The organism is Succinispira mobilis DSM 6222 (assembly GCF_000384135.1).
Lineage (GTDB): Bacteria > Bacillota > Negativicutes > Acidaminococcales > Succinispiraceae > Succinispira > Succinispira mobilis.
On record NZ_KB913028.1, the window covers coordinates 57,672 to 115,342 of the forward strand.

General features: G+C 38.2%; 57 protein-coding genes (2 of these 57 cut by a window edge). 8 read left to right on the top strand and 49 right to left on the bottom strand.

What is annotated here, in order from left to right; translation table 11 throughout:
- From dnaX to SUCMO_RS0100295, 7 genes are all read left to right on the top strand, one after another.
- Positions 1-467 carry the final stretch of a DNA polymerase III subunit gamma/tau gene (dnaX, locus tag SUCMO_RS0100265; protein WP_019878343.1) on the top strand. Its footprint begins 1,165 nt before the window's first position, so the window shows 467 of its 1,632 coding nt (coding positions 1,166-1,632); its start codon lies off the left edge, out of view; the stop codon is at positions 465-467.
- An 82-nt stretch (positions 468-549) separates the two neighbouring features.
- Entirely contained in the window at positions 550-876 is a 327-nt protein-coding gene (locus SUCMO_RS0100270; RefSeq protein ID WP_019878344.1) for a YbaB/EbfC family nucleoid-associated protein, read from the top strand.
- Between the two features lie 15 nt (positions 877-891).
- Complete coding sequence (gene recR, locus SUCMO_RS0100275) at positions 892-1,488, top strand: recombination mediator RecR (RefSeq protein ID WP_019878345.1); 597 nt, start codon at positions 892-894, stop codon at positions 1,486-1,488.
- Positions 1,489-1,500: 12 nt separating this feature from the next.
- Positions 1,501-1,752: a pro-sigmaK processing inhibitor BofA family protein gene (locus tag SUCMO_RS0100280; protein ID WP_156819212.1), complete on the top strand. Its 252-nt coding sequence runs from the start codon at positions 1,501-1,503 to the stop codon at positions 1,750-1,752.
- Between the two features lie 708 nt (positions 1,753-2,460).
- Entirely contained in the window at positions 2,461-3,684 is a 1,224-nt protein-coding gene (locus SUCMO_RS0100285; RefSeq protein ID WP_019878347.1) for a dicarboxylate/amino acid:cation symporter, read from the top strand.
- Between the two features lie 166 nt (positions 3,685-3,850).
- Positions 3,851-4,057: a helix-turn-helix domain-containing protein gene (locus tag SUCMO_RS11495; protein ID WP_071592797.1), complete on the top strand. Its 207-nt coding sequence runs from the start codon at positions 3,851-3,853 to the stop codon at positions 4,055-4,057.
- Positions 4,058-4,310: 253 nt separating this feature from the next.
- The gene (locus SUCMO_RS0100295) at positions 4,311-6,035 is read left to right on the top strand and encodes an adenine deaminase C-terminal domain-containing protein (protein ID WP_019878350.1); all 1,725 of its coding nucleotides are present in this window, start codon (positions 4,311-4,313) and stop codon (positions 6,033-6,035) included.
- A gap of 272 nt (positions 6,036-6,307) precedes the next feature.
- Here the strand turns inward: SUCMO_RS0100295 and SUCMO_RS0100300 are convergent, their stop codons facing one another.
- The 49 genes from SUCMO_RS0100300 to SUCMO_RS0100540 form a co-directional block, all read right to left on the bottom strand.
- Positions 6,308-7,636 (bottom strand): S-layer homology domain-containing protein, encoded by a 1,329-nt coding sequence (locus SUCMO_RS0100300; RefSeq protein ID WP_245539335.1) that lies wholly within the window; start codon positions 7,634-7,636, stop codon positions 6,308-6,310.
- 149 nt (positions 7,637-7,785) lie between these two features.
- Entirely contained in the window at positions 7,786-8,205 is a 420-nt protein-coding gene (locus tag SUCMO_RS0100305) for a RuvC family protein (RefSeq protein ID WP_156819213.1), read from the bottom strand.
- A 37-nt stretch (positions 8,206-8,242) separates the two neighbouring features.
- Positions 8,243-9,424, bottom strand: coding sequence for a DUF3084 domain-containing protein (locus SUCMO_RS0100310; RefSeq protein ID WP_019878353.1), 1,182 nt, complete (start codon positions 9,422-9,424; stop codon positions 8,243-8,245).
- 46 nt (positions 9,425-9,470) lie between these two features.
- Positions 9,471-10,559, bottom strand: coding sequence for an LptF/LptG family permease (locus SUCMO_RS0100315; protein WP_019878356.1), 1,089 nt, complete (start codon positions 10,557-10,559; stop codon positions 9,471-9,473).
- 14 nt (positions 10,560-10,573) lie between these two features.
- Positions 10,574-11,293, bottom strand: coding sequence for an LPS export ABC transporter ATP-binding protein (gene lptB / locus SUCMO_RS0100320; RefSeq protein ID WP_019878357.1), 720 nt, complete (start codon positions 11,291-11,293; stop codon positions 10,574-10,576).
- Between the two features lie 30 nt (positions 11,294-11,323).
- Complete coding sequence (locus tag SUCMO_RS0100325; RefSeq protein WP_019878358.1) at positions 11,324-12,073, bottom strand: LptA/OstA family protein; 750 nt, start codon at positions 12,071-12,073, stop codon at positions 11,324-11,326.
- Position 12,074: 1 nt separating this feature from the next.
- Positions 12,075-12,620: an LPS export ABC transporter periplasmic protein LptC gene (gene lptC / locus SUCMO_RS0100330; RefSeq protein WP_019878359.1), complete on the bottom strand. Its 546-nt coding sequence runs from the start codon at positions 12,618-12,620 to the stop codon at positions 12,075-12,077.
- Positions 12,604-13,503, bottom strand: a complete 900-nt coding sequence (locus SUCMO_RS0100335) for a lysophospholipid acyltransferase family protein (RefSeq protein ID WP_019878360.1) — start codon at positions 13,501-13,503, stop codon at positions 12,604-12,606. Before SUCMO_RS0100335 ends, lptC begins: the two co-directional genes overlap by 17 nt.
- Complete coding sequence (locus SUCMO_RS0100340) at positions 13,503-14,036, bottom strand: KdsC family phosphatase (protein ID WP_019878361.1); 534 nt, start codon at positions 14,034-14,036, stop codon at positions 13,503-13,505. Before SUCMO_RS0100340 ends, SUCMO_RS0100335 begins: the two co-directional genes overlap by 1 nt.
- Positions 14,036-15,001 carry a KpsF/GutQ family sugar-phosphate isomerase gene (locus SUCMO_RS0100345; RefSeq protein ID WP_019878362.1) on the bottom strand — a complete coding sequence of 322 codons (966 nt, stop codon included), beginning with the start codon at positions 14,999-15,001 and terminating at the stop codon, positions 14,036-14,038. The genes SUCMO_RS0100340 and SUCMO_RS0100345 overlap by 1 nt, the downstream gene beginning before the upstream one ends.
- Positions 15,002-15,034: 33 nt before the next feature.
- Positions 15,035-15,853 (bottom strand): 3-deoxy-8-phosphooctulonate synthase, encoded by an 819-nt coding sequence (gene kdsA, locus SUCMO_RS0100350; RefSeq protein ID WP_019878363.1) that lies wholly within the window; start codon positions 15,851-15,853, stop codon positions 15,035-15,037.
- 13 nt (positions 15,854-15,866) lie between these two features.
- Positions 15,867-16,595: a 3-deoxy-manno-octulosonate cytidylyltransferase gene (gene kdsB / locus SUCMO_RS0100355; protein WP_019878364.1), complete on the bottom strand. Its 729-nt coding sequence runs from the start codon at positions 16,593-16,595 to the stop codon at positions 15,867-15,869.
- The gene (lpxK, locus tag SUCMO_RS0100360) at positions 16,595-19,132 is read right to left on the bottom strand and encodes a tetraacyldisaccharide 4'-kinase (RefSeq protein WP_019878366.1); all 2,538 of its coding nucleotides are present in this window, start codon (positions 19,130-19,132) and stop codon (positions 16,595-16,597) included. Before lpxK ends, kdsB begins: the two co-directional genes overlap by 1 nt.
- 20 nt (positions 19,133-19,152) lie before the next feature.
- Entirely contained in the window at positions 19,153-20,883 is a 1,731-nt protein-coding gene (locus SUCMO_RS0100365; protein ID WP_019878368.1) for an ABC transporter ATP-binding protein, read from the bottom strand.
- A complete protein-coding gene (gene lpxB / locus SUCMO_RS0100370; protein ID WP_019878369.1) occupies positions 20,883-22,028 on the bottom strand; it encodes a lipid-A-disaccharide synthase in 1,146 nt (381 codons plus the stop codon). Before lpxB ends, SUCMO_RS0100365 begins: the two co-directional genes overlap by 1 nt.
- A gap of 13 nt (positions 22,029-22,041) precedes the next feature.
- Positions 22,042-22,845, bottom strand: coding sequence for an LpxI family protein (locus SUCMO_RS0100375; protein ID WP_019878371.1), 804 nt, complete (start codon positions 22,843-22,845; stop codon positions 22,042-22,044).
- Between the two features lie 26 nt (positions 22,846-22,871).
- Positions 22,872-23,687, bottom strand: a complete 816-nt coding sequence (lpxA, locus tag SUCMO_RS0100380) for an acyl-ACP--UDP-N-acetylglucosamine O-acyltransferase (protein WP_019878372.1) — start codon at positions 23,685-23,687, stop codon at positions 22,872-22,874.
- Between the two features lie 161 nt (positions 23,688-23,848).
- Positions 23,849-24,286 (bottom strand): 3-hydroxyacyl-ACP dehydratase FabZ, encoded by a 438-nt coding sequence (gene fabZ, locus SUCMO_RS0100385; RefSeq protein ID WP_019878373.1) that lies wholly within the window; start codon positions 24,284-24,286, stop codon positions 23,849-23,851.
- Position 24,287: 1 nt separating this feature from the next.
- A complete protein-coding gene (lpxC, locus tag SUCMO_RS0100390; RefSeq protein ID WP_051084560.1) occupies positions 24,288-25,166 on the bottom strand; it encodes a UDP-3-O-acyl-N-acetylglucosamine deacetylase in 879 nt (292 codons plus the stop codon).
- Between the two features lie 2 nt (positions 25,167-25,168).
- Positions 25,169-26,029 carry a lysophospholipid acyltransferase family protein gene (locus SUCMO_RS0100395; RefSeq protein ID WP_019878376.1) on the bottom strand — a complete coding sequence of 287 codons (861 nt, stop codon included), beginning with the start codon at positions 26,027-26,029 and terminating at the stop codon, positions 25,169-25,171.
- Positions 26,030-26,141: 112 nt separating this feature from the next.
- Entirely contained in the window at positions 26,142-27,191 is a 1,050-nt protein-coding gene (gene lpxD, locus SUCMO_RS0100400; protein WP_019878377.1) for a UDP-3-O-(3-hydroxymyristoyl)glucosamine N-acyltransferase, read from the bottom strand.
- Between the two features lie 13 nt (positions 27,192-27,204).
- The gene (locus SUCMO_RS0100405) at positions 27,205-27,621 is read right to left on the bottom strand and encodes an OmpH family outer membrane protein (RefSeq protein WP_019878378.1); all 417 of its coding nucleotides are present in this window, start codon (positions 27,619-27,621) and stop codon (positions 27,205-27,207) included.
- The gene (locus tag SUCMO_RS0100410) at positions 27,621-28,601 is read right to left on the bottom strand and encodes a GumC domain-containing protein (protein ID WP_019878379.1); all 981 of its coding nucleotides are present in this window, start codon (positions 28,599-28,601) and stop codon (positions 27,621-27,623) included. The genes SUCMO_RS0100405 and SUCMO_RS0100410 overlap by 1 nt, the downstream gene beginning before the upstream one ends.
- Positions 28,602-28,674: 73 nt before the next feature.
- Positions 28,675-29,148 carry an OmpH/Skp family outer membrane protein gene (locus tag SUCMO_RS0100415; RefSeq protein ID WP_019878380.1) on the bottom strand — a complete coding sequence of 158 codons (474 nt, stop codon included), beginning with the start codon at positions 29,146-29,148 and terminating at the stop codon, positions 28,675-28,677.
- Between the two features lie 194 nt (positions 29,149-29,342).
- Complete coding sequence (locus SUCMO_RS0100420) at positions 29,343-30,584, bottom strand: hypothetical protein (RefSeq protein WP_156819214.1); 1,242 nt, start codon at positions 30,582-30,584, stop codon at positions 29,343-29,345.
- Between the two features lie 33 nt (positions 30,585-30,617).
- Entirely contained in the window at positions 30,618-32,420 is a 1,803-nt protein-coding gene (locus tag SUCMO_RS0100425) for a BamA/OMP85 family outer membrane protein (protein WP_019878382.1), read from the bottom strand.
- Positions 32,420-32,956 carry a hypothetical protein gene (locus SUCMO_RS0100430; RefSeq protein ID WP_019878383.1) on the bottom strand — a complete coding sequence of 179 codons (537 nt, stop codon included), beginning with the start codon at positions 32,954-32,956 and terminating at the stop codon, positions 32,420-32,422. The genes SUCMO_RS0100425 and SUCMO_RS0100430 overlap by 1 nt, the downstream gene beginning before the upstream one ends.
- A 134-nt stretch (positions 32,957-33,090) precedes the next feature.
- On the bottom strand, positions 33,091-33,699 hold the full coding sequence (locus SUCMO_RS0100435) for a sigma-70 family RNA polymerase sigma factor (RefSeq protein WP_019878384.1): 609 nt from the start codon (positions 33,697-33,699) through the stop codon (positions 33,091-33,093).
- A gap of 12 nt (positions 33,700-33,711) precedes the next feature.
- On the bottom strand, positions 33,712-38,037 hold the full coding sequence (locus SUCMO_RS0100440) for a translocation/assembly module TamB domain-containing protein (protein ID WP_019878385.1): 4,326 nt from the start codon (positions 38,035-38,037) through the stop codon (positions 33,712-33,714).
- A 168-nt stretch (positions 38,038-38,205) separates the two neighbouring features.
- The gene (locus SUCMO_RS0100445; protein ID WP_019878386.1) at positions 38,206-39,549 is read right to left on the bottom strand and encodes a TolC family protein; all 1,344 of its coding nucleotides are present in this window, start codon (positions 39,547-39,549) and stop codon (positions 38,206-38,208) included.
- A gap of 238 nt (positions 39,550-39,787) precedes the next feature.
- Positions 39,788-41,068 carry an MlaD family protein gene (locus SUCMO_RS0100450; RefSeq protein WP_019878387.1) on the bottom strand — a complete coding sequence of 427 codons (1,281 nt, stop codon included), beginning with the start codon at positions 41,066-41,068 and terminating at the stop codon, positions 39,788-39,790.
- Positions 41,052-41,837, bottom strand: a complete 786-nt coding sequence (locus SUCMO_RS0100455; protein WP_019878390.1) for an ABC transporter ATP-binding protein — start codon at positions 41,835-41,837, stop codon at positions 41,052-41,054. The genes SUCMO_RS0100450 and SUCMO_RS0100455 overlap by 17 nt, the downstream gene beginning before the upstream one ends.
- Before the next feature lie 12 nt (positions 41,838-41,849).
- Positions 41,850-42,614 (bottom strand): MlaE family ABC transporter permease, encoded by a 765-nt coding sequence (locus SUCMO_RS0100460; protein ID WP_019878391.1) that lies wholly within the window; start codon positions 42,612-42,614, stop codon positions 41,850-41,852.
- A 149-nt stretch (positions 42,615-42,763) separates the two neighbouring features.
- Positions 42,764-44,686 (bottom strand): SpoIVB peptidase S55 domain-containing protein, encoded by a 1,923-nt coding sequence (locus SUCMO_RS10035; protein WP_019878392.1) that lies wholly within the window; start codon positions 44,684-44,686, stop codon positions 42,764-42,766.
- Positions 44,687-44,714: 28 nt separating this feature from the next.
- A complete protein-coding gene (locus SUCMO_RS0100470; protein WP_019878393.1) occupies positions 44,715-45,029 on the bottom strand; it encodes an acetyl-CoA carboxylase biotin carboxylase subunit family protein in 315 nt (104 codons plus the stop codon).
- Positions 45,030-45,070: 41 nt separating this feature from the next.
- On the bottom strand, positions 45,071-46,432 hold the full coding sequence (locus SUCMO_RS10040) for a phosphodiester glycosidase family protein (protein WP_156819216.1): 1,362 nt from the start codon (positions 46,430-46,432) through the stop codon (positions 45,071-45,073).
- 126 nt (positions 46,433-46,558) lie between these two features.
- The gene (locus SUCMO_RS10045) at positions 46,559-46,963 is read right to left on the bottom strand and encodes a rod-binding protein (protein ID WP_019878395.1); all 405 of its coding nucleotides are present in this window, start codon (positions 46,961-46,963) and stop codon (positions 46,559-46,561) included.
- 14 nt (positions 46,964-46,977) lie between these two features.
- On the bottom strand, positions 46,978-48,072 hold the full coding sequence (locus SUCMO_RS0100485) for a flagellar basal body P-ring protein FlgI (protein ID WP_019878396.1): 1,095 nt from the start codon (positions 48,070-48,072) through the stop codon (positions 46,978-46,980).
- Positions 48,073-48,087: 15 nt separating this feature from the next.
- Entirely contained in the window at positions 48,088-48,657 is a 570-nt protein-coding gene (locus SUCMO_RS0100490) for a flagellar basal body L-ring protein FlgH (protein ID WP_019878398.1), read from the bottom strand.
- Positions 48,658-48,673: 16 nt separating this feature from the next.
- Positions 48,674-49,384, bottom strand: coding sequence for a flagellar basal body P-ring formation chaperone FlgA (gene flgA / locus SUCMO_RS0100495; RefSeq protein ID WP_083938613.1), 711 nt, complete (start codon positions 49,382-49,384; stop codon positions 48,674-48,676).
- A 3-nt stretch (positions 49,385-49,387) separates the two neighbouring features.
- Positions 49,388-50,179: a flagellar basal-body rod protein FlgG gene (gene flgG / locus SUCMO_RS0100500; RefSeq protein ID WP_019878401.1), complete on the bottom strand. Its 792-nt coding sequence runs from the start codon at positions 50,177-50,179 to the stop codon at positions 49,388-49,390.
- A 17-nt stretch (positions 50,180-50,196) separates the two neighbouring features.
- Positions 50,197-50,958 carry a flagellar hook-basal body protein gene (locus tag SUCMO_RS0100505; protein WP_019878402.1) on the bottom strand — a complete coding sequence of 254 codons (762 nt, stop codon included), beginning with the start codon at positions 50,956-50,958 and terminating at the stop codon, positions 50,197-50,199.
- 10 nt (positions 50,959-50,968) lie between these two features.
- Positions 50,969-51,997 (bottom strand): rod shape-determining protein, encoded by a 1,029-nt coding sequence (gene mreB / locus SUCMO_RS0100510; RefSeq protein ID WP_019878403.1) that lies wholly within the window; start codon positions 51,995-51,997, stop codon positions 50,969-50,971.
- A 166-nt stretch (positions 51,998-52,163) separates the two neighbouring features.
- Positions 52,164-53,423, bottom strand: a complete 1,260-nt coding sequence (murA, locus tag SUCMO_RS0100515) for a UDP-N-acetylglucosamine 1-carboxyvinyltransferase (protein ID WP_019878404.1) — start codon at positions 53,421-53,423, stop codon at positions 52,164-52,166.
- A 220-nt stretch (positions 53,424-53,643) separates the two neighbouring features.
- Entirely contained in the window at positions 53,644-54,609 is a 966-nt protein-coding gene (locus SUCMO_RS0100520) for an AEC family transporter (RefSeq protein ID WP_019878406.1), read from the bottom strand.
- Positions 54,610-54,627: 18 nt separating this feature from the next.
- Positions 54,628-54,954: a hypothetical protein gene (locus SUCMO_RS0100525; RefSeq protein ID WP_019878407.1), complete on the bottom strand. Its 327-nt coding sequence runs from the start codon at positions 54,952-54,954 to the stop codon at positions 54,628-54,630.
- A 29-nt stretch (positions 54,955-54,983) separates the two neighbouring features.
- Positions 54,984-55,541, bottom strand: coding sequence for a hypothetical protein (locus SUCMO_RS0100530; RefSeq protein WP_019878408.1), 558 nt, complete (start codon positions 55,539-55,541; stop codon positions 54,984-54,986).
- A complete protein-coding gene (tadA, locus tag SUCMO_RS0100535; protein ID WP_019878409.1) occupies positions 55,541-56,059 on the bottom strand; it encodes a tRNA adenosine(34) deaminase TadA in 519 nt (172 codons plus the stop codon). The genes SUCMO_RS0100530 and tadA overlap by 1 nt, the downstream gene beginning before the upstream one ends.
- Entirely contained in the window at positions 56,046-57,251 is a 1,206-nt protein-coding gene (locus SUCMO_RS0100540; RefSeq protein WP_028953810.1) for an L-lactate MFS transporter, read from the bottom strand. Before SUCMO_RS0100540 ends, tadA begins: the two co-directional genes overlap by 14 nt.
- 218 nt (positions 57,252-57,469) lie before the next feature.
- Between SUCMO_RS0100540 and SUCMO_RS10850 the strand changes: the two genes are divergently transcribed.
- On the top strand, positions 57,470-57,671 hold the 5' end (the start) of the coding sequence (locus SUCMO_RS10850) for a M48 family metallopeptidase (protein WP_169336610.1). 470 nt of this gene lie beyond the right edge of the window; 202 of the gene's 672 nt are visible here — the first part of the coding sequence; it begins with the start codon at positions 57,470-57,472; the stop codon falls past the right edge of the window.

Below are 57,671 nucleotides of genomic sequence, written 5' to 3' on the forward strand. Positions count from 1 at the left end.
TTTCAGTTAATTTGCCGACTAATAATTCCCCACAAATACCTACAACTCCCAATATTGCAACAACTACCCCCACTTCGCCGAATTTAAATCTCGATAAAAATAATCTCTATCAAAGTTTACTAACTAAATTGCACAAAGACAATAAAAGAGCTGTTTTAGCCTGTCTAAATTTTGCTAAAGTGCATGACTTAGTTAACAATCGCTTAATAGTTAGCATTTCTAAAGATTTTGCTTGTGAACGCCTAATGCAAAATGATTTCTTGCAAATCATTCGCAATACTCTGCAAGAACTTACTAACCAAGCAATTGATTTTCAAGCTTTGAGTGAAAATCAATTACAAAGTTCAGCTACTAGCCAAGAAGAAACACTAACACCCATTGAACCTACGGAACTAGAAACCCTCGAACCCGCTGTTCAAAAAGCTATCGACATGTTTGGTGGTCAACTTAACACCATTAATAAATAAGCTAAACCGCCAATCCTTGTCACAGGATTGAGAAACATAGTATAATAAGTAAGTAAAATTAAATTTTTTGGAGGAACAACTAATGTTTGGAAATATGAACAATATGCAAGGTATGATGAAAAAAATGCAAAAACTGCAAGCTGAACTTGCTAAAACTCAAGAAGAGTTAAAAAGTAAAACTGTAGAAGCTGTTGCTGGTGGTGGAGCAATTAAAGTTGTTGCATCTGGCAAAAAGGAGCTTGTTTCTATTACTATTGACCCTGCGGCTTTCGATCCAGAAGATATGGAAATGCTCCAAGATCTTATCTTGGTAGCTGTAAATGACAGCTTTAAGAAAATTGATGAGTTGACTGAGGCGGAAATGGGCAAAGTTACTAAAGGCATGAAATTACCTCCGGGCATGTTTTAGTTTAGTACCCTTATAATGAAAACACTAACTGCTTTAAACAAGTTATATGAACAGCTACGGCATTTACCAGGGATTGGCTCCAAAACAGCAATGAAGCTTGCCTATCACATAATCGACCTGCCCTTAGCTGAAGTTCAAACTTTAGCTGCTAGCTTAATAACAGCTAAGACCACTATTAAACTTTGTTCGCGTTGTTTCAATTTAACGGAACAAGAACTATGCGAGATTTGCAGTGATACGAAACGTGATGCTAAATTACTTTGTGTGCTCGAGCAACCGCAAGATATTCTCCCTTTAGAACGTAGCCACAGTTTTTTAGGTAATTATCATATTCTTCACGGAGTACTTTCGCCACTTGATGGTGTGGGTCCAGAAGATTTAAAAATCAAAGAGTTAGTTCGTCGTCTCAGCGATAGTAAGATTGAGGAAGTAATAATCGCCACTAGTTCTAGTGTAGAAGGTGAAGCTACTGCAACTTATATTGCGCGGCTCCTAAAACCACTGGGAATTGTAGTTAGTCGTATTGCTCATGGGCTACCAATCGGCAGTAATCTAGAGTACGTCGATGAATTAACCCTACATAAAGCTTTAGAAAATCGTAGAATTCTGTAACAACCAAAGGAAGTGACTCTCTTGCCAGAAATATTTACCTACCTGATCGCCGTTGTGATTTTAATATTAGTCGTTAAATTATTATCCCTACCTATTAAATTAATATATAATGCCATTTTAGGTGGCATTGGTCTATGGCTTTTTAATTTTGTAGCGGCCTTCGTTCATTTTCAAGTTAGTATAACAATCATTAATAGTTTAATCGTAGGCTTTTTCGGAGTTCCGGGACTAGTGGCTGTTATTTTCTTGAAATTAGTCGCCTAATAATTTTATTCACATGTATATAATTGTTGGTATTGAGCATGATTTGAAAATCCTCTTTGATTAGGTTCGCAACTTTATCATAAAGGATTTTTCAAGATCATGCTCATTTTTTTGTAAAAAAATATGCTGTGATATGCAGAATTTTTCCACACACCATAACTTATCTTATAGAGCCGGAACGGAGTCCAGCTTTATTAAATCGCGTGTTTCCAACCAAGAATCCAGGCCATCTGCAAGTACTGATAGTTCAATCCTTACTTATTGTAATACTCTAGTATTATCTATTGATGCTTTAAGTTCCTCACAATTTGTAGTACTTTACCACAAAATATTCTGTAACCTTCCTAAATAGTGTGAGCGGCAAAAATTATTGCTAAGCACACTATTTTTCGTCTTTGTAAAATATTAGACGTTAAACTAAAGTTTCTTTGGTTTTTGCGTTTCTTTACCAAATATTTAGGTATTAATAATAGCACAATATATATAATTTGAATGTTTTATTGTAATCCAGCGAAAACTTTCGTGTTTATTTTATTTTGTACAAAGTAGTTCTGTATACAAAATCCTCTAATCATCCCATTGTTTGCGAATTATATTGTATACTTGTCCTTTTGGGGCAGTTAGCTATTTTTTTTTCTTATAATTTATTCTATAATTAAAAGGCGCAAAATGCGTTATTATAAAAAAATTATGAGAGAGGTGTCTTGAATGAACTTATCAACCAAAATTCTTGTTGGTTTGGTTTTAGGTGTTATCACGGGTCTAGCTCTTGGACCAAGCGGATTACCTTTCGCCACTACCTGGATTGCTCCTTTTGGAAGTATTTTTTTAAGCTTGATCAAAATGATTATTGTGCCACTAGTATTAGCCTCGTTAATTGTCGGTGCAGCTAGTGTTGGCGATATTAAAAAAGTTGGTCGAATTGGCGGTAAAACCCTAGCTTTATACTTAGGAACTACTGCTATCGCTATCGCTCTTGGTCTAGTTTTAGCAACAGTATTACAACCTGGTAGCGGCTTGGCTCTTAGTACCAAAGCTGCCGCTAAAGCAGTAGCTTCCCCTTCAATATCTTCAGTTATCGTGGGGATTATTCCAGCTAATCCGATGGAAGCACTGTTAAAAGGTAACATGTTGCAAATAATTATTTTCGCGCTGTTTATCGGTATTAGCATCAATGCGGTTGGCACTAAAGCTAAAGTTGTGCATGACTTCTTTGAAGGCCTAGCCGAAATTATGTACCAAATTGTTGGCTTTATTATGAAATTAGCTCCAATTGGAGTGTTTGCTCTGATTGTACCCGTAGTTGCCAAAAACGGTCCTCAAGTTCTCCTACCTTTGATTAAAGTTGTCTTTGCTGTTTATCTTGGCTGTTTGTTACATATTATTATCACTTACTTACCTTTGGTTAAAGCCACTGGTGTTAGTCCGATGAAATTTATCAAAGAAATTTTCCCAGCACAGTTAATTGCTTTTTCAACTTGTAGTAGTGGGGGAACGCTCCCTGTAAGTTTAAAATGTGTCCAAGAGGGTCTTGGCGTATCTCGTCAAGTTTCTAGTTTTGTAATGCCGCTTGGCGCTACAATTAACATGGACGGAACTGCTTTATATCAAGGGGTTTGTGCTTTGTTTATCGCTCAAGTTTATGGGATTGATTTGACGATGAGTCAATATATGATGATTATCTTGACGGGAACGCTTGCTTCTATCGGAACTGCAGGTGTGCCTGGCGCGGGCTTAATTATGCTAACACTGGTATTACAAACAGTAGGCTTACCCCTAGAAGGCTTAGCCTTAATCGCTGGAATTGACCGGGTTCTCGATATGCCTAGAACTATGGTTAATATCACTGGCGATGCGGCTGTTTGTGTAGCCGTTGGTAAAAGCGAAGAAAAATATGAAACTATTGCCGAATTAGCTACAGAAGAAGCCTAAGTAGCTTATTTAGCCATTTAAATAGTTTTTTAGGAATATCCAATTGCAAAGTTGGATATTCCTTTTTTATATTCTGTGGGTTCTCTGTCAAATTTTGTAGTTTGAATAATAAAAGTTCACAGTCTAATGTCGTGGTAAATTTCACTCGCACAACTGATTTCTCCCATTGACTGGATACGTTTATGCGCCTCTATGCTTAAAGAAGCTGAAAGTCACTCACTTACAAATTTTATCTGTACCCAACAAAAAAGCAAAAACAATAATCGTCAGGTCGATTGGTTGTAATCGTTTCGTGTATAATTATTTCTTAACTAAAAGAAAAAACCTATACGCAAATCATATAGCTTCTACAGAACTTCTATTTTTGGCTTAATGCCAATAAACTATAGGAATTACGGGGATAGCTTGGTTAAATACTGGCATTGGTTATCGTGTTTCTAAGAATCCACTCCTTCTATAAGTGGTAGTAGTTCAAATCGCAGCTTTGTTCACTAGTAAATCATCTGTGCCAAATATCTTAATACTCCTTAACTGACTAATAAATCCACTTACACAATTTTCCTAACTTGCTTACTCTTAGCCCCTTTTGTTATAATTAGCCCATAATGTGAGAAAGGACTGAGCTTATGCCACAAACTACTGTTGATTTAATAATTATCAATGCCCAAATTTATAATAGCTTTAGCAAAAAATTTATTAAAAACAATCTCGTCGTAAAACAAGGAAAAATTCTATATATCGGCCAAAATATTCAAGAGTTTACGAGCTCCCAGATTGTTGATGCCCAAAATAACTATTTAATTCCCGGCTTAATCGATATCCATATGCATATAGAGAGCACAATGGCCACGCCCCAAGCTTTTGCGCATGAATTAGCGCGTCACGGCGTTACAACCATCATTTCCGAGCCACACGAAATTGCGAATGTCTTTGGTCGCGTCGGCGTAGAAAGCATGCTTACCGCCTCGGAAAATGCGCCTATTGATATTTTCTTCGGCGTTCCTAGTTCTGTCCCTTCAACTAATAGTGATTTAGAAAGTACTGGCGGGAAAATCACGCTAGAAGATTTACAAATCTTACTTAAACAACCGCAAGTAGTTTGCCTCGGTGAAATTATGAATTATATCGATGTGATTTACCGTGAGCAATCTAAAACTTTAGATTTAATTAACTACACTAAATCAAACTATCCTTATCTGGCGATTGAAGGGCATTGTCCGCGAATTGGCGATGTTGAATTAGCAAAAATGCTGTTTGCGGGTGTTCATTCTGATCATACCCAACAAACTGTCGCGGGCTTAATTGACCGCTTTTTACAAGGCATGTTTGTTGAAATTCAAAGCAAATCCTTAAAAGCTGATATTATTGCCTGTATTCAAGAATATCAAATGTATGAGCGCCTAGCCTTAGTTACTGATGATATTATGGCCGATGAATTTGTTAGCAAGGGGCAACTAGATAAAAATCTACGTAAATTAATCCAGTTAGGTATTAAGCCCGAGCTAGCAATTTATCTGGCTACCTATACCCCAGCGCTACACATCGGTTGGCGGGATCGCGGTTGTCTAGCGGCGGGTAAAATTGCTGACTTTTTTATCACGGATAACCTAACCGAACTACCGATTTTAGCTACATATAAAAGTGGTAAAAAAATCTATGACCATACGCAAGAACATATTTTCTCAGCCAAAAGTTTAAACTTTCCCGCACACTTTTATCAAAGTGTACATTGTCACCCCTTAACCGTACAACAACTGCAAATACCTGTTAAAACTACGGCCGCCAGTGTCCGCTGCAATGTCTTTGAACTAGTCGCCGATGCTACTTTTACGCAAGCTAAACAAGCTGATATTCCCGTTAAGGATGGTCTGTTAGATTGGCAAGCCAGTGATTTTGCTCTAGCTTTAGTCCTAGAACGCCATGGACGAGGTCAGTTACAACCAGCTTTAGCCTTAGTCGGCGGGGTATGTCTCCAAAGCGGCGCGATTGCCACCACCTATGCGCATGATCATCATAATTTACTGGCTATTGGTCGTAATATTCCCGATTTGTTGTTTGCCGTTAACCGTGTAATTGAGCAACAAGGAGCTTATCTAGCCGTTTTAAATGAAACTGTTTTAGCCGAAGTACCTTTACCAATTGCGGGAATTCTCTCGCCTCTATCAATGCCCGAACTAGCTCTAGAAGTTCAAGCCCTAAAGCAAGCGTTTGCGCAATTAGGTTACGCCCATAAAAATCCACTGATGTCCCTAAGTACTATTAGTTTACCGGTTAGCCCGGAGCTAAAACTAACTGATAAAGGGCTAATTGAAGTAAAGTCGCAAACTATTTTACCGCTCATAGTTGAATAGCTTTAAAACTGATTTTATTAATGCTTATACTGAAGGTTGTAACAAGCGTTAAAAAACTAAAACGTGTTTCTTTTGGTCTTAGAAATTTCAATCGTTTCCGTAATAGATTATTATTCATTGCTTCTTCAAAAAGTTAAAACTGGATTAAGAACTTTTTCATTCTTAATCCAGTCTAAATATACTTCTTTATTATTCACACCACAACATTTGACATAGAACCCAAAAAAGGGACTTCCAATTGGAAGTCCCTTTAATTACTTGCTTAGTTTTTTCTAGAAGAAGAATTGTACGAATGCAGTTGTAGTTTGTTGATCTTCTTTAGACATACCTGCAGCAGCTTCTTTTTGTTCTAAATCACTGTAAGATACTTGTAATTTAATATTTTTTTGGACAGCATAGTTGAAACCGATTTCATAACCAGTAACACCACGATTATCGTTAAGATCCCAATCCAAACCTGCTGGAGCATAAAGTACGCCTGCTGGAGCATCGAAGCCCATGATCCATGCGCCCCAAGATCCTTTATCAGCTACGTTCATACCTTTGTAGTCTAAACGTGCAGTGTAACCTGTTTTATCAGTGCCATTTACTTCATCGCCAGCCATTAATAATTGAGCTGCTAATTTGAAGTTTTTATCAAATTTGTAAGCCGCATAGAATTGACCGAAAGAAGTATCATCCACTCCTGTAATCGCATTATCATTTTTGCCTTTTACATCATAATAAGCAGCATTGAATTGCCATTTATCTTGCTTGTAGTCAAGAGCCAAACCTGCAGTATCAACATCTTTTTGAGCCCCAGACTTGAATGCACCATATTTATTTGGAGTCATACGACCATAAAGTACTGTCGCTTTTAATTTATTACCGAAGTCTAAACGCACCCCATCAGTTTCAGCAGAGTCGAATAAGAACGCATTAACATCAGCATAAGCAAAACGACCAGCTTGTACTTTTACATCATCAATGCTACCAGCTACCCAAGCACGACGCATTAATGTGCTATCTTCATCAGCACGGCCATTTGTTTCTAAGTTTTGTTCATTTTCTAACATCATGTTAGCTGTCCATTTGTCGTTGATTTCGCCTTTAAGGTTTAAACGAGTACGAAGTTTAGTTTCGTTTTGTTTGTCGTTACCATATTGGTCGCCATCAAAACCTCTGTAACGGAAACGCATTTCACCAGTGATTTTCACGTTATCAGCATTTTTTTCTAATTTTGTTACACGTACGCCAAGATTGTCTAATTCTGCAGAGAATTCAGCAGCTAATTTTTCAATCATAGCTTTTTGACTAGCGTCAGCTTTGTCAGATTTAGCCATAGCTTTTGCTACCATTTGAGCCATTTCGTAACGAGTAATGCTTTTGCCACCTTTGAAAGTGTCATCGCCGTAACCTTCTACGATACCAGCTTGAGCTAATTTGCTTACAGAAGCATATGCCCAGTGGTTAGATGGAACATCAGAGAATGGGTTAGCAGCAAATGCTGTACCAGCGATACCTAGAGAAAGAGCCATTGCTAATACTAGAGATTTTTTCATAATAATTTCCCTCCAAATTTGTTTTTTGCTTGGTTTATTTTCGCCAATCAATAAAAACAAATTTTCAGCAAGCCCGCAACATAAGTGTCCTTGTTTCCTTAGCTTTGTTTTTGCCTAATTTTTCATCTTTAAAAATTGTCTTTCATAACCAGCTAATATATATATTCTACATCCTTGCGGAAATTCCTGCTAAACTTTTTAAAAATATTTTATTTTTTTGTTTTTATTTTGTATTTTGTATTTTGTAAAAATCGCAAAGCAATCGCCCAAGCAGCATACGCGTCTACAGGCTCTGGCAAACTACGCCAGCGGATTGGTAGCAGGCTCTGCCAAAAGCTTGGTTTATTTTTGTGCCAATATAGTTCACTGGCTTGCAATGTAGTATTGCGTTCATCCACTAAGATTACGGTTTGATTCAAACTGGCTAAGCTGTGTTGCACTCCCGCACTTTGTGTACCATCGCCCAATAAAATTTGGCTTTGGGGATATTTAGCTAAACAAATTTGTACTTGTTCTAGTAACTCCGTCGCTCTTACTAAAAACAGTTCTAGGACTTCGCCATCAGGCTGTACTATTGCTAAACCACATTTATCTCGTCCGGGATCAATGGCAATTAGCATTTTTTTCACCTCACAACAAAAAAGGCGAGCTCTAGCTCGCCTTTGCTTATATTTTTTCAAATTCAATATCAATACTTAATAAGTCGGAAGTATAAATATCTCGCTTAGCGCGCACAATTACATTTACCAGGCCATTTTGATATTTTTGGAGATTTTTAGTTAGCTCTAACATTTCACCAATACTCAAATTGCCAACTGTGCCATTAAGTGGATCGGCAATTACACCATTATTAATCGCCTTAGCATTTATTTCTTGCAAAAGTTCAATCAGCGCCACTTGCACATCTTTATCTTGTAAATCCAATTGTTTGGTCAAGATAACTTCTTGACGTTTATAAATTAATTCATTCGGTAAAATTTGCGGCCGCACAATAATCGGATCCCCATAAACTAAGTTACTACTAGCTAACAGCCGCACAAAAACTTTCCCTGATAATTGGCTCATTTTATACAAGGTATTTTTGACTTCGTTTTGTTCGATAAACACTACTTGCAACTGTTTATTTTCAATTCCTAACTTATCTATTAATAGAGCATTGGTCGTTTTCATTAAGGTGTCTAATTCTTTGGCACTTTCTTCCATATTTTTACCCGCGGTTAAGCGTCCTGAAGCTACTAACTCTCCCGCCCGAAAAATTATCTGGCCTTCTCTAACACTAATTAAACCCTGTTGTAGGCGCTCCGCAATACTCGATAAATGCACAATATCAGTTTCCAACTGTTTCTTGGTTGTCAAGGTTTCTTGCAAACTAGTTTGAGCTTGTTGATACTGCTGTTGTACTTCAGCGGTAATAGCCTTAGCCGCTTGCATATCCTGTTGCGCCTGCTCTTTTTCTTGCTGTAAAGCCTGCATTTGCGCTTGATTAGTTTTAATTGTAGCATCTAACTGGGCCAAATTTTTGTTTTTTTCTAGAATTTGAGTTAAGGCTTGTTGAATTTCTTGGTTTTTACTAGCAACTTCATTATTTAAATTACCCAACTGAGCTCGCAATTTTTCCATACCAAATAAGGCCACCCGCACATCTTTGGAAATAGCCGCCATGCTTGCCAAAGTTACCAAGGCAATTAAAGTTCCCGTAATTATGGTCATCAAAATCGAGGTGTGTTTCGGCCGTAAACCAAAAACACTAATTCGTTTTTTACCAATTTTAGTGCCTAATTTATCACCAATATAAGCGATAGCACCACCCATAACAATTAACACTAGTATTAACACTATACCATACATATTCCACCTCACCCTCTCCCTAGCTACTTCGGCTTTTAATTTGAGCTTATTTAGAAACGCGTCGCATCAAATAGGCGCCCACTAACAAACCTACAATATTGGGAACCCAAGCCGCCAAAAACGGCGATATTACTCCGCCTTGGCCAATTGCCGTGGTTAAAGTCATTATTGTGTAGTAAATAAAGATAATAATAATACTTAAGCCCAAGCCAATAGAAGAGCTTGAACGTTGTGGCTGTAAACCTAAAGGCGTACCAATAACTGCAAATACTAAAGAAGCCATCGGAATGGTTACCCGTTGATACATTTCCATCTCATATTTAGAAACTGATAAAAATTGTCGTTTTAAAATGCCAATTTGCTGTTTCAGTTCCTTAATAGTCATTTGATCAGGTTTTTTTTGCTCTAAGGCAACATCGTTCGGGCGAGTGTTAACTGGCATCACTTGTTCTTCAAATTTTGCTGTACGCGCAATTCCTTCTTCTTTAGATAATTCGTAAACCATGCCTTGTTTCATAATCCATTTATCAGTATCCCAAGTAGCTTCTTCAGCTTTTTGGACACTCACTAACTCACCTTTTTCAAAAATCTCCACGGTTACACCGTGCATTTTCCCCTCATGCTCATCAAATTTGCGGGCATAAGTCAAGCGCTCAATATCGCCACCCGTAATTGATTTTAAAATTATATGCTCTTGCGAACGGGGCTTGGTGTTTTTTTCAATTTCATAATACAGTACGCGACTATAAGCTAATTTAGAGGCCGGCACAACTTTTTCAGCAAATACGACTGAAAAAATGCTCACGCAAAAAGCCACTACAAAAACGGGCAGACTTAACCGCCAAAAACTAATTCCGCCTGATTTCATCGCTGTTATTTCACTACTAGCCGACAAACGTCCAAACGCCAACAATGACGCCAAAAGCATCGACATGGGAAAAGTGAAATTGATAATTTCTGGCAAACTATACACAAAAAGTTTAGTTAAAGAAGTTACGGACGCTCCGTACTTGGTCAAATATTGCGCAATGCGAAACAACACACTACTAGCAATAAAAATGCTTGAGAAAGAGGCTATGCCAAAGATAAACGGTCCAGCCAATTCTTTTAAAATATATTTATCTAATATCCGCATTACATGCTCCCCTTCTACAAAGTAAATTTATCACCTAAATAAAACTTACGCGCAATCTCACTACTAGCAATTTTTTCGCGATCGCCCGCAACCAAAATTTCACCATTATTTAAAATATATGCAGTATCAACAATATTCAAAGTTTCACGCACATTGTGATCAGTAATTAAAACTCCAATGCCCCGCCTAGCTAGATGCGCAATCATTTCCTGAATATCGGCTACGGCAATTGGATCTATGCCAGCAAAAGGTTCATCCAACAAGATAAACGAAGGATCTTTCGCTAAAGCCCGGGCAATTTCAACCCGCCGACGCTCACCCCCTGATAATTCTGAGCCTTTGCGCTTACGCACATGCCCTACATTAAACTCACTTATCAGGTCCTCTAATTTTTCTTGCCGCTCTGGCACAGACAAAGGTGTAGTCTCTAAAATCGCCATAATATTTTCTTCTACCGTTAGTTTGCGAAAAATCGAGGCTTCTTGTGGTAAATAGCCTAAGCCATTTTCTGCTCTTTCATACATCGCCATTTGCGATACATCACGGCCATCAATTAAAACATGTCCACTATCGGGACGTTCTAAGCCGACAATCATGTAAAAGGTAGTTGTTTTGCCCGCACCATTCGGGCCTAATAAACCGACTATTTTACCTTGTTCTACTTTAATACTGACATTGTTTACAACTACTCGTTCTTTAAATTTTTTAACTAAATTTTTTGTTTCTATATACATATTCTTGCCACTTTTCCCCAAATGAATTTTTTAGCTTGCTACACTGGGTTTAGTTTTTTGTTGCGGAGGCAATTGTAGCACAACTTTGCCTTTGGCTTCACCTTCACTGCTCTCTGTTTTAAAAATTAAAGTATTACCCGTAATTTTATTGCCATCTTGGATAGCCCAAGCATTGCCTGTTAAAGTTATCACCGGTTCACGTCCCGCTTTATTATCTAAGTACACAGCATGATCACCCGCCGCTATTAGTTTTCTTGCCGGCGCATCAATTTTCACTTGTCGTTCCGCAATCGCTTGCCCAGCTTGCATATCATAGCTAATATATTCCGCAGTCAACACACTTGCATCTGCTGTAGTTAATTTCGCCCAATCGCCAATCGTTTGTGCAAATTTACGTTGATCAAAGTATTCAACTTTAGCCGCATTTAAGGTATCTCCAGCTTTTGTCAGGTAAACATCGCCCCCACTAGCAATTAAATGTTTACCCGCCAACAAATCTAACGTCTCGCATTTAATTGTCACATCATTATATTGCATGCGCACATTGCCAGTAAGTTGTCCAATCTCCTGTTTAAGATTATATTCAGCGCGTGCCGCCTGCGCATTTCCATCTACCCGTTTAATATTTACATTGCCAACCGCCGTAGTAATTTGCGTTTTAGAATTGTACTCAATCGTATCACCACTTATCTCAACAGGCTGATTTTCCGTTGTCTGCGCTGAAACCAAGGTCGCACAGAGCATACCTACCGTAAGTACTGCTGCTAATTTTTTCTTCATCTTATTCTCCCCCTTTTCGTACTAGGGCATTACCAATAAGTTTAATTTGTTCTAAGCCACGGTCAGCAACAGCTTTATCAGCCTTGGCATATACTCCAGGCTTAGTGATTACTACCTCACCACTGGCCGTAATTAAACTATCAACATTGGTAAATCTTAAATCTTGCGCAACTAGTTTTTCTGCTTGTGTGGTCACTACAACCACATTCCCAGTTAATTGCACATCTTTACTCTTTAGATGTAGGGCCCCTTTATCAGAACTAATATTGACAATATTGCCGTTTTCTAAAAATAGTTTTCCCTTGACACCTGTTAAATTATTAATCTGCTGTACAGCGTCTACTTGCATTGTATCTGCAGTTAGCTCCCAGTTCTTCTTACCTTGTTTTTCTTCTACTAAGTAAGCATTTTTTATAGTTACCAGGTTTGTTTCTGGAGTTTGCTGCACCGCTTCTTTTTCTACACCATTGTCATAGAAAAACCACGCACCACATAACAGCAAAAAAATCACAACCCCGAATAACGGGGATTTAAGGTTTATCTTCACAACCTTCTGCCTCCTTTAATTTATAAGGAGTATTCCATCTTTTTTGAAACCATAGCCAATTGTCTGGATACTGCTTAATAACATCTTCCGTAACTTTAACCATCTTGGCTGTAATTGCTAGCATATCTGCGGCCTCATTACCTGTATCTTCGTAATAAAAAGCTGGTTGCATAATAATTTTATGCCCACCTTCTGGACAACGCACTATAAACATCGGCACAATCGGCGCTTTAAATTTTTTAGCAAAAAATGCCGGTCCTGCTGGCGTAGAAGCCATTTTACCTAAAAAAGGCACAAAAATACCTTCTGGTCCAGCATCTTGGTCAGCAATAAAACCTAAGACCTTACCCTTTTTAAGCGCACGCGCGGCGGCAATAATATCATTAGTGCCACTCAGGAAAGTTTCTATTCCTGTCATCTCCCGATATTCAGTCAAAATTCGCGTGTGTTGCTCATTTGGTTGCCGTTTAACCATACTAGTTAAAGGAAAGTTGTTTAAGGCCAAGGCTGCCCCTAGCCACTCCCAGTTGCTAATATGTGCCGCTAAAGCCACTACCCCGCGCCCCTTGGCCAAAGCTTGGTGTAAATATTCAGGATGCTCAATTTTTACAAATTGTTGAATGTTCTCTTTGTTAAGGTTAGGAATATATAACACTTCTAAAAATGTCTTGCCTAATTTTTGGCACATGCTATAAATTATTTTGCGCGCTTGCACTTCATCTAACCCTAAGCACTCTTTAATTGTTTCTAAGGCTCTATTAACTTGTTTTTTTGCAAGCAAGTAATATAAACCGCCTGCCCACTTGCCCAATAAAAGAATTACCGAGTATGGTAACAGACAAACCAGTTTACTTACTAGCTTAATAAAATGATATTGCCACATTACTGCACATCACCTTGTCCCTGTTGTAAATATTCTTTAATCACTTTTTTCCATAAATCTTGTGCTTTTAGGAGTTGCTCTAATAATTCCCGCACTGCTCCTTGCCCGCCGGAACGCTGACAAATATATTGCACGCGTTCTTTTACTTCCACTACGGCATTGGCTGGTGCAGCTGACAAGCCTACCACCTGTAGCACACTTAAATCATTCAAATCATCGCCCATATAAGCTACTTCTGCTAAAGTTAACTTTTCTTGTTGCAGAATTTGCTCTAGGGCTTGCTTTTTATTACTAATACCCATATATAAAATTGTAATACCCAACTCTTGAGCTCTACGAGTGATAATTTCACCTTTACGCCCCGTTATAATTCCTATTTTTATCCCTAAGCGTTGCGCAATACTAATTCCTAGGCCATCAGCTACATTAAATTGCTTACAGAGTTCCCCTGTTGGTCCAATAATTATCTGTCCATCCGTCAATACGCCATCAACATCTAGTAAAACTAACTTTATTTTTGTTAAATCGGCCATTACACAACCCCTTGACGTAATAAATCCGTCATATGTAGCATCCCTAAAACATAGTTATCGGCATCTACTACTGGTAAAACTGTAATCGGGCGGGGTTGATTTTTTTCCATAATATGTAAGGCTTCCGCGGCCAGACGGTCTGCTTTTATTGTCCGCGGCGCTCTAGTCATAAAATGAACTATCGGCTGTTTCAAAAACTCTAACCCTTTTTCTAGACCGCGACGGATATCCCCATCCGTTAATACGCCTACCATCTTCCCTTGATTATCAACCACTACAGTTGCGCCTAAACCTTTAGAAGTTATGACAAATAGAGCTTCTTGGACTATTTTATCTTGAGCAATAATCGGTACTTCTTCACCACCATGCATGATATCAGCAACCGTTAACAGTAATTTTCGGCCTAACGAACCCCCAGGATGGAAAATAGCAAAATCATCTGCGGTAAATTTGCGTTTTGATAACAGCGCTACAGCTAAAGCATCACCATAAGCTAAACTAGCGGTAGTACTTGCCGTAGGTGCTAAGCCTAGCGGACAAGCTTCTTGGGCAATACTAACATCTAAGGCGATATCAGCATTTTTAGCTAAAGTTGAATTTTGATTACCACACATACTAATAACCTGGGCGCCAATTCTCCGAATGGAGGGTAAGATCTGCAAAACTTCTGCGGTTTCACCACTATTTGATAATGCCAAAACGACATCATTGACTGTTACCATACCCAAATCCCCGTGAATACCTTCCGCTGGATGTAGAAAAAAAGACGGAGTACCTGTGCTAGCGAGGGTCGCTGATATTTTGCGGCCAACAATTCCTGACTTCCCCATACCCGTTACAACTACGCGGCCACGACAAGCTAAAATTAACTCTACAGCGCGCACAAAATCTTCGTCAAGTTTCGGTATCAAACTGAGAATTGCTTCTGCCTCTATTTTTAGAACTTCTTTTGCTTTATCCAACATAACTATCAATCCTTCTTATTCTTAAGAATAACCTTATTTATGTGCAATTTTATAAATTGCTAGTACATCTGTCAATAGTTCTTCTAATTTATCTAAGCTAACCATATTGGGACCATCTGACAAAGCTTCTGCTGGATTATCATGCACTTCTAGAAATAACGCATCTATGCCAACAGCAGCAGCGGCACGCGCCATATGCGGTACATATTGACTTTGTCCACCCGAAGCTGTGCCTAAGCCCCCAGGTATTTGTACACTATGAGTGGCATCCATTACTACTGGGTAGCCTATTTCTCGCATTATTGCTAAACCACGCATATCGGTTACCAAAGTATTATAACCAAAACTTGAACCCCGTTCCGTTAATAAAATATTTTTATTCCCGGCTTCTAAAATTTTATTTACCACATTTTTCATATCCCAAGGAGCTAAAAATTGACCTTTTTTTACATTTACAACTTTTTGCGTCTGAGCTGCTGCATAGACTAAGTCAGTTTGCCGACATAAAAATGCGGGAATTTGTAAAATATCTAAAACCTGAGCTGCTTGTTCAACTTGAGAAACTTCGTGAATATCGCTAACCACTGGTACTTGCAATTCCTGTTTAATACTGGCTAACATGGCTAACCCTTCTGTTAGTCCAGGACCACGAAAGGAATTGAAAGCAGAACGATTGGCTTTGTCATATGAAGCCTTAAAAACATAATTAATTCCCAATTTGTCCGTTATTTGCTTCACCCGCTTGCCAATTGCTAAGCTGCGTTCATAGCCTTCTAATACACAAGGCCCCGCCATTAACATTAACTTTTTTCCATCCCCTACTTGATAATTTCCTATTTTTACAATTTGCATTTTTACACCTTCTTTATCTTATCGCAAGAACTTTGCGAACTTTTTCCAAATCTTCTGGGGTATCTACGCCTACCGCATTATAAGCAACTTCTAAAACTTTTATCTTATAACCATTTTCTAAAACACGGAGTTGCTCCAAACTTTCAATTTGCTCTAAATAACCCACTGGTAAACTAGCAAACTTAAGCAAAAAATCGCGTTTATAGGCGTAAACACCAATATGTTTATATATTTGTGTTGTCGCTAATTTATTCCGAACATAAGGTATTTGCGAACGCGAAAAATACAATGCATTATTATCACAATCAGTTACCACTTTTACACAGGCTGGATCAGCATATTCAGATGCTGGCATTACCGTTTTTAGCGTCGCCATTTGCAAATCTGGTTCTTGTAAAAAGGCTGTAACCAAACGATCAATAATTTCACTAGGAATTAAGGGTTCATCGCCTTGAACATTAACAATTAAATCCACTTCAGGATAATGTTGTGCTACCTCTGCTAGTCGATCTGTACCACTAGTATGCGCAGCACTAGTCATACATACCTTACCCGCAAAATTTTGCACAGCTTCATAAACCAAACTATTATCAGTAGCCACAATCACATCTTCCAACAATTTCGCTTGTTTAGCCTGCTCATATACCCAGCGAATCATCGGTTTCCCACAAATATCCGCTAAAGGTTTCCCGGGTAATCTGCTTGATGCGTATCTAGCTGGAATTACACATATAACCTTCATTATTTTCTTTTCCCCTTTTTAATCTTTTCTTCCACAATATCTAGGAATTCTCGCTCACCATTGAGCATTTTCACCTCGATACCTAAAATGTATAGGGGCAATTCCCGTTGTGAATAAATAAATTCCGAAGGAATTTTTACAGCATCTTTTTCTGTAGTAATCAACGCTCGTACTTTTTGACTTAAAGCGCGTTCCGTAACATACTGCATTTCTACCATCCCATAATCATGATGGTCAGGGTAGCGAATAGTCTCCACTAATTCTACGCCAATATCCGCTAAGGATTGTTCAAAAGAAGATGGGTTGCCAATCGCAGAAAAAGCCATTACGGCGCAACCTTTCAAGTCTTGTAAATCTTTTTTATTATCTTTTATCCCTTTATACCAGTCTGCAATCTCCACAAAGTAGCAGGGGCTATGAACACTTTCAAAAACTATAGCGTGTTGATTATTTTTCGCTAATACTTCTTTAACTTTTTCTTTGGCTGCTTCTGTTGATTGATTAGTCTTGGTCAACAAAAACATATTTGCCCGATCTAAGTTCTCTAATGGTTCCCGCAAAGTACCGCGCGGTAATAGGCAATTATTGCCAAACATATTTAAGGTATCTACTAGTACAATATCTAAATCCCGAGCTAGTTGCCAATGCTGATAACCATCATCCATGATAATTACATCGGGGCGCATACTATCTACTACATATTTACCTGTAATCGCCCGATCTTTACCAATAACAACTGGCACTCCAGGAAGATTTTTAGCTAATAAATACGCTTCATCGCCAGCTTCGAAAGCCGTCATGTAAATTCTTTTACCATCTGAAACTACCCCAATCGGATCATCCCAATGAGCTCGATAACCACGATTTAAAATAACTACACGGTAACCTAAATCTCTAATTAAGGCCGCCATTTTTTGAGCAGTAGGTGTTTTACCTGTGCCCCCTACTGTAATATTACCAAGACTAATGACCATACAATCCAATTTGTTTTGTTGTAAAATCCCAGTACGATACAGAGCGAGTTTAGTCCACACGCCCAGCTCATAAATAACTGAAGCCACTCGTAAAAAAATTAAAATAAAATAATCCCAATAGTGGTTGATTTTACCATGTACCAAGCGATATAAATATAACTTCACGGCTTCACGTTGCCGCATTCGCTCGCCACCTTCTATTGTTATATGTCTGCTAGTTGCATTATTAATCGAATAATTTAAGTTTTTACCATGAATGGCATCGCCCGCCAATAAAGCTTGTAAATATTCAATACTCCGTTTAGCCGCACCACGATTATCAATAATAACCTGCAAAGAACCCTGCCCCATACTATTTCTTAAATTATCATCGCTCACAATTTTTAACAGACTTTCTGTTAACTCTTGTTGATTGTTAACAGTGTGACAGGCCTTATTTTGTTTTAGCAAGGCATGAGAATCTTTAAAATTAAACATATGTGGTCCAACAACAATCGGTTTGGCATGGGCTGCTGGTTCTAAGACATTATGACCACCATGAGTTATCAAACTCCCACCAACATAGACAACATCGCCGACTGCATAAATTCTACCTAACTCACCAATAGTATCAATTAAAATTACTTGACTAGCCAACCGTTCTGCCGCAGGTTGAGTTAATAACTCTTTGCGGAAACCCACACTATAACCAGCTTTTTGGGCTAAATGTGTTATTTCTTGCACTCTACCTGGTTTACGCGGTGCAATTACTAGTTTGGCTTCAGGAAATTTAGCCAATATCTGCGCAAAAGATACCAGAAGCATACTTTCTTCATTGGGATGTGTACTGCCAGCCACAATTATCGGATAGCTGCCAGTTAACGCCATCTCCGCCAAAAATTTTTCCTTATCTTCGGGCGTAACTTCTGCATACGTTTGGTCGAATTTTGTATTGCCTGTTACCACAACACGTTCTTTAGCTGCACCTAATTTTATAATATATTCTGCATCCAACTTAGATTGCATGCAAAATTTATCTACACTTTCGAGCATATCTGTTAAAATTCCAAACAGATATTTATAGCTTTTCACGCTTTTGTCACTAATTCGTCCATTAACCATCATTACCGGGATATCATTTTGATTAATCGTGCGCAAAAAATTAGGCCATAATTCCGTCTCTACTGGCATAAATACCCGCGGTTTTATTCTCTCTACTACCCAATTGGTTATAAAACAAATATCTAAAGGGAAATAGATAATCGCAGTCGCTTCAGGAATTATTTGTTTAGCCATCGAATACCCACCTGTAGTTACAGCCGAAACCAAAATCGGAGTATTGGGAAATGCCTGCCTTATTTCCTTAACCAGCGGGCTAGTTGCCACAATCTCCCCTACAGAGGCACCATGTATCCATATACAGTTTTTTTCTGCTACCAAAGCAATATCTTCTGGGCGCAGAAATCCCAAACTCTGTTTGAAACGTCTTTTAAAGCCATCCTCTTTCAATGCCCGTAAGCCGAACATTGGTAAGACTAAGAAGATAAATACTATTATTAGTAAAAGATTGTAAATTATATACATTACTTAATATCATCCTTTATTTAAGCATGCTTTTCTGCAAACTGCACCTGATGCAAGCGTGCGTATAAACCGCCTTTGTCTAGTAACTGCTCATGTGTACCCGTTTCTACTAATTTGCCTTTATCTAAGACCAAAATCATATCGGCTCTTTGAATGGTGGTTAAACGATGCGCAATCACAAAAGAAGTCCGTCCCACCATTAAGCGATCCAAAGCTTCTTGAACTACATGTTCACTTTCAGTATCCAAAGCGCTAGTCGCTTCATCTAAAATTAAAATACGTGGATTTTTCAAAATAGCCCTAGCAATAGCAATCCGTTGCCTTTGCCCACCCGACAAGTTTACGCCCCGATCACCTAACATCGTTTCATAACCAGCTGGTAGCTGTAAAATAAATTTTTCAGCATTAGCATCGCGCGCCGCTTGCTCAATTTCTTCTCTTGTGGCCTGTAAATTACCATAACGAATATTATCGTACACCGAACCATTGAAGAGCATCGTTTCTTGAGGTACTATTCCAATTTGTTCTCGCAAAGAGTCTAAGGTAACCAACTTAATATCTAAATCATCAATAAAAATTTTGCCGGCTGTTATATCATAAAAACGTGGCAATAAATTGGCAATTGTTGACTTACCAGCACCACTCGGCCCCACTATTGCTACCATTTGTCCTGCTTTATTGGCAAAAGACAACTCCGTAAGTACTGGCTCATTGGGATTGTAACTAAAAGAAACATTTTCAAAACGCACATCCCCTTTAATATAAGGTAGGGGCTTAGCATCTGCAATTTCTTGAATTTCCGGCTGTAAATCTAAAATGTCAAAAACCCGTTGCGCCGCAGCTAAAGCACGTTGAATATTGCCATAAACTCGACTCAAACGCTTTATCGGATTAGAAATATTAACTGCATAAACTAAAAAAGCAATCAAAGATCCTGGTGTCAATACTCCACTTATAACTTCTCGGCCCCCATACCAAATAATTGCTGTAACACCTAACGCCGCTACAAATTCAATGGTAGGTGTTAAAGCTGCCATTTGTTGAGAATTTTTTATACTCGCTTTGAAATTGAGTACGTTCTCACGATCAAAGCGTTTAATTTCATAGTCTTCACGAACAAAAGATTTTATAATCCGCGCCGAAGAAATGCTCTCTTGCAAAATCGAGGTTATATCGGCTGTCCGTTCTTGAATAAGGCTACCCGAACTACGTATTTTTTTACCAAAATAATCTATAACTATCAGTACTAAGGGGAAGGTCGAAAATGTAAACAAGGTCAACTTCCAATCTAAGTAAATCATCGCTATAATTGAGCCCAATAAAACAAAACCCTCGGTCAATAACTCAATTACATTGTCAATTAGAGCGCCTTGCAAAGCGCCTACATCATTAGTTACATAACTCATAATTGTGCCAGTTTTGCGTTTTTCATAAAAAGATAAACTTAGCCTTTGTAGTTGCCTGTATACCGCTAAGCGGATATCTATTATTACTCGTTGTCCAGCATAAGCCATTAAGTAAGTCTGTCCATAAAAAAATATTCCCCGCAAAAAAAACACCACGATAATTCCTAAAGAAATAGTATTTAGCATCATCGCATCTTTTTCAGCTAATACGCGATCGATAACATCTTTAATAATCCAAGGCACATACAGATTTCCTGCTGCTGCTAATATCGTACAAAGACCAGCAATTATCAAGCGCGGTAAATATGGTTTTACATAATACAATAATCTTAAATATAGATTCATTATGTACTCCGTTTCTCATTTTTACTTATTCTTAAAACTAATTGTGCAACTTTATTTATTGCACCTCCACTACCTAATTTGTCTCGCATACGCTCTAAATTATATTTTGCTTGCTGCAAATTTTCGCCTTGTAGCAAGTGCAGTGTTTCTTGAGCAATCCGTGTCGGCGTGGCCTGTTCTTGTAATAACTCTGGCAAAATACGTTCGCCCATGACAATGTTCGGCAAACCCACATCGGGAATATTTAGCAACCGTCTAGCAATAAAGGCCGTAAGGGGCGCAGTTTTATAGACAATAACACAGGGTAATTTACATAACCCCGCCTCTAAAGTTACCGTGCCACTAGTTGCAATTGCAACATCTGCAACACTCATTATATCATAATTATTTCCGCTTATGATATTTATCTGCCCAGAAAATCCCATTAAATATTGCTCTAACAATTCTCGGGAAATAGTATTGGCTTGAGGCAAACAAAAAGTCACCTGCGGTAACTGCTGCCTTATTATTTCACAAGCCTGCAACATCACGGGCAACATTTTTTCAATTTCTTGTTTGCGACTACCCGGCAAAATAAGTACTAGCGGCTGACCATCAACTTTTCCTGCCTTAAGTTTCGCGGGCGTCAAATCAGCACTAGGTTTCACTATATCTACTAACGGATGACCGACATATTCAACCTTAGCACCTGCTTGCAAATAAACATCGCGCTCAAAAGGAAAAATAGCGGCTATAACCGTAACTATCTTTGCCATGGTTTTCGCCCGCCCTTTCCTCCATGCCCAAGCCGAAGGGCTGATGAAAGAAATAACCGGTATTCCCTTGGCACGTGCTACTTGTGCAAGCCGCTTATTAAATCCTGGGTAATCAATTATTACTAAGCAATCTGGCTTTCTTTCGTCCATCAGCTTTGACATATCCGCTTTAAGACGAAAAAGAGCTGGCAATTTACAAATTATTTCTACCAGCCCCATAACTCCATGCTCTTTTATGTCATAAATTACTTCCCCGCCAGCTGCCCGCAAATTGTCCCCTCCCATACCATAAATCTGTAACTGGGAATTTAGACGTAGCAATTCCGCGGTTAGGGCCCCAGCATGCAAATCTCCTGACGCTTCGCCTGCGGAAATCATAATTCCTGGCATAAAATCACCTCATTTACTTTACTACTATACAAATATTGTGTTCGTTCGCCAATTTTAAAACACTCGTTTGATCAACAAACAAAGTTTTTTCTGCCTGCATTACCAACACACTGGCTTCAGCCTCGATCATCGCTTCAATTGTTTGCACTCCTACACAAGGGATATCAAAGCGATTATCCTGTGCTGGTTTAGCGGTTTTAGCCACTACAGCATTGCCACGTGCTAATTTGCCACCCCGCAAAATGCAAGCATCAGTGCCTTCAATCGCTTCTACTGCCATTATTGCTTTATTTTTAACCACAACTGTTTGGCCAATATCCAGTTGCCCAATTCTCAATGCCATTTCATAGCCATAGTCAATATCTGCTTGCTCTTGCTCTGTAGGTTTGCGTTCGGTTAACACTCCTGCCTTAGGCATTAGTCCTGTAAGCAATTTACTTTGGTCCATTACCCGAATGCCTTCGCTAGCTAACTCTTGTACCAAAGCTAACATAATCGTATCATCATTTTGATTAGGTAAACTTTGCAGTAACTTCAGTGCCCGCATATCTGGTCGCACACTACCGTTAAATAAATGTTCTTTGGTTACTTTGCCAATCATAGTCACAGCAAAAACTTGCTCTTGCTTCAATAAATTAATAATACTATCTAGTTCACCAATATGTGCTTGATATAAAACACTTACATGTTCTTGTAAAGATTTTTCATAGTCTTCCACCACTGCAATCGCCACTACTTGAAATCCATAATTTTTAGCAACTTTAGCAAATTCACAAGGTAAATTGCCAACTCCTGCAATTAAACCAATTTTAAACATTTCACACCATCCATTATTTATCAGTTTTATTGATTTTCAGAATTACAACGTTTATTGCCCCGACAAATACCGCGTTCAACATTCCGCAGAAATCTCAATAAATGCTCAATTTCTTCACTCATCTCTAATTCTTGTTCCATTGTTTCAATCGCTTTTTCTAAAGTTAGGCCCGAACGATATAAAATTCGATAGGCTTTCTTTAAATTACTTCTTACCGCTGCAACAATCCCCGCCCGTGCTATGCCTACATTATTAAGCCCAGCTACAGTCGCTGGATTACCATCGGCTATCACAAAGGGAGGAATATCTTGAACTATTTTGCTCGCGCCACCAATCATCGCATTACGACCGATTTTCACAAATTGATGCACACCACTTAAACCACCAATAATTGCCCGATCTTCTACTACAACATGTCCAGCTAAAGTCGCACAGTTTGCCAAGATAACATTATTGCCAACAATACAATTGTGTGCTACATGAGCATAGGCCATTAATAATACATTCGAACCAATTCTAGTTTCTGAATCTTCTCCAGTACCCCGGTTAATTGTTACACATTCTCTAATTTTAGTATTATCACCAATTACAACATAGCTACGTTCATCAGCAAATTTCAAATCTTGTGGTTCGCCGCCAATGGACACGCCTGCATATATTGTACAATTTTTGCCTATAGTAGTCCATCCATCAATAACTACGTTTGGATATATTTTAGTATCATCGCCAATAACTACATTTTCACCAATAACTACATAGGGCCCAACTTTTACGTTTTTTCCCAATTTAGCACCTTTTGCGATTACTGCCGTTGGATGGATTTGTTCATCTATGCCTAACATTACTTCACTCTCCCAAATTTCGCCTTTAGCATTCTTTATAAACACACAGTCCTAAATAACTTTTTTTTTTAACTAGCCATTTTTGACCTTTAAAGAACTTTATCAGCGAATAACGGCTACTTTTTTGTTTTTTTTAATCTATTGCACTCTTTTTCAATTTTTTATTTTTTTTCAGAAATAGCAAACATAAATTCCCCTTCAGCAACTAGTTCCCCAGCTACATGAGCTACAGCAGCTATTCTCCCCATATTGCCTCGAGTCTTAACAATTTCCGCAGTCATAATAACTTGATCTCCAGGTACTACAGGTTTGCGGAATTTAACTTTATCAATTCCCGTAAAATAAGCAATTTTACCACGATTTTCTGCTGGATACAACATCGCAATACCACCGACTTGTGCCATAGCTTCAATAAGCAATACCCCAGGCATAATTGGTTCGTTAGGGAAATGACCCATAAAATGTGCCTCATTCATAGTTACGTTTTTTATGCCTACACCTTTTTTCATTGGTTCCAATTCTAGAACTCTATCCACTAATAAAAATGGATATCTGTGTGGTATAATTTCCTGAATCTCTTGTACATTTAAAGTTATCATCTTATTTTCCCTCCAAATTTTTTAATTCGTTAATTTTTTTCGCTAATTGTATGTTTAACGCATGACTAGACTTAACAGCAATTATATGCGCTTTTATTTTTCCTACTAAAGATAGATCTCCAATCACATCAAGAATTTTATGCCTTACCAATTCATCTTCAAATCTTAGCGGTGTCAATACACTTTTTTCATCATAAACCACTACGTTTTCTAGACTGCCACCTAACCCTAAACCCATTTTCTTTAGCATTTCTACTTCATGCATAAAACCAATTGTCCTGGCTGGGGCTATTTCTGTTTTGCAAGCCGCCTCACTTACTACTAAATCATAGTGTTGCGTACCTAATAAGGGATGATTGTTAATTGATGTAAAAGAAATTCGAAACCCATCATAAGGCAAAGCACAAATATATTTATCTGCATCGTATACTGCCACAACCTCTGGCAAGCAGAACTCCTGAACTGAGGCAACTTGTTCCTCAATCCCAGCTTGTTCAAGCAAATCTAAAAAAACTTTAGCGCTACCATCGGCTACCGGTGGTTCGGGGGAAGATATTTCCACTAAACAATTATCAATATTTAGCATCGCCAGTGCTGCTAAAAGATGTTCCACTGTAAAGACATGCGTCCCTACGGCATTAGCAATTGTAGTCGCTCGTAAAGTATCAGTTACATTCGTCACCTTAGCACTTATCGGTTGTGCTTGGGCAATATCAGTGCGCAAAAATTTTATACCATAATCTATCGCTGCTGGTAATAGCCTGATCTCCACAGCTTTACCAGAGTGCAAACCAATCCCCGCATAAGCAATAGCTTTACTTATGGTTCGCTGTTGCCGCAAAGATTTATCTTCTTTATTCAATCTTATACCTACTTTCATTCTTATTTTTTTGTTTTCCACCGATTATGTAACCAAAACCATTCCGCTGGTCTGGCTTGAACTGCACCTTGTAATACTTCCACTAATTCTTCAGTCATCTTACGAATATCTGCTTCACGATCTGAAGTTTTAGTTACATGCATACTGGGATAACAATAAATCTCATGTTTTCCAGGTCGCTCTTGGTAGATTAAAATTGGTACAATAGGTGCACCTTTCAACCTAGCTAGCGCTGCCGGTCCCTTGGGCGTAGATGAATTTTTCCGCAAAAAGTCGACCATAATTCCATCTGGTCCAGCATCTTGATCCATCAATAAGCCAATACAAAAACCTTCACTTAAGTACCGTACCATTTCTAATACGCCACTTTTATAAGTTACCAGCCCCCCAGCCAAACTACGATATTCATTAATAAATCGATCCATAGCCACATTATTTTGTTTGCGTGCTACTGATAGGAGCGGATAACCGTTTAAGGCTAAGGCATGGGCCATTAATTCCCAATTGCCATAATGCGCTGTTGCCAAAATAACTCCTTTACCTTCAGCTAAGGCTTGATCGAGAATGTCTTTATTTTTAAATGTAACAAATTCAGACAAATTTTCTTGCTTGATTTTAGGAAAATACAGTACTTCGAGCAACATACTACCAAAACGATATACACTTTGTTTAGCAATTTGTTGTGCTTGAATTTTATCGACCTGCAAACAATGACTAATATTATCAATAGCCATTTTCTTGCGCCACTGCGGTACTAAAAGCCAACCTAAGTGACCTAAGGCAACGCCAATAAAACTTCTCATTCCTTGCGGTAGGCAACAGACAAATTTACTAACCAACTTTGCCATATAGTAACTAATCATTTTATCTCATCATCACTTTCTTGTTGATAAACCAAATACACCTTCTTATTATACAATAAAATGCCAATTGTTGACTAGACAACAATTGGCATTTTATCTACAAATATATTTATTAGCTCTTTTTTTCTAACTCTGCTAATCTTTTTTCCAATTTCTTAACTTTGGCATTTAAATCTGGCAACTTTGATTTATAAGCTTCCAATTTTAACCACTCTTTATGGGGACGAGCTGGAAAACCCGCACAAAACGAATTGGCAGCAATGTCGTTCGTAATGCCACTACGAGCTGCAAAAACACAATTATCACCAATTTGCAGGTGTCCTGCACTGCCTACTTGTCCGGCAAAAGTACAATTATCACCAATGGTCACGCTGCCAGAAATTCCGACTTGAGCCACAAACAAGCAGTTTTCTCCCACAATATCATTGTGCGCTAAGTGGACCAGATTATCGATTTTAGTCCCCGCACCAATTATTGTACTAGTTTTATAGTTAGTTGCACGGTCAATACAAGAATTGCAACCTACTTCAACATCATCGCCTAACACAACATTGCCAACTTGTGGTACTTTAGTATGTTGGCGATTACTGGTAGTATAGCCAAAACCATCGCCCCCAACTACCGCACCATTTTGTAAGGTAACACGCTTACCTAAAATGCAAAATTCGCGCACCACACTATTGGCATGCAATACACAATTTTCGCCTAATTCTGCTGCTTGCCCAACATAAGCATTAGAAAAAATAATACAATTGTCACCCACTACAGCATCTTTTTCAATTATTGCATAGGCACGCACACTAACATCTTTACCTAACTTAGCTGTAGGGTGCACATAGGCTAAAGGGTGCACATAGGCTAAAGGATGCACACCACTTTCTATCTCAACTTTAGGTGCAAACAAAGCTGCCAATTTAGCAAAAGCTTCCTTAGGATTTGCCACCGCAATTGCTGGTTTAGCAAAAACTGTAACTGTTTCTGGTACAATTACCGCTCCTGCTTCACTGGCTAGAGCTTTTTCGAGATATTCTTCCAAGGCGAAAGTTATACTTTGTTTAGTTGCTGTATCAATACTTGTTGCCTCAACAATCTCCAAACTTTCCGTTCCAGTTATAATTTTACCAGCTAGCAACTCTGCAATTTCTTTTAAAGTTTTTTTCATAACGCTACTCCTACTATTTCAGCCTTTTTATAACTTCGTCTGTAATATCAACGCCACCTTGAGCCACACCTTGCTTAACTAATACTGCGCCAAGATTTTTTTCTTTGGCAATTTCCGCCATGATTTTTTGCACTTCTTGTTCTAACTCATCTTGCATTTTTTGGCTTAGGCCTCTTAGTTCGGCATCTTTAGCTACTTTCTTTTTGTTAAACTCTTCTGGTTGCAGAGCTTGACGATCTTTGTCCAGTTCTTCAGCTGCTAGTTTAATTTTCTCTTGCATTTGAGTTTGTAAAGATTTAACTTTTTCACTGCTTGTCGCTACTTTTTCCATATCAACAACACCAATTGCATTATTGCGTCCCGCACAACCTGATACTAACAACCCTATAACCAAAATTAATAATATTGTAAGTCTAGAAAATTTCTTCACTATTTTTTCCCCTTTTCTTTTTTATGTTTTTGCAATTCCACCTGAACTTGCTTGGTAATATCTGTTGCCGCTATATTCAGCCGCACATCCTTAAAAACTACTGTGAACCCCTGTTCCAAGGCCACTTTGGCAGTCTGATTTTCCACATCTTGATAAATTTCTCGATACAAATAGTCCTTGCGACTTTGTAAATTATCTATTTCGGCTTGCACACTCAACAAAGTATCTTCTACCTGGCTTGGTAACTTTTGCATATTTTGTTCTAAGCCCTGTAAATTTTTCTGCGACTCTGACTTTATTTGTTGCCGTAACTCTTGGGCATAGTTTGCTAATTCCTGCTGTGCTTGCTGATAGTAAGGTTGCATAGCCTGTTCTATTTCTTGTTTCTGTACATTTATCAGCTCTAATAACTCTTGCTCAATTTTTTGTTTTAAGGCTAATTGCTCAGCTTGCAAATTTTTTTGAGTCTCTTTTACAGCTGCTAATTCTTGCTCACTTCTAAATTTAGTGGGCGCATTTAAAAGCAGTTGTTGTTGTGTGCGTAAATTAAAAAATTCCAACTTATATTTTTCTTCAAGCTCTGCTCTCTTAGCCAAAAGCTCTTCTTTACCTTTAAGTTGCAAATCTTTTCTTTTTTTATCCAACTGTTTTTCTAATGCTACTTGCTTTTCTAAGAGTTTTGTTTGAAATAAAGCCTCATTAAACTTTCCTTGGTTTAATTGGGTTTGTACATAAAACTTATCTAAACCACTTAACTGCTTACGGCTCATTTCTTTTTGCATTTTTTGCAAATTTTGCAATTGAACAAGCTTATCCTGCACTCCTTGATATTCCTTGTATAAGTGATGTTCCTTAATAACTTCCGTAAGTGAAATTATGGCAAAACTATCTTGTGTAACTTTTTCTTGCTTTTGTTGTGCACAACCATTTAGCAATAAAATACAGCTCAGGCAGAAAATAAATTTCATTATTTTTGACATTGCGCCTATCCCCTATTTGCCATTTCTTTAAAAAAGGACTGTGGCAAAATATTCTTTTGCACAGCCCCTAAAATTATTTATAAGCTTTAATAACGTCTTCGGTAATATCTGTGCCGCCATAAATAACACTTTGTTTATCAACTACTACACTTAAGCCTTTAGTAGTGGCAACTTTTTTAATTGCAGCATTAATCTTATCCATTAATGGCACCATTAATTCCCGTTCTTTATTTGCTAAACGTTCTTGTAATTGCATATAGTAACGTTGTTGTTCTTCTTGGTTTAAAGTTTTTGCTTTTTCTTCAAATTCTTTTTTAGCGGTTGCTACTTCAGTATCCATGCTAGTTTTCAAAGTTGCCATATCTGGATGTTGCACTACCAGAGATTGCCAATTAACAACACCCACCCCTGAATTTGCCGCTGCCGCAGAACCTACGCTAGTTGTTTGCGATAAAGCCATCCCTAAAATTCCTAGCACAAAAAATGCTGCAATTACAAGGGAAACTATTTTTATATTTCTCTTGTCTCTTAATTTGTCCATACTCATAATATCTTGCCCCTTTTCAACTTAAATTGTTCTTATACTTAACGCACTTACCTGAAACTTGCTGCGATTTTACTATTTTTTTAGATATTACAACAAGTTACTGCACCATTATATCAAGCAGTACAGTTATTTTCAAGTAAATCCTAGAGTTTTAAATTTTTTCTCTGACTATTTGTCGCCAACCCAGCTTTATTTTACAAGCGTGTTACAATTCTAAAATAGCGCTCTTTGTTAGAAAATACATATTCCGCCGTAAAAAATTCATGGACTCGATAACTAAGCGCAAATTCATTTTCATGCTCCGCTGGCTTACGTTCAATCCGCAAACCCCAATCGCGATTAAATTGATGTTGCAGACGAAAAATATCCTCATGGCTATTTACACGCCGCAGATATGTTACCGTTGTTTTCTTATAGCGTTGTGCTATGCCCAAATCGACATCAAACTGCATACTATCAGTATACAAGCTCGTTTCTAAGAGAATTTCGTTATTCTTCGATAAGTCATAACCAATATGCATTTTGCCCGATGAAGATTTTTCGCTTCGACCTAAATCTAAATAACCTTCCAGCCAAAAATTATAATCTGCCAGATCTAATTGCACTTCTACTTGTAAATTCTCTGCAATAATTAAATTTAGACTATTAAAAAGTTTATAGCGGGCAACAAATTTGTCTTGGAGTAACTCTTTTGTTAAAATTTCTTTTATCGCTACTTGATTTTCCCGAATAAATTCTAAAGGCAAGCCGCGCAAAGTATTTGCTGTCCTTTGAAACTTATTTTTACTCTCCAACATTAATAATTTGGGAATATTTTTGGAGTACATAGTTAAGTTAACAGTTTGAACCTCTTGACCTACGGGAATAATCGTCACATCAAATTCCGGCTCTTTCTCACCATGTAACTGAGTTACAACCTTAAATGCCGGCAAATATTTTTGTGCTTGTTGATAAACACGCTCTCGGGCCACACTATTTAACCAAAAGGTTGCCTCTATGGGCATCCCTTGGAAAATGAGCGGTACTTGCGCTGTTGCTTTTAAAGCTTGGGCGGCTATTAACGGTTGCCACAATTCTTGAACTCCTGAATAATCAAAGTTCATTTTTACTCCAGTAATTGTTTCTCCCCAAGCTTGTAATTTTACTTGCAACCGACTTTGCTCTGCTAAATCCAAATTAATGCTCGCCACTTGATAACCAGTAAAAGTCCGATTAACAATATCTTTAAATAGCTCCTGATAAACCATTTTATCAGGTATAATTTCTTGGACTGTTCGCCCGACTAATACTTGCTCGGTAATCGGCAATAAACTTGCTTGCATCCTTTTTTGCACGGCAACATCAATGTTTTGCGGATAACTGATTTCCAGCTGCACCGTTTGAATTTCCCGTGCTTCAACTCCTGAACTTGAGTAACCGATTAAAATAATTAGCATTACCAGCAATTTCCAAAATTTACCCATGATCGTCTAGAACTGACCGCCAAAGCTGAAATGGAAGCGACCTTCTTCTTCACCAATCGCATAATCTAAGCGCACTGGACCTAAAGGCGAGGTAATTCTAAAGCCCACACCAATACTAGTTTTTATATCACTTAAATCCATATTCACGCCTTTATTCCAAGCATAACCAGCATCGGAGAACACTACCCCTTGTACTTTTTTCACAACTGGGAAGCGATATTCCAAGGTACCTGACATCATTTTATAGCCTTTAAATTGATCATCTTTATAGCCGCGCAAAGTTTCTGCCCCACCCAAAGAAAATCTTTGACTCAAGGGCATTGTCCCATCCGCATAGCCCGCGTCAAATTTAACCGCAATAACATGATCATTGTTTTGCTTAAAATACCAGCGACTGTCTAAGAAATATTTATTAAAGTTAAAATCACCAGACATTCCTGCAAATTCAGCCCCTACGGAAACTTTTGTGCCTTCACTAGGGTTATGTACACTATCTCTAGTATCCACTACTCGCATCAAAGTAACACTACGAGTTAAACCAAAGTTTTCAGAAATTTTCCCAGGGTTATCACGATAATATTGAGGTTCATGACCTTCAATCGCTTTTACATAAGTATCTTCCCGATCTTTATAGGTCACAAAATTGGTTACATGCTCTGATTGTGGACGACTTAAGGTTAATTCATAACCACGACGTTTTTTATCATAACGAGCTTTATCACTAGAATCATCATTATATTCTTGATATTCATTTGTAGCATCATAAATTGATAAACCTAAAGCTGTTTCTTTTTTATCTAGCCAAGGGCGTACATAACCAAATTCATAGTTTTTATTGCTTTCGCCGCCAAATTCCCAACGAATATTAACTTTATCGCCCGTACCACGGAAATTCTTATCACCCAAGCTTACAATACCGACAAACCCATCACTATTGCTATAACCGGCACCAATACCAAAAGTACCTGTATTCATCTCCACAACGCTAACTTCAACTTCTACGGCATTCGGATTACGTCCAGGATTAAGCTTTACATTAACATCTTCAAAGTAGCCTAAATTGTAAATCCGTTGAATACTGCGGCGCGCATCTTTCGAGTTAAAAGGTTTCCCAACTTTTAACCGCATTTCTCTAGTGACTACGTAGGCTTTGGTTTTTTTGTTGCCCTTCACACTAAACCCTTCTACATTACCTTCATTTACAGTAAGTTTCAAGGTTCCATCTTCGTTCATTTTTACATCGCTAATCCGCGTTAAAATATACCCATCTTGCTTATATTTAGCTTCAATGGCGCGAATGCTTTTATTTAACTCCACCGAATTGATAATCTTATTTTTAGGTAGGGTTATCATATTAGCCAACTCTACATTTTTATATACAGAGTTACCTTGAATTTCTAATTTAGAAAAAATGGGGTTTTCTAATACCCGATATACAACTTGAACGCCTTCGGGGACCAAATTATATTCTGGTTGCACATCATAAAACCAGCCTAAGCTATATATTGCTTGCAAGTCATTATCTAGTGCTTGTTTAGTCAAACTCATGCCCGGTTTTAAAGAGACAACACTCTCCAGCAAACCACTTTCAATCAATTTATTGCCTTGAACCGCAACTTTAACTACAGTTTTCCCTTCCACGCTTTCTTGTTTAGTTGTTTCTTGTTGGACAGCTGTAGTAGCCGCATTTATCGTTTCTGGTTCTGCCGCTAAAATAACATTTTCCCATACACCAAACCCAATAGCTGTAGTTAAGCAAGTCGCCAATAACGTCTTTTTTAATCTACTTCCGATGATAACCTTTTTCATTACAGTCCCCCTATGTTTTTATTATAGCCTTGCAAACCTTTTTGCGCTTGGCGTACCAAAGCTTGTTTTTCCTGTTCCGTAAATCTAGTCTTTAGCTCTGACGTTTTTTCTGTTCGAATTTCTGGTTGCGGTTCACGACTAGCTGTTTCCAGTCGCTCTTGCGTTTCTAACAAAACTGGTTGTTGCTTGACTTCGGCTTGTATTGGCTGTGTCTTTATATTTTTTTCAGAGTTTAACAATCCCCTCTCCACTGTAATACTTTTATCTACAATATTAACAATTTTTTCTTGTTTCGTAAAGTACCAATAAGCAGAGGGCATAATTAAACAAACCGCTAATAGTAAAATAAGCTGGCGATATTTTTTTTGCAAAACGCTTGTCGTCCCTAAGCGCAAATGCTTCATCTCTGCTTCCGCTAGCATTAAATCCAAATGACCGCGCACAGCATTGTCCTTAGCAAAGCTATCCTCTGCACTATTTAACCATTGTTTTACAATTTTTATTTTGGTGCCTATTCCTTCTTTAGCTTTTACCATGCTGTCACCTCCACAATAAACAAAGTCTGAGCAACATCTTTTTTTGATAGTAGCTATTTTTCTTATTTTTGACTATATTATCCAGTTTTATTACATTAGCTCGCTTATAAACCCTTAGATAACTATTTTTTAAGTTATTTAAAATTTTGCCAAACTCTCGCTAACATCCCTCTTATTCGATTAATTCCTTGTTTGCGCAACTTATAAATATAGGCGGGGGTAACATTAATTTGTGCGGCCAAAGCCGCGACTTCTTGTTCTTGAAAATATATACCGGCCAAAACTTCCTGCTCTTTAATTGGTAATTTTGCCAAAGCTTCTTGAAGTTTTTGCGCAATATATTCTTCTTCTAAGAGAGTTTGGGCACTCTTGCCAGGCTCAACTAAACTTTCCTGACTAAGTTCACTCCAACTCTCTACCTCACGGGAATTCTTTTTTAGATAATCAATCATTTGCCCACGAATTCTATGTAGGGCAAATAAGCTAAAAGCTACTTCTTTAGTATAGTCATAGCGTTCAATACATTCTATTAGGGCTAAATTACCTTCTTGCACTAATTCCAATGTTAAATTTTCCGCAAGACCAAAGGCTAAGGCCGTCTTAAAAACTAAGGGTTGATAGGCTGTTGCTAATTTAGTTCTGCTTTCAATGCAACCTGCAGCATAAGCTTGCCACAAAAGTTGTTCCTCAGCCTTTTCTAACAAAACAATTTTTTTTAATTCCTGCAAATATTGTTTTAACAAGCCTATCCCTCCTTAAAAATTAATTTTATACTCCACCCCATAGCGGTAACGCCGACTTTCATCCCAACCAACATTGAAATTTATACGTTTATCTACCTCATACTGCATATAATAATTATAGTGCTCGCGGTCTAAAGTTGTTGTATAACCTAACAGTACTTTATCGGTTATATATTTACTTACTAAAACATTATAGCTTTCATAATCATCTTTTTTCGCGCCAAATTTTTTACCATTATTCCCAAAAGTTGTGCCTGTTAATAACTCCCCTTGATATAGGCGAAACTCATCAATACCTATCGTATCCCGCACTGCACTTTCTAACTCGCCAAACACACTCATTTGCAAACCCGCTGCTAACAAGGCTTTAGCATCTTCGCCCTCTACCGCAGTTGTATTCGTAGCTTGAGTACGCAAGGTTAACATTCTAAATAATTCTTGCTGACTCATAGGGGGATTAGAAGTTAGCTTTAGATCCATTTCATCTACTGGGCCACGCACATTTAAGAATATATCCGTTCTAAACAATCTGCTAGTGGCATATAGATTAATACTTGGTATCAATGATCCCTGCAAAGGAAAGCCCAAAATAGCCGACTTAACTTTAAAAGGTGTGCGCAAATAGTTTATGGTGCCGCGCGTTACTCTAATTGTCCCATCGATATTAGGATAACGCAAACTCCCCAAAACTTTTAAATTGCCTTCTAAATCTAAGTCATATAGCAAGGGATTATACATTTTTAAATTTTTTCCAATGTCAATGGCGATATCCAAACCGACAGCAGGTAAAGTTCCCGCCCCAAATTCAGGAATTGTCGGAATGTTGATTATTAAGTTATCCAACAACACTTGCCCTTGAATAACTGGTCTTGATTTTTGCGGTTGCGGTTTTACTACTAAATTAGCCGTTAGAGGCCCCGCCGTATAAGCAGAATCAATTGCCAATTTATTCAGATTAATGTCTAACTGGTAATTATCCACCCCGTTGCCATTGATATTTAAATCCCCTACGGCCAACAAATTACCTTCACCCATTTGCGCCGATAATTCTTTTAAGCGAACTTTTTTACCTAGAAAATCAATGTCCAAATTAAGCTCTAAAAGTGGGTTTTTAAATGCAGCTAATTTTACTACGGCCTTATCGGTCTTAATACTACCGTATAATTGTGGCGCATTAAAATCGCCCGTAACACGCAAATCACCTAAAATTGCACCTTTAGCATAAGCAACCTGCTTAGTTAAAGTTGTCAAAATCCCGACATCAGCATTATCTAATTTGAACAACACATCCATTTGTGCCGCTTTATCTTTGCGTTCTGCGTAAGGTTTAAAAATATCCATGGGTATATAACCATAAGCACTGGCCTTATAACCTTGTTTTTGAATAAAAAGTTGTTGAATATTAAGCTTTTGTAATTGCTCTACTGTTAATAATGCATATAGGTTATCAAAAGCAACGCTATTTAGAGCACCATTGGCAATTTGCACAGAAGTCGAGATGTCTGGCTTAAGAGTTTGTCCCGTAACCTGCATTAATAAATCTAAATTCCCCGTCAAATCCACTGGTTCTTTACTTAGTACCGTGAGCAATTTAGCATCGAGATTTTGACCTGCTAATTCTAAATTAACGGCCCCAGCAAACTCGGCATTGCCTAACAATACCAATTTACCCTGTTGTCCTTGTAAAGCTTCAAATTTATTAATTTGTACTTTGCGCTTATCTAACAAAATATCTATTTGAATGTTTTGCAAAGGAATTTTCCGCACCGAACCAGCTTGAATTTGTCCTAACACCTCAATGCCTGTTCCTTTACCGCGTCTATTTAAATTTATCTCCCCAGTTAACAGGCCTGTAGCTTCTAAATCAGATTTACCTAAAGCTAACAACGAAGCAATATCCGCATTTTCTACAGCTAATTGCCCATAAAGATAAGCTTGCAACAAGTCTAATCCACCATAAAAGTCAAATTGACCTGTACCTTGTCTAAAGTTAAGATCGAATTCTGTTTTTAAACCAATTTCACTTTTAAGACTACCGCTAACGTCGGTAAACTCTTGGTTCAACAGTTTGATTTTTTTAGCTTGAACATTACCTTTAAACACTGGTTGTCTTAAGTTACCCGTAAGTTTCCCTGTAAAATCCGCATAGCCCTGCGGCGTATATTCTTTATTTACTGGCAAATGGCGTAAATCAATATTATTTGCTTGCACAGAAAAATCTAAATCCCCCGCCCTGGACATTTTACCATTAATTCGCGCCAAAGCCTGCAACGAAGCAACTTCAACATCTTTAAGCAACAATTCGCCAGCTCGGTAATCATAACTTCCCACTACCCGATCTAGCAAGAAACCATTGGCCGAACCTTCCCACAACTTAAATTGCCCTGCAATTTGCGGCTGATTAAGTTTTCCCGTAATTTTAATCTGGTTATCAAAAAAGCCTGTAACCTTGATTGGCAAAAAAGCTGTCGCCAATTCATCGATTCTGGCACCACTGGTAACAACTTCTATTTGTACTTCTGGGACAGTTGTCGTGAAATCAAGTACCCCTTGGCCCCGATGTTTACCCTGCGGTAAATTCATAATCTTGCTCGTGGTAATTTCTAGGTTGGCTATTTCTAGCCGCGACCCTTGATACCTGCCCTCAGCTACTACAGCATCAATATTTTGTCCCGCTAACACAATTTTGCCTGAATTAATATTGGCCCAAACTGCAGGCTTATCAAGTGTACCCTGAATTTTGGCAGTAGCATTTAATTTGCCTCGGGCTTCAACCCCCCCATAACTTGCCAACACTTGCGCAGGTATTCCTTGAGCAGTCAAGTCTAAGTCTAGTTGTTGCTGCTTAATGCCGCCTTGCAAGGTTATTTCACCTGTTTCATCAACACTTGCCTGAGCATTGTATAGTTTTAATTCATCATTGTTTTTCGTAAAATCTAAACTTGCTTCCTTAATTGTTAAACCATGATATTTTAAATTAGCAACGCTAATATTTCCTAATAGCTCAACTTTTTCCGCACTTAGAACACCCGCAGCCACAAAATCTAAGTTTACACTGCCTGTTAACCCTTGGACTTGTTGTATAGCCCCCAATTCTATATTTTCTGCACTAGCTAGGATATTTATTTTATTGTTGCGCAATCCATATTCAGCGTTTATTTTAATTTTGCCCGCACCCGCTGTAACTTCCCCTTGCTCTAAAAATAATTGATTTTGCTGTAATTTAAATGGCAATTTAAGACTGCTATACATCATTTCCTGAGCTAATAGCTTATCGGCAGTTATTAAGCCCGTAGCCACTAAATTATCAATTGAGCCATCCAATTGGACACTGCCTTGCATTTGTCCTTGCACGGGTAGTTCCGGGAAAAACTTCTGCAATTCCACCGCTTGCACTTGCGCTGTTAAAGCTCGAAAGCGTAAGCCATTATCCAAAAACACTTCCCCATTTAGTTTCGCTTGAGCTTCATTGAATTTAACTTGTGTCCCCGCAAACCTTAACACATTGTCAGTTAATTGCAACGGACCCTGCACCGCAAAATCCACCAGCATATTTTCGATTTGTTTTTTTCCGGTTAAATCCTTTGCCTCTAATTTACCTGATAACAACTTGCCTTTATCTGCGTTTTGATAAATTAAGTTTATCTTTTGCAACGAACCAGCAACATTTTGTAGAGTTGTATATTTGGCAATTAATTTTTCCAGTTTAGCAACTGCCAAATCCGCCGCAATAAATTCAACCTTACCTCTACCTTGTTCATCTAAAATGCCTCGAGTAGTTAGTTGTCCAACTTCTTGCAAATCAAGCTTTAAGTCTAAATTATATTTTTTAGCAACCCGAGTGTCTATCGTACCATTTAATTTAGTTTGTACATCCTGCTCAGGAAATTTAATATCAATAATGCTATCTTGAAAGATCACCAAGGCCTGCAATTTATTTTGTGAAGCTTCACTAGGCTTTAGTAAATCTTGGATATTCCATTCTTCTTGCGCATTAACTTCTAAATTAATTTGCGCTTGAGTCAGCTCAATTTTTTCAATCACCTGTAATTTATTGGCCGAAAAAATATTACTAAAGGCGATAGTTAAAGTTGTCTCTGGTAAAGAAATTAGTGTTTTATCAGCTTTGTTAATGGTCAACTGTTCCAACCTAATTTTATTTATGCCCACCATGGTTAAATTCCCAACCTCCAGTTGGGCATTTAATAACGGGCGTGCTTCCGCAACAATATTATCTCTAATTTTCAGTAACAAACTTGGTAGCAGAGCATAACTGGCTATTATAATAACAGCAATTATTCCTGCACATATTGGAAATATTTTGCGCTTATCTAGCACTGTTGCTCCCCACCTTTCTAAACTACTTAACTAAAATATTCGGCACAACTTCTATTTTTCCTTTTTTGCAAAAAAACTGTACCTAGAAACAGGCGATGATAATTGTCAAGTAGCATTTCTGCAAATATTCTCCAATCAATCGCCTAATCTAAATACAGTTTAGAACTGTCAGCCTTTTGCTATTGCTTTTTGTTGTTTCTTTATTGGATCTTTAGCAATTTCTTTTCCAGTTGCTAAGCCTATTGCCTCATCTAAGCTTGCTTTACTAGTATTATAAGAGTATAAGGCTTGAATATAGTTGTTTTTAGCTTTCGTCAAAGCGACTTGCGAATCCATCACATCAATATTCGTGCCCACACCAGCTGAATAGCGAACTTGCGCAATTTTATAATCTTCTTCCGCCTTTACTACAGCTACTTTCGCTGTACCAATCCGCTTTTCTGCTTCGCGCAAATTTAAGTAAGCGCTTTTAACAGCCAAATTAACTGTTAAGACGAGTTGTCTTTCTAATTCTTGTTGTTTAAATAGTTCTGCTTTAGCCTTATTTACATTACCTGATGTTATACCCGAATCAAAGACATTTAAGTTCATACTTGCTCCAACCATCCAAGTAGACTTATCATTGCCTGGGAAATTTTCTCCCGTCCAAGAGTTCGTAGCACTTAAATATACTTTAGGTAGATAATCAGCACTAGCTACTTTAACCGCATCATTGGCAGCATCAACATTCAGCTTTGCCGCATGAATATCAGGGCGATGTTCTAACGCATAGGCTAAACAATTTTCCAAACTCTCTGTATATGGTTTGTATTCCAATTCTTCTTGCAAAGAAATTTCTGTGTCTAAGGGATTGCCAATAATGTTATTCAAATTAGCAACTGCTAAATCATAGTCATTTTTGGCTTTAATTAATTCTTGTTCAGCATCTGCTAATTCAACTTCTGAACGCAATACATCAACTTTCGCTACCGTACCCACGGAAAATTGAGCCTGTACGTTCGTCAAATGCGCCTGTAATCTCTCCACCGATTCTTTAGTTAATTTAACCGTATTACGGGCTTGCAAAACTTTATAATAGTTATTAGTTGTATCTAACAATACTTCTTGCAAAACTTTGTCATAACTGTACTCACTAGCCAGCATTGCTTTTTCACTTTTATCAATATTCCCGCTAACCGCTCCACCTGTATAAATTGGCAGTTTCGCCGTAAGTAAATTGCTGTTGCTGTTTTCTATCGAATCCGCTATCGAAGGTTTAGTTTGCCCCGTTTTTTTGAAAGTATAATCATAATCAACTGTAACACCGCCTCCAGCTCTGGCAATTCTTCTGTTGGCCTTAGCCGTGCTAATACTAGAATCGGCAATAAAAACCCTCGGTTCACTTGCTAAAGCCATATCGATTGCTTTGTCCAATGTTAATTCCATTGGTGCCGCAAAACCAATTTGGGAAAACCAAAAGCTTCCTGCCAAAATAGCACTTATTGCGATTTTTTTTCTATTTACAATACTCATCATAACCCTCCAAATTTATCAGAAATCCTAAAAACCCACTCAATCTTATTTATCGACTACATAGTCAATTTTATTTTTTTTTATGGTATTTGTCAATAGCCCCCGTAAAGTTTATCAACCAAGTAGCTTAGTAACACTCTAAATTTAGAAGGTAGCACTTGGAGCAAAAATAAATCAATTTTAGCACAACGCGGTTATTACAATTGCCAATCCAGCACAAGTCGCGCTAATAATATCTTTAAAAATATTGTCTTAAGCCAATATAAGTATTTTTATCATTACCTTTTACGTCCATACTTTGGCCCAGTAAATACAAATTATTAGCTAATTTATATTCCCCCCCAATACGCAGATAATGTTCTTTGGTGTCATACAATTCCGTAAACAAAGTTAATCTATTACTTAAGCGATAATCCAAGCCAACACCAGCAGCACCTTGCATCGAGCCCATCCTTAGATTAAGGGCTTGAAAACTTTTCCCTAGCTGTAAATTCAAATCATTACCTTCACCCACATCACTAATTCCTACCAATAAAAAATCTTGTCCACCATTGGTTACTTTGACATTCAAATCCGTGCGATAAGAGTTCTCAGCTTTACCTGCATAACTAAAGTCGGCACTGGCTTTAGCATTAATCTTACTAATATTCCCGAGTATTTTATTAGCTCGCTCACTAGCTTGATGTGCATTTTCCAAGGTCCCTTTAATAGTCTTGCTGGTCTTTTCATCTGTTACTACCTGTTCAAGCTTTTTAGCCATATTATCTATTCTTTCACTCGTACTCGCAATATTGCTAAATAAACGGGCAATGTTCTCTCCCGTAGCTCCCTGAGCTTCAGCCCCTACCGCAATTTTTTCTACCTGAGCCGCACTGTTATTTAAGCTATGGGCCATGCTATTTAGCTGACTAATCATCTCATTAATTTGTCCTTGATTAGTATTTAAAATGTCATTCATCGTTAAAGTTAATTTATCTAGATTAGCGGTTATCCTAGCTGTATTATTTATCGTTTGTTTCAATGAATCTTGCACTTGCTTATCACCAATAATATTATTTATCGAATCCGCCATGCTTTCCATCTTCCCTAATACATTCGACGAGGACTCCAAAAATTCATCAATCCCTTTGGCACTTACACCTTTAACTTTACTATCCGCAACCAGATAGTCAGGATTCTTAGTTTTACTCGGAATTACGTCGACAAATTTTTCCCCGAGCAAACCATCGGAGCCAATAGTAAAAATAGAGCCTTGAGGAATTTGATATTTTTTATTAATCTGCAAGCGTACATTTACTTTGCCTTCTTTAAAAGAAATATCTTGCACCTGCCCAATATCAACACCCGCATAACGCACTACATTATCTGGTTTCAAGCCTTTAATCTGCTCAAACTCGACATTTAAATTATAGCCATTGCTAGTAAAAGAAAATATTCCCAAAAAACTAATTACTACTACCAATAAGCCTAGCCCAATCAGCGTGAACAACCCTACTTTTGCTTCATCTGTAAACTTCATGTTCCAATCGCTCCTTACTTCTCAACACTCGCATCTCATCCCATCCATAAATAAACTCTTGGAGGATTAGATTATCTACGGCAAACACCTTGTTCTTAGGCGAATCAACAACAATTTTACCATCATGTAATAAAATTATTCGATCAGCCACCATTAAGGCACTTTCAATATCATGTGTAACGACAATCGAGGTGGTCTGCAAGTCTTTTTGCACCTTCACCATTAAACGATTAATCGTGCCAGCCATAATAGGATCTAGTCCGGCTGTTGGTTCATCATATAATAAAATTTCTGGACTGGTTGCAATAGCCCGAGCTAAACTTACTCGTTTCTTCATCCCACCCGATAATTCATTCGGCATTAAGGAGCCCATATCTTCTAAACCAACAAGTTTTAATAATTCTATAACCCGAGCCTCAATTTGCTTCTCAGATAATTTAGTATGTTGTCGCAAGCCAAAAGCAATATTTTCTTTTACATTTAAAAAATCAAACAGGGCTGAATATTGAAATACCATACCCATTTGCGTTCTAAGTTGCTCTAGTTCTGCTTTGGTGTAACTTGAAACAGCACGATTTTTCAAATAAATCTGTCCAGTTGTTTGTGCTTGCAAACCGATAATTAAACGCAGTATCGTGCTTTTCCCTGAACCACTAGGCCCCAATAAAGCCACACACTCACCCTTATGCAAAGTCAAATTTATGTCCTGCAGCACCTGTTTAGAACCATAGGCGACGCCTACATTCACTAGTTTTATATATTCTTGCATTTCGCCACATCCTTAAACATACAACAATACCGATAGAAAATAATTAAATATGAAAATTAAAATTATCGACAAAACCACAGAAGCAGTAGTTGCTACCCCTACCCCTTCGGCACCCTGTTGCGCATTCATGCCTCTAAAACACCCCACAAGAGCAATTATCACGCCAAAAAACATGCTTTTTATCATCCCGCCAAACAAGTCATAAAATTCCATAAAAACCTTAATGGAGTTTAAATAGGTATAGCCACTAATTTTTGCATAACTTGTAGCTACAAAATAGCCTCCTACAGAGCCTAATATATTCCCGTAGATAACTAGAATTGGTAACATTAACAAACACGCCCAAACCCTAGGCACAACTAAATAACGCACGGGATTAACCGCCATTACCCGCAAAGCATCAATTTGTTCTGTAACCTTCATGCTTCCAATTTCCGCGGCAATTGCTGCGCCCACACGGCCAGCAACTACTACACCTGTAAGAACTGGTACCAACTCCCGCGCCATAGCAATGGCCACTACACCACCAACCGAAGCTGCGGCCCCAAACCGCACAAATTCTTTTGCGGTTTGCACCGCCAAAACCATTCCCGTAAATAAAATAGTTAATGTTACAATTGGCAATGATTGTACGCCTAATTTATACATTTGCCGGAGCATCTCTTTTAAATTAACCTGATTTAAACGTCGTAAACACTCTAAAAATAGTAACATTAGTTGCCCTACATAGGAGCAATATATTACTGTCATCTTACCAAGCGCATTTAAATAGTCCATTTTCTCATTCCTCATAAACTTTAAAATTCCTGCATACTTGTCCTAATTATATCACTGCTCTTCCTCACTGCCTAGACTCAACCTTACAAAAACAGCTTTTCAAAGCAAAAAACAGACCACGGCTATTAAACCGCGGTCTGCTCTAAATTTTATTCTACCTCTACCATTACCATCGTATCACCATTAACCAAGTATTCTGTTGGCACTGCTTTTTTAAAGGGACTGCCAAACAAAATCGAGCTGAAAGTTTTGTTATTATTAACGCCCGCTAAAGGGTTTAACATTTCTAAAGGATTATTCTCATTTTGAGTATTACTTAAAGCTTTTTTAATTTGTTTACCATTATTTTTTTCCTTAGGGAAATTCGGTAAAATATCCACTACAATATCTTGGTTATTATCTTGGTTATTAAATTCATCCACGATTTGAACCAAACTTTTATTTCTGGTCATCTCTTCTTGCAAGAAACTACTATCGCGTTGTTGCTGTTTAATCATCGCTTGAATCCAAGCAATCGAAGCACCGCCCCGTACCATTAAAGAAGCTTTTCCTTTAGGGAATTTTTCTGGAATAGTGTATTCAATAATTTTAGTTTGAGCTTTACCGCGATAAGGTTGGATTTTAACAGCAATTTCAAATTTTTCGCCCGCTTTTACTTTTTCTTGTCCAGGTTTAGCGGAAATAATTTTCGCCAATTTACATTCACTGGTAACATCTACATCTACATCTACATGCACAATATTAATTTTTTCAAAACGATTATCTGCTAATAAATTCATTCCCGCATATAGTTCACCTGTTGTCGCCCCAGTAATATTATTTTGACTATAAAACATGTTTTTTCGGCTAATTTTTCTTTCAGCCGGTAAATTATCCGCCACAATATTAAAACTTACCAAGGCACTGCCTTCACCATTGCGGTCTAAAACTCGATCCACTAAATTATAAACGCTACTTTCAATTAGAACTTTGCTCAATAATTCACTCGACAAAATTTGTAACGCAAATTCACGCTCCGTACCTTTATCACGATCGTGAACTTTCACTAACACCGGAATAATCTTAGGACTTCTCCCCAATACTCCTGCAATACCTGCGCCTCGATCTTGTTTAATTCTGCCAATTGGTTCACCTACTACGCCTAATTTAAAAGGCGAGGCTATCGACTTAACAGAAGTTAACATCCAAGCACGCGACATAAAATAATCTACATCACCTAATTTTAAAAAAGGATGACCAAAGGCTAACACCCGTCCCTGATCTACATAAGTTACTGTACCTAAAGCACCTAAATTCAAATCCCCTTTTACCAAATCAGCACTTACAGCACTTCCAGGTTCCAAGGGCTTGTCACTAACACTACCAGCAACATTACCTACCTCTTGCGCCGTTAAATTATAGACTTTGAGGCGTTCTTGCAGAAAAGACAAACCACGTTGGGTAAAACCACTAGCCATTAGCGCAGTACTCTTCGGTTGCATTTTATTTATCAGCGCTGCCTTTTCAGTTGTCTCCGGAAAAAAGTCTTGAACTGCCGCCGCTAATTCTTTGGTAATTGATTTTTCTTCCCCTTGAGCAACACTAGAAGTTTGCTCTTCCTTATTTTGCTCCGTCTTTTTTTCTTGTAATTTAATTTTTTCCAACTCTAAAGCCTTAGCATCAGCCTGGGCCATGGTATCAAATAGCTTTAACATCTCCCCAATAGGCGTCAACATGCCTACTGTTGAGTCTGTCATCCCCCAACCATAGGCAATAGCACCTACTAGCTTACCATCAATATATACAGGGCTCCCACTCATACCTTGGGCAATACCACCGGTCCGTTCAATTAGCGGTCCCGAAGTTTTTATTAAAATTAAACTGCCTCCTGTTGGTCCTTGTTGTGGCATAATCCCTAAAATTTCCACATCAAACTCTTCGATTGTATCGCCAGTAATAACTGTACGCGCTACCCCTTGCATGCCTGGGCGCAATTCTGCCACCGACATAAACTCTTGAGCTTTAACCTGGGGAACTACTAACAGTACTAATACCGCTACTAACATTCCCGTTATTATTTTTTTAATTTGCATCGTTTATTTTTCTCTCAACTTTCATTGCTTAATTTTTTATCACGGCAACTGCTTGTTGCACTTTTACTATTTCCCCTGGTTTAACCAATACTTCCACAACCGTACCATTTACAGTCGCTCTACTAGCTACAGCAATTCCTAAGGCTGTTTTTACACACACTAATACTTCGCCTTCTTTTACCTGTTGTCCCACTGCTACCAATTGCGTTGCCACAACCTCGCCTTGCAAAATGCTTTTTTGAACAACTAACGCTCCATTCGCTTTAGCTACGCCAATTACAGAAAATAATAGAACGAAGGCTATTCCTAGTAAAAATTTATTTTTACAAATTCTTTGCCACATAAATATCCCCCCTCTTTACCTAGATTATAGCTTGTGAAGCTTTATTTATCAAGTTTTCGGCGAGTAATTCCTAGAATATTACCGATGGCCCGTTCCTGTCGATTACCATCTGAAGGGTTATTCAGCAATTTATTCAAAACAACCAAGGTGCTCGAACCACCGCCATCGAAATTCATAGCCTCTACCGCACCTAAATCCAAGAGATATTGTGCCAACTCTTCCAAGGTAACACCACCACTATAATCACTCCGTCCATCAACAGTAACTAACAGCAATTGTTGATCGGCGGTAATCCCCACAGCACTACGCGGTGCTTTGCCTACCGCAATATCCGCCGGAAAACTTTCTTTTTCCGCAGTTACTAATATTTTTCCAGCTTTTACTAAGAGCGGACCCGCCCCCAAAATATTGTCATAGGCATCCGCTTTTTCACCTAAGGTTTGTCGAATTATTACCTTATCGCCAATTTTCAATTTACTTAATTCTGTCTGCATCGTGCCATGCGCCGATAAAATTTCTTGGCCGGCTTGCAAGCTAGTATTGCCTTGGGGATTAATGCTTTGCACCACCCCGTTACACACAAGTACTTCCAAGCCATAGGGATTTGTTTTGGTACTACTACCATACCAGGAATTATATAAAATCAAATCATTGTCCAGGCGTTCCCGATTAACAGCGCTAATATCCAAGCGTTTGCCACTAGGTAAAATCACTTCGCCTTGATAAGCAGTTTCCAAAATTTTATAACCCCATTTATCACTAATAGCTAAACTAGCTCGGGGCATGTCTTCCGTAGAAACAATTTGTCCTTGCAACTTAGTATTGCCAATAATTGTGCCATCAGTATCAAAATAGGCCGCATTAATACCCGCTAGTAAATGTTCTCCCGCTACTATTTTACTAACTGTCTCGCGCCCTAAAATTTGTTTTTTAGCCAAAAAAGGGCGGGCTTGATATTGGCTACTATCCACCCTTAAAATGTGGAGCCAAATTTGGCGGCCGCCTACAATATTCCGCCAAGACGTATATTCCAACCCATTTAAAAATTTTATCTGTTCTTTTTTTTCTAATTGTTTATAAATGTCAACAACTAACCTTTTAGGGTTAATCAAATTCAGAGTTTTATACGGACTATTTTTTTTCAAATTAATCGTAAGTAGCTTCCTTTGAGCATCTAAAACTAAGCTAGACACTAATTCATCCTGCACAAGCGTATTTACATCGCTTAATTTTTGCTTAGTACTAATTTTATACTGTATTTTTTGCGCCTGAGCAGGCAACTCTACATAACTAGCATCAGCGGGCAATTCCAAAACCAGTCTAAATTTATCAGCAGCGGTGCTAAAACGCAATTCCGCTGCACTTGCAAAATTTTGGGGCAAGATAAATACAATAGCCCACAAAAATAATATACTGAAAACCCTAAACTTTCTCTTCACAAAATCACCTTTTTCCTAACTTACAGATAAAGACAGAGCCATCTTTACTAAATAAATTTCTCATCATTTAGCAAAGATAGCCCCCTAAGTTTATTTTTCTGCCTTTATTACTTTTTTATTATCCGTGCTAAGTTGCTGATAAAGCAAATCTGCTAAACCAATTCCCCCAGCGCGCGACATCTTTGTCGCCATTTCTTGGTCTAACATCGAACGCATAATTTTTTCACCCATACTTTCGGGTAAAAGCTCGCTCCGCTGTACGGTATTGCGCATATTCGTAAACATTAAATTAATAAATACACTTTCCATATCTTGACAAGTTTTACGTAATTTTTGTTGTTCTTTATCATCAGCTGGCAAAGTTTGCGCGTCAACCTTGTTGTATTCTTTCTGTAATTTTTCGGCAAAAGCTTCTGTTTGTGCCAATTTATTGGCAACATCAGCTTGTTCAAAATTAGTGGCACGGTTAACTGTGCCTAAATTATCGATTTTCATACCGTCACAACCTTTTATATTAGCTCAATTTCCGCATGCAAAGCTCCTGCGGCTCGCATTGCTTCTAAAATCGCCATAATATCACGCGGTGTTGCGCCAATGGTGTTTAACGCGGCAACTACATCGCCCACCTTAGCTGTCGCTGGCAAAGCCACTAAGTTAGCTTTCTTCTCTTGCACATCCATAGTGGTATTATCACTTTCTACCGGATCTGCATTACTAAAAGAAGGCGGCATATAGACTTTAGTATCCTTATTTACCGTAACTGTAAGTCCGCCTTGTGAAACCGCAACCTCACTAATCGAAACATTAGCACCCATAACAATTGTCCCCGTCCGCTCATTTAATACAATTTTCGCAGCTTGATCAGGACTAATTGAAATATCTTCAATCGAAGCAATAAAAGATACCAAATTATCCGCTCTACTTCCTGGTACATCTACTTCCACCGTACTAGCATCACGCGCAATGGCTATATTTCCCCATTCGCCATTAATAGCTCGCGCAACCCGGTTTGCGGTAGTAAAATCAGGGTTTAATAAGCTCAGCTTAATACTACCATCTCTCACTAAGCTAGTTTGCACGCCTTGTTCAACAATCGCCCCATTAGAAATTATTCCCGTAGTTGGAAAATTTTTCTGCTGACTATTGCCCCCCGCACTCGCTAGATAGCCTCCAATTGACAGCGGACCTTGACCTACAGCATAAACTTGGCCATTAGCAGCACGCAAAGGAGTTTGCAATAACACGCCCCCCTCTAAACTTTTAGCGTCGCCTACAGAAGCCACATTAATGTCTAAGCCATCACCTTCTTTAGCAAAGGCTGGTAATTTTGCCGTTACCATAACTGCAGCGACATTTTTAGGTTTAATTTGTTTAGAATCTACTTCTAAACCAAATTTTTGCATCATATTAATTACTGATTTAATTGTAAAATCACTTTTTGTTGAATCTCCCGTACCGTTTAAGCCCACAATGATTCCGTAACCAATCAATTGATTATTACGAACTCCTTGAACTTTAGCGATATCTTTTATTCTAGCGGCGTGAACCGTACTACCGAAAAATAATACTCCCAGTAAAAGCCACAACCCTATACGCTTATACAATCTATTCCCTCCCATTTAGAACAAAAAGTTCACTAACTGTGTAAGAATTCCTTGTTTTTGTTTATCTGCAATTGGGCCTTTACCTTCAATAGCTATTTTGGCATTCGCTATTTTTTTCGAAGATATCGTATTTGCCGCAGTTATATCAAGAGGCCTTATTTCTCCAGTAATAATTATTTTTTGGACATCTTTATTTTGTTTTATTTCTTGCACACCCTGAATAGCTAAGTTCCCATTCGGCAATACATCCATAACTTGTGCGGTAATGCTCGCTTGCAAATTATTAGAGTTTGTTGCGGTGCCTTGAGATTTAAAACTATCGTTCGCCCCTAAAGAGTGTTGGGTTAACCAATCTAGCAAAGAGCCTTTACCGGCATCCACACCTAATGAAGCTGTTTTCGAGTTCGAAGCCGCTCCCGAACGTGTAGCCGAAGTTTGCTCATTTACCACAATCGTAAAAATATCACCTTTATGTCTAGCTTTGTTATCAGCATACAGACTACTATCTTGCCATAAAGATTCCGCTGCTACCAATGACAAATTCATTGACAAAACTATCAACAAACATATTAGTTTTTTAAGCACAAGTAACACCTCCCTCTTAAATTCTTACATTATTGGCGTCCATTACTTCACCCACTACAATTTTGCCCGAAGAACTATTGCGCACTCTAATCTTATCGCCCAAAACTCCATTTTGCAGCGCAATTCCTGGCGCATTAACTTCAATATTACCTTGACGCGAGATAATCATCACGGGTAAGCCGCGTCTAATTAATTGTGGTTTATCAAGATAATTTTTCAACAGGACAGTATCCACACTCACAGAACGCTTTAATTTTAGACCAACTACTTCTTCTATCGACTTAACATATTCCGCATCGCGCGTGCTTTCGCGTTTTTCTAGTCGGACATTGGTAAAATCAATTGTTTCGCCATTAGACAAATTTTTATTAGCTACTAATAATAAATCATATTTTTTTATTTTATACGCTAAGGAAATATTTAAAAATCTTTGTCCATTAACATATACTGATACTGGAACCTGTGTCGGCATATCATAACGAATTATCGGTTCACTGCCTACTTGTAATTTTACCTCCCCGGCGGGCAAAGTAAAATCTACCGTTAAACGAGTCAATAATTCCAACTGATAATCTAACAAGGGATCCTGCTGTAATTTATTATGCAGATGATTTTCGGCAAAGGCATATAACATTTCTACTGGAACTTGTTGTGTTGCCGCTTGCACTGGTCTTAAACCAGTTAGAGATAAACAACACAAACAAATAAGTAAAATTATCTTCCGCATCGGCTATCGTTTTAAGCCCGCAGCAATGCCCAGCATATCGTCGGAAGTAGTAATTGCTTTAGAGTTTATTTCATAAGCCCTTTGCGCCACAATCATATTTACCATTTCTTCTACTACTTGTACATTAGACATTTCTAGATAGCGTTGTAAAACACTACCCGCACCATCCACTGTGGGATTGCTTACGGTCGGTACGCCCGAGGCTGGTGTTTCTTTAAATAAATTTTGTCCAATAGCATCTAACCCAGCTGGATTAATAAAACGTGCAATTTCCAATTGAGCAATTTCTTCACTAGTCGTTTGCCCAGGGATTTTTACCGAAACACGCCCATCAGCGGAAATTGTAACACTAGTTGCGTTTTCTGGAATTACTACCGCTGGCTCTAAAGGATAACCATCGGCAGTCGTTAAACGTCCATCTGCATCAATTTTAAAGGAACCATCCCGCGTATAAGCGATTTCTCCATCCGGCATCGTAATTTGAAAAAAACCATCGCCTTGAATCGCCATATCTGTAGCATTCCCAGTTTCTTGAAAATTGCCTTGCGTATACAGTCTGGTATTGGCAACATGCTTTACCCCATGTCCCATTTCTAAGCCAGTAGGTACTTGGTTATTATCCCCACCCGTAGTTGTCCCAGCTGGTCGTAAGTTTTGATACATTAAATCTTGAAATTCTGGGCGATATTTTTTAAAACCTGTAGTGTTAACATTCGCCAAGTTATTAGAAATTACATCAATATTAGATTGTTGTGCCCGCATGCCAGTGCCTGCAGTCCATAGTGATCGCATCATAGTTTTTTGTCACTCCTTTAGCCTTTAGCTACTTCATTAATCGCCCGATCGGTTATTTGATCTTGGCTTTGTACTGCTTTAGAGTTGATTTCGTAAGCCCGATAACTACTAATAAGGTTAACCATTTCTTGGACAATATTAATATTAGACGTTTCTAGAGACCCTTGATGAATTCTACCGGTAAACGGTACTTGATTAGCATTTTCTGGAGCAACAAATAAGGTACCAGCTTGCTTGCGCAGTAAATTTTTATTATCAAAATCCACAATTGCCAATAACCCAATTTCTTGATCGCCGTTATATACAGTGCCATCAGTAGATATGGTAAGTGGTAACTCATCATCAATTTTTACTAAAGGTACGTTGCCCGCACCTAGAACACGATAGCCTTCGGCATTAACAATTTCTTGATTACTATTTAAAGTAAAATTACCCGCTCGCGTATATCTTAACCCCTGGGGAGTTTCGATTGTAAAATACCCAGGTCCTTCTATCGCGATATCTAAGGTATTATCAGTAATCTTCATAGCTCCAGCCGCATGGCTGACAAAATTCTCATCATTTATAACGCCAAAACCCATGCGTCCAATTGGTGGTTTTTCCCCTTTATCAGCCTGATCGTTAATTCGCTTGATAAGTTCATTATTAAATTCTTTGGTAATGTTTATGTCCTTTTTATAACCCGCAGTATCAGCATTAGCCAAATTATTAGCAATTGTATCGGTACGATAACCTTCCGCAATCATCCCTGAGCCCGCAGTATAGATTCCTCTTAACATAAGTCACCCCTTATTTTGCAGCACTTGCCTTTTGTAAACTAGTTAAACTATCTTGTAATTTTTCAATATCTTCTAACGCTTTGCCCGTCCCTAAAGCAACACATTCTAAAGGGTTTTCCGCCAAATAGGTAGTAATACCTGTTGCTTCTTGAATAACCTTATCTAAGCCATTTACCATCGCTCCACCACCAGTCATTACAATGCCACGATCAATAATATCCGCAGCTAATTCTGGCGGAGTATGCTCCAACACATACTTTACGCGTTCTACAATTGCTTGCGTAACCTCTGCCAAAGCTTCGCGTGTTTCTGCCGAAGTTATTCTTAGCGTTTTAGGCAACCCTGATACTAAATCACGGCCTCTAATTTCAATAGCTTCGTTTCTCCCTGTTTTAGATACCGTGGCCACACTAATTTTTATTTCCTCTGCAGTTCTTTCGCCAATCAAAACATTATATTCTTTTTTCACGTAGCGGATTAAGGAATCGTCAAACTTATCGCCACCAATACGCAAAGAATCACTTACTACAATCCCACCCAAACTCAATACGGCTACATCGGTTGTCCCACCACCAATATCAACCACCATCGAACCATATGGTTCCGCAATATTTAAACCAGCACCCAAAGCTGCCGCTAATGGTTCTTCAATCAGATAGGTTTTCGATGCCCCCGCTTGAATCGTTGCTTCTAAAACTGCCCGCTGTTCTACAGTTGTAACTCCTGAAGGAATACAAACCATAATCCGCGGCTTGAAAAACAAGCTCTTGCCAGCAACTTTTTGAATAAAATGTCTTAACATGCTTTCTGTGGTATCATAATCAGCAATAACCCCTTCCCGTAACGGCCGAATCGCTACAATATTCCCAGGAGTTCTACCTAACATTCTTCTAGCCTCTTCACCTATTGCCACAACTTTATTGGTATCGCGGTCTAAAGCTACTACCGATGGTTCATTTAAAACCACACCTTTACCTTTAATAAACACTAATACATTCGCTGTTCCCAAATCGATCCCTATATCTAAAGATTTAAACATCTTTGTTTTTCCCCACTTTCATTACATAAGTTAACTAATTATAACATATCTATCATACATTTTATCGTAAATAAAGCATTTTTTCTATAGCACCAAAGTACACTTTTCTGAAAAAAATATAAAAAAGTTATGAGCATGTTTGTATGCCATAACTTTTTTATTATGATTAAGCTTTAACTCTTCTAATGTCCGCTCCTAATGTACAAAATTTATCTACTATTTTTTCATAACCACGATCAATATGATGAATGCAACTAATTTCGGTTTCCCCTTCAGCTACCAAGCCCGCAATAACTAAAGCTGCCCCAGCTCGCAAATCTGTAGCTTTTACCTGACAGCCTGTTAAGCGCTTCGTGCCTTCAATAACAGCACTGCGACCATCTATTTTGATGCTCGCCCCCATTCGTCTTAATTCATCTACGTGCATGAACCGATTTTCAAACACTGTTTCCGTAACCAAGCTAGTTCCTTGCGCAATGGTCGTCAAGGCCATCACCTGGGCTTGCATATCTGTAGGGAAGCCTGGATAAGGCAAGGTTTTAATGTCAATTGCCTGCAAAGGTTTGTCTGCACTTACCCGAACCCCATTAACATCTTCTTCAACAACTGCACCAGCTTCACGCAACTTAGCAATTAGTGGTTTTAAATGCTCACAATACACGTTATCTACGCGCACGTCACCACCCGTCATCGCTGCCGCAACCATATAGGTTCCAGCTTCAATTCTATCAGGAATAACGGTATGTTCCGAACCTTTTAGTCCGGCCACGCCATCAATGCGAATCACATTTGTACCTGCGCCCCTAACTCTAGCACCCATTACATTTAGATAGTTGGCTAAATCTACAATCTCTGGTTCTTTAGCTGGATTTTCTAAAATAGTTTGCCCTTGAGCCATCGCCGCCGCCATCATGATATTTTCCGTAGCACCTACACTAGGAAAATCCAAATAAATATTAGTGCCAACTAAACCGTTCGGTGCTAAGGCTTCGATGTACCCATGCCCAATTTCTATTTTTACCCCTAAAGCTTCAAATCCTTTTAAATGGATGTCGATTGGCCGCATTCCAATTGCACAACCGCCAGGTTGAGAAATTTTAGCCCGACCACAACGTGCTAATAACGGCCCCATCACTAAAAAGGAAGCGCGCATTTTGCGTACTAAATCATAAGGAGCTTCACAACTAGTTATTTCACTACTATCTATATATAACGAGGAATTGTCTCTTTTTTCTACCTTAATTCCCAAGCACTCTAGAACTTGACAAATTGTATGTACATCATCTAGATCTGGAATTTCACACAGCAAGCTCGGTGTTTTTCCTAAAATTGAAGCCGCGATAATTGGCAATACTGCATTCTTAGCGCCACTCGCCTTAACAGTGCCAACCAATCTATTTCCACCCTTAACTATCAGCTTTTCCACCAATAAATCCTCCCAAATTTTAATAGCAACCTTTTCTTAATACTCTAACAATCCTACAAACTAGAGAAATTTAAGAAAAGAACAGTTCATCTAGGAATTATAACATAATAAAAAAAATTTTTCTACGCAACAATTAATTTTTGTCAAGAAATTTAAGCTTATTTTAATATTTTTTAATTTGCTAAAATACAAAAAAGTTGCAATGTAAAATTGCAACTTTTTAAATATGTATAACCGTGGCAAATAACCACATATAAAAAGGGATAACGAGCATTGCTAATAACGTTGAAACTGTAGTTAGCATCGCCGCATATTCAGCATCAACATTATAATATTTAGCAATAATTGCACTTTGCGTCATTACCGGCATCGCCGCTTGAATAACAAACACCTTAAACATTAAAGTATTCGGTACTGGCCACAGTTGATGCAAGCCAATAACTAAAATTGGTGCAAGTAAAAATCTCGCCCCTAAAGCTAAAAAAATGTCCTTATCAAAATAAGACCAAGTCAATTTAATCCGACTAATCGCAATCCCAATAAATAACATTGATAACGGTGTCGTCATACTCCCCAAATGCTTGCAAGTTTGTAGTACTGCCTCAGGTAAAGGAATTTTAAACAACACAATTATCACCGCAATTATAAAACCTAATAGTGGCGGTGAAAAAATTTTTTGCACTGTGGCTACAGACAAAAATTCGCGCCAGTTTTTGTGCGGCTCCTTCTCCGTAGCAATAATATTTACGGCAATCACCCAAAAAGCCACAGTATTGACAATATAATAAATCAAGACATAAGGTACACTGCTTTCCCCAAATAAAGCCAAGTTTATTGGCAAACCAATAAAAATTGTATTGGAAACATAGAAAGTGGAATGTAACAAGCCACGCCTGCCAGCGCGCACCTTTGCAATTTTCACAACTATCGCGCCCACAATAATACAAATTGCCGCGGCCACAATCGGCAAGAACATCCCCGCACTCAACTCAATCAATTGTTCTTTGGTAAAAGTATGAGAAATGTTATAAATCATTAGACAAGGCAAAGCCACCCCGGTAACTAGCTTGGCAATTAGCTGGCTGCCTTCATCGCTAAACCACTTCAATCTAGCTAAACCCCAGCCCGTACTGATTAGAAGCACAATGCTCAAAATATTATTTAAAGCTCCAAAAAAGACCTGCATTTCACGCCTCTTTCATTGTTATTCTTGCTCAGCAAGTTTTGCTTTCATCCATTCTGTCATTGCCATTTTCCCAAAATCATACCACTCTTGACAAACGGTATATTTGGCAATATAGGCATTCCAATTTTCCTTAGGAATTTTTTCCACCTCGGAAAGACTCATAATCCCAAAACCGCCTGTAAAAATAAGCTCATCTAAGGATTGTAGTTTGCTGTTTTTTTGCATGAACTCATCGGTAAATAAATCACGATATTGCACTGCGGCCAATAATTTGGCTAAATTTTCATCTTCACTAAATTTTTTTAATAAATCTTTAAATTCTTGTTCTTGTACATCAGTTAGCATTTTTACTTTTCTCCTATAACTATCTTCTATTACTTAGCAAAAACAAAGTTTTGTTTTGCGCTATCCCAGAATATTTTTATTTCAGCAGCATTACTGGCTAAATTCATAATAATTTCGCTTTTTTCATTGAGTTGCAACGGCATTTTCATAACTTCTGTTTCTGCAAAATTAACCAATTTCAAAACCGCTAAATTTCCCGCTTGATTTTCGCCAATAATACTTATAGTTTTCAAAAGTTGCTTGCTATTACCCTTTTCTTCATAACCAATAATTACTAAATCCTCATGTTCTGCGTCACGCAACTTTAAATTATAAACTAGATAGTTTTCACTGCCAAAAATATGCTGTAAAAACAAACTATTGTTTTGTTGCCAAACTCCTACTGCTAAAAAAGTTTCCGCTTTCGGAGTTTTTAATTTTTTTAGAACTATTTCCGGTGTATAACCTGGACTAAACTCTACTTGTAAATCATTTTTCAAAACACCAGCTACACTAAAAGTATTCGCTGCTAAAAAATGTTTGCTTGCAGCTTGGGCCGAAACTGGCAGAAATATTAGGCAACAAATTAAAAGGCCTACTCTAAACATTACTCAACCTCCCTTTCCAGCGACACATTTTGTCGCATCTGCTTCTTTAATTTATTTTCTTGACGACGTTGTTGGAAAAAATTTTTCAAGAGTTGGCGACATTCTGCTTCACACACCCCACCTTGCACTTCAATTTGGTGATTTAAAAGTGGGTGCGTTAAAATATTAAACAACGAATGTACTGCTCCTGCCTTAGGATCTAAAGCTCCATAAACTACGCGTTCTACCCGACTTAAGACTAAAGCTCCCGCACACATAACGCATGGTTCTAAAGTCACATATAAAGTACAGCCCGTAAGCCGCCAACTATTAAGTTGCTTGCAAGCCGCCTGAATAACCATTAATTCTGCATGCGCCGTAGCATCTTGATTATTTTCTCGTAAATTGTACGCCTGCGCCACTATCTTATCGTCTTTTACCAACAACGCTCCGATTGGCACTTCCCCTTGGGCTTGTGCCTGCAATGCCAATTGTATTGCCTGTTGCATATATTTTTGATCGCTATCACCCTTTGACATTGCTATTATCCAACTTCAATTTATAATTATAACGCATATACACGGCAACGGCTAGAGCAATTAAGTATAAAATCACAAAGACATATAAAACTTGTGTGTAACTGTGAGTTACTTCCCGCAACCAAGCAATAAACAGCGGAGCAAACAATCCTGCCAACGCCCAAGCCGTTAAAATATGCCCATGAATAACACTAAGTTCCCGCATCCCAAAAACGTCACTAATATAGGCAGGAATAGCTGCAAATCCGCCTCCATAACAAGTCATTACAAGATATAAAATTGATGTAAACAAATGCACATCGAAATCACTCATTAAATAAAAGCCCAAAATTTGCAACAAGAAAAATATTATATAGGTATTAGGACGACCTACATAGTCCGAAAAAGAAGACCAAAGAATTCTGCCTAAGCCATTAAACAAGCCAATAAAACCCACCATCGTAGCCGCAGTAGAACTATTCATCCCAATCATTTCTTGCGCCATAGGTGAAGCAATAGAAATAATTGCAATCCCACAAAAAATATTAATAAATAACATTAACCACAAAGCATAAAATTGCCAACGGCGTAAAGCGCGTTTCGCGGTATAACCTTTAGAGAGAATTCTGCTTGCCGCATGATGTTCTACAAATTGGGGCAGTTTGAACTGTAAAGCTGAAATGGTCATAACCACCAGATAAATTGCACCCATAACTACTGGTACATAATATAAAGGTAAATAGCCCATTAAAGTTTGAATTAATGGACCAGCAATCATCGCCGCAAAGCCAAAACCCATAATTGCACAGCCAGTCGCAAAGCCTCGATTTTTAGGAAACCATTTAACTAAAGTACTAACCGGCGTAATATAACCAATCCCCAGGCCAATACCACCAATCGCACCATAAAACAAATATAAAAGTGGTAAACTTTTTAGATAAATAGCTAAGCCCGTGCCAAACATCCCCGTTACATAAAAAAAGGTAGCCGCTAAACCAGCTTTTTTCGAACCATGTTTTTCCACATATTTACCTAAAAAAGATGCCGAAAAACCCAAAAACAAAATGGCAATACTAAATGCGAACTGCACGTCTTTTAAGCTTACACCCATGTACTGCATAATGGGTCGCGTAAATACCGACCACGCATACACCGCGCCAATACAAATATGTATTCCCACAGCAGCCAATACAATTATCCATTTTTTGTCCATAGGAACACCTCCGTTTCCTAAAATAATTATGCCTAACATTATAACACTTTCTCTCCAACCTCGCTATATTTAGCCTCGAAGATACAATATTCTTTGCTTATCCAAGCAGTTTGTTATTGGAAGCAAAATAGCTTATAATTAAACAAAAACTATGTTTAGGTGATATTATGCAAAAAATACAATTAACTTTCCCTTCGAACCGTTCCCTTTTTTTCTATTTGACTAGAAAAAAAGTAAAAAACATAAACCTCAAAATAACTGCCGATGCCCTGGTGCAAGTTTCTGCGCCCGCCAAAACCAGCTTAGAGTTTATTAAATCTTGGTTAATTAGCAAGGAAAACTGGTTATTTAAAAATCTCAACAAAGTTACTCTTAATCAGCAAGTAGCCAACCAGCATAGCAAAATTTCCGCTAATACCA

Coding starts and splice junctions, on each gene's coding strand:
- SUCMO_RS0100430 (WP_019878383.1), bottom strand. CDS start 32,956: ATGGTAAAAGCTAAAGAAGGAATAGGCACCAAAATAAAAATTGTAAAA.
- SUCMO_RS0100340 (WP_019878361.1), bottom strand. CDS start 14,036: ATGGCCGATTTAACAAAAATAAAGTTAGTTTTACTAGATGTTGATGGC.
- SUCMO_RS0100460 (WP_019878391.1), bottom strand. CDS start 42,614: ATGGACTATTTAAATGCGCTTGGTAAGATGACAGTAATATATTGCTCC.
- lpxC (WP_051084560.1), bottom strand. CDS start 25,166: ATGAAAGTAGGTATAAGATTGAATAAAGAAGATAAATCTTTGCGGCAA.
- SUCMO_RS0100315 (WP_019878356.1), bottom strand. CDS start 10,559: ATGCGGATATTAGATAAATATATTTTAAAAGAATTGGCTGGACCGTTT.
- SUCMO_RS0100270 (WP_019878344.1), top strand. CDS start 550: ATGTTTGGAAATATGAACAATATGCAAGGTATGATGAAAAAAATGCAA.
- tadA (WP_019878409.1), bottom strand. CDS start 56,059: ATGTCAAAGGGTGATAGCGATCAAAAATATATGCAACAGGCAATACAA.
- SUCMO_RS0100505 (WP_019878402.1), bottom strand. CDS start 50,958: ATGTTAAGAGGAATCTATACTGCGGGCTCAGGGATGATTGCGGAAGGT.
- SUCMO_RS0100525 (WP_019878407.1), bottom strand. CDS start 54,954: ATGCTAACTGATGTACAAGAACAAGAATTTAAAGATTTATTAAAAAAA.
- SUCMO_RS0100450 (WP_019878387.1), bottom strand. CDS start 41,068: ATGAAGTTTACAGATGAAGCAAAAGTAGGGTTGTTCACGCTGATTGGG.
- flgA (WP_083938613.1), bottom strand. CDS start 49,384: ATGCGGAAGATAATTTTACTTATTTGTTTGTGTTGTTTATCTCTAACT.
- lptB (WP_019878357.1), bottom strand. CDS start 11,293: ATGTATATAGAAACAAAAAATTTAGTTAAAAAATTTAAAGAACGAGTA.
- lpxB (WP_019878369.1), bottom strand. CDS start 22,028: ATGCCAGGAATTATGATTTCCGCAGGCGAAGCGTCAGGAGATTTGCAT.
- SUCMO_RS0100470 (WP_019878393.1), bottom strand. CDS start 45,029: ATGTGGCAAAGAATTTGTAAAAATAAATTTTTACTAGGAATAGCCTTC.
- SUCMO_RS0100395 (WP_019878376.1), bottom strand. CDS start 26,029: ATGATTAGTTACTATATGGCAAAGTTGGTTAGTAAATTTGTCTGTTGC.
- SUCMO_RS0100295 (WP_019878350.1), top strand. CDS start 4,311: ATGCCACAAACTACTGTTGATTTAATAATTATCAATGCCCAAATTTAT.
- SUCMO_RS0100445 (WP_019878386.1), bottom strand. CDS start 39,549: ATGAGTATTGTAAATAGAAAAAAAATCGCAATAAGTGCTATTTTGGCA.
- lpxK (WP_019878366.1), bottom strand. CDS start 19,132: ATGTATATAATTTACAATCTTTTACTAATAATAGTATTTATCTTCTTA.
- SUCMO_RS0100325 (WP_019878358.1), bottom strand. CDS start 12,073: ATGAAGAAAAAATTAGCAGCAGTACTTACGGTAGGTATGCTCTGTGCG.
- SUCMO_RS10035 (WP_019878392.1), bottom strand. CDS start 44,686: ATGCAAATTAAAAAAATAATAACGGGAATGTTAGTAGCGGTATTAGTA.
- fabZ (WP_019878373.1), bottom strand. CDS start 24,286: ATGATAACTTTAAATGTACAAGAGATTCAGGAAATTATACCACACAGA.
- lpxA (WP_019878372.1), bottom strand. CDS start 23,687: ATGTTAGGCATAGATGAACAAATCCATCCAACGGCAGTAATCGCAAAA.
- mreB (WP_019878403.1), bottom strand. CDS start 51,997: ATGTTTAAATCTTTAGATATAGGGATCGATTTGGGAACAGCGAATGTA.
- lpxD (WP_019878377.1), bottom strand. CDS start 27,191: ATGAAAAAAACTTTAAAAGAAATTGCAGAGTTGCTAGCTGGTAAAATT.
- SUCMO_RS0100455 (WP_019878390.1), bottom strand. CDS start 41,837: ATGCAAGAATATATAAAACTAGTGAATGTAGGCGTCGCCTATGGTTCT.
- SUCMO_RS0100425 (WP_019878382.1), bottom strand. CDS start 32,420: ATGAAAAAGGTTATCATCGGAAGTAGATTAAAAAAGACGTTATTGGCG.
- SUCMO_RS0100540 (WP_028953810.1), bottom strand. CDS start 57,251: ATGGACAAAAAATGGATAATTGTATTGGCTGCTGTGGGAATACATATT.
- kdsA (WP_019878363.1), bottom strand. CDS start 15,853: ATGCAAATTGTAAAAATAGGAAATTATCAAGTAGGGGATGGAAAAAAG.
- SUCMO_RS0100335 (WP_019878360.1), bottom strand. CDS start 13,503: ATGTGGCAATATCATTTTATTAAGCTAGTAAGTAAACTGGTTTGTCTG.
- SUCMO_RS0100410 (WP_019878379.1), bottom strand. CDS start 28,601: ATGTCAAAAATAATGAAATTTATTTTCTGCCTGAGCTGTATTTTATTG.
- SUCMO_RS0100415 (WP_019878380.1), bottom strand. CDS start 29,148: ATGAGTATGGACAAATTAAGAGACAAGAGAAATATAAAAATAGTTTCC.
- SUCMO_RS0100285 (WP_019878347.1), top strand. CDS start 2,461: ATGAACTTATCAACCAAAATTCTTGTTGGTTTGGTTTTAGGTGTTATC.
- flgG (WP_019878401.1), bottom strand. CDS start 50,179: ATGATGCGATCACTATGGACTGCAGGCACTGGCATGCGGGCACAACAA.
- SUCMO_RS0100365 (WP_019878368.1), bottom strand. CDS start 20,883: ATGAATCTATATTTAAGATTATTGTATTATGTAAAACCATATTTACCG.
- kdsB (WP_019878364.1), bottom strand. CDS start 16,595: ATGAAGGTTATATGTGTAATTCCAGCTAGATACGCATCAAGCAGATTA.
- SUCMO_RS0100530 (WP_019878408.1), bottom strand. CDS start 55,541: ATGTTTAGAGTAGGCCTTTTAATTTGTTGCCTAATATTTCTGCCAGTT.
- SUCMO_RS0100420 (WP_156819214.1), bottom strand. CDS start 30,584: ATGCTAATTATTTTAATCGGTTACTCAAGTTCAGGAGTTGAAGCACGG.
- SUCMO_RS0100375 (WP_019878371.1), bottom strand. CDS start 22,845: ATGTTTAAAATTGGTTTAATTGCAGGAGTTGGCAATTTACCTTGTGAA.
- SUCMO_RS0100310 (WP_019878353.1), bottom strand. CDS start 9,424: ATGTATGGTATAGTGTTAATACTAGTGTTAATTGTTATGGGTGGTGCT.
- SUCMO_RS0100345 (WP_019878362.1), bottom strand. CDS start 15,001: ATGTTGGATAAAGCAAAAGAAGTTCTAAAAATAGAGGCAGAAGCAATT.
- recR (WP_019878345.1), top strand. CDS start 892: ATGAAAACACTAACTGCTTTAAACAAGTTATATGAACAGCTACGGCAT.
- SUCMO_RS0100520 (WP_019878406.1), bottom strand. CDS start 54,609: ATGCAGGTCTTTTTTGGAGCTTTAAATAATATTTTGAGCATTGTGCTT.
- SUCMO_RS10045 (WP_019878395.1), bottom strand. CDS start 46,963: ATGAAAATCGATAATTTAGGCACAGTTAACCGTGCCACTAATTTTGAA.